Below are 56,310 nucleotides of genomic sequence, written 5' to 3'. Positions count from 1 at the left end.
GGAACAGAATCCGCAGTTGTGTACGCTTGCCGCTGCATTTCTTGCATGAAGCCTTTCGGGACAGGCACCCCACACGCGCGGCCGACATCAAATTCACTTGACGAAAAGGTGATGTTCGGGGAAATACATAGGTGCTGCGGACCCGGACATCCCGCCGCAGCACAAACTTTGGTGCCGGGCCCCTCTGGCGAGAGTTTTACGGCGCTCTCGTGATGTCGGTACCGCCAGCATTTGAGCCGGCGGATTCAAAAACATGAAAATCCTCCCCATGCCTGACGCGCATGCCCGTTCCGGCACGCGCATTTTCAACTCCTGCACCGCGCTGAATACAATCGCACCGGAAAGCGAGGTGCGGGCATGAAAGCGCACACACATCAGTCAAGCCTCGGCTATTTCAAGTGGGCCTTTATCGTCACCGCCGTGGGCCTTGCGCTCGGGGCCTGGCTCGGCTGGCAGACCACCGGCACGATCGGCGGGATGGCGACCGTCTTCTTCATCTGCACCGTTCTCGCAGTGCTGGAGATCTCGCTCTCCTTCGACAACGCCATCGTCAACGCCAACAAGCTGAAGGACATGACGCCGGTCTGGCAGCACCGGTTCCTCACCTGGGGCATCATCATCGCCGTCTTCGGCATGCGCATCGTCTTCCCGCTTCTGATCGTCGTGATCGCCGCCAAGATCGGCCCGATCGAGGCGATCGTCCTGGCCGCCAGGCAGCCGGAAGAATACGCCCGGATCATGCACGAGGCGCATCTGCCGATCGCAGCCTTCGGCGGCACCTTCCTCATGATGGTCGGCCTGACCTATTTCTTCGATCATGAGAAGGACGTGCACTGGATCGCCTTCCTCGAGAGGCGCATGGCTCGCTATGCAACGATCAAGGGCGTCGAGATCGCCTTCGTTCTCATACTGGTTCTGGTATTTTCCAGCTTCCTTGAGGGCGAAGCGGCAGACAGCTTTGTCTATTCGGCGATCTACGGCCTGCTGACCTTCCTCGCCGTTGAGATTGTGGGCGGCCTGCTCGACGCCTCGCAGGAGACGATGAGTGCTGCTGCCAAGGGCGGCCTGGGCGCGTTCATCTATCTCGAAGTGCTGGATGCCAGCTTCTCCTTCGATGGCGTGATCGGCGCCTTTGCCCTGACGCAGAACCTCTTCATCATCGCGATCGGCCTGGGTATCGGCGCCATGTATGTGCGCTCGATGACGATCATGCTGGTGGAGAAGGGCACGCTCGCCGAATACCGCTACCTCGAACACGGCGCTTTCTATGCGATCCTGATCCTCTCGGTGATCATGTATTGCCAGACGCTGGTGCACATTCCGGAAGTGATCACCGGCCTCGGCGGCGCCGGCCTCATCGGCATCTCGCTCTGGTCGTCGATCCGCTACAACCGGCGCGAAAAAGCCGAGCACGCCGACGCGAGAGCGCTGGAAAACGTCTGACACCGATGGCGGCGCCCGCGCGCCGCCTCCCGACCCCGACAATGAAAAGGCCCGGCGATCGCTGATCGTCGGGCCTTTTCCGGTCAATCTGTCACTGCACTGCGCATTCGAACGATGCGCTTGAAACTCTTTTCGAAAGCCGAATCCGGCTCTCCCGACCTTTGCGGACGTTCTTACTTGGGGAAGGAGGCCGGGTCGATGCCGAGGATCTTCAGATCCCGGTCCCGCGGACGGCGGCGGCCTTCGACTGCCGCGGCAGCGGCACTGGCCGCGCCCAAGACTGCGAATGCGCGACCCAGGAAACCCTGGCGGAATGCGCTGTTGAACTGGCTCATCGTCTTTCTCTCTTTCTCTCTTTACACGAACATAAATGATACCGAAGAGACTTGCGCACAACGCACAGATTCACAGATCAGCCATGCAAAGAGTTCAGGCCGCAATTTCTTGCGGCCTGAACTCGCTTTCATCGGGCAATTTTCGAGGTTAGTCTTCGCTCGCCGCCAGTTGCGAAAGCACCTGTCCCCTGCCGCGGGCGCGCAGGATCAACGGCACGATCAGGGCTGCCGCCGCGATCAGGAGCAACACCAACGCGACCGGCGAGGCGACGAGCGTCGTCAGGTCGCCCTGGCTGATCGAAAGCGCGCGGCGCAACTGCTGCTCGGCAAGCGGCCCCAGGATGAGGCCGACAACGACAGGCGCGATCGGATAGCCGAAAACGCGCATGGCATAGCCGAGCAGGCCGAAGGCGAGCAGCATGCCAAGCTCGAACACCGAAGGATTGGCGCCGATCGTACCGAGCGTGGCAAACAGCATGATGCCGGCATAGAGCCACGGCTTTGGAATGCTGAGCAGCTTCACCCACAGCCCGATCAGCGGCAGGTTGAGCACGAGCAGCATCAGGTTGGCGATCAGCAGGCTGGCAATCAGGCCCCAGACGAGCTGCGGATTGGTGGCAAAGAGCAGCGGGCCCGGTTGCAGGCCGTACTGCTGGAAGCCCGCCAGCATGATCGCAGCCGTGGCCGTGGTCGGCAGTCCCAGCGTCAGCAGCGGCACGAGCGTGCCGGCGGCCGAGGCGTTGTTGGCGGCTTCCGGACCGGCCACGCCTTCGATGGCGCCATTGCCGAATTCCTCCGGGTGCTTCGTCAGCCGCTTTTCCGCCGCATAGGAGAGGAACGTGCCGATCTCCGCCCCGCCGGCCGGCATCGCCCCGATCGGGAAGCCGATCGCGGTTCCGCGCAGCCAGGGTTTCCAGGACCGCGCCCAGTCGGTCGCACTCATCCAGACCGACCCTCTCACGGCTTCGATCTTGTCCGGCCCGCGATCGCCCTGTGCGGCAATGTAGAGCGATTCGCCGATGGCAAACATCGCCACCGCCAGCGTCGTCACTTCGATGCCGTCGAGAAGATCAGGTATGCCGAAGGAAAGCCGCGCCTGGCCGCTGAGCTGGTCGATGCCGATCATGGCGAGCGCCAGGCCGACAAAGAGCGAGGTCAGTCCGCGCAACGTCGAATCGCCGAAGGCCGAGGAGACGGTGACGAATGCCAGCACCATCAGGGCGAAATATTCGCGCGGACCAAAGATGAGCGCCATCTTGACGATGTATGGAGCGATGAAGGCGAGCCCCAGCGTTGCGATCAGACCCGCGACAAAGGAGCCGATGGCAGCAGTTGCCAGAGCTGGCCCGCCACGGCCGGCGCGGGCCATCTTGTTGCCTTCCAGCGCCGTCACGATGGAGGCGCTTTCGCCCGGCGTGTTCAACAGGATCGACGTCGTCGAGCCGCCATACATGCCGCCGTAGTAGATGCCCGCGAACATGATCAGCGAACCGGCCGGATCGAGCTGATAGGTCACCGGCAGCAGCAGCGCCACGGTCAGCGCCGGACCGATGCCGGGGAGCACGCCGACCGCCGTCCCAAGCGTAACGCCGATCAGGGCATAGAGCAGGTTCATCGGCTGGGCCGCGATCAGCAGCCCCTGCAGGAGAAATTCAAACGTATTCATCCGCCGATCCCCTTAGAAGAACAGGTGCTCGAGCGGGCCTGCAGGCAATGACAGCTGCAGCAGCTTCGAGAAGACGACCCACACCGCGAAGGCAAAGACGATCCCGAAGGGAATTGTCTTCCACAGCTTGCGCTGGCCGAAGCCCGCTGCGGTAAAAGCGAAAAGAAGCCCCGTGGCGATGGAGAACCCGGCGACCTTCAGGAGCAGCATCTGCGCAGCCAGGCCGGCGACGATCCAGAAAACCGGCCCGAGCTGCTGGTGCTCACGCTCCGGGAAATCGCCGCGCCACGCCTCGAACACCGTCCACACGGCAAGTCCCAAAAGACAGACGGCGATGGCGTAGGGAACCGTGGTCGGCCCGACCTGCGAATAGCCGGCCGCACCGGACAGGCGCGACACATCCCAGAACATCACGCCGGCGATCACCGCCAGAACGGCGGCAATGACCAGCGCCGCCCAATCGGGGCGACGCTTCACATCTGCAGGCTTGGTGCCGTTCGTCATTCGACCAGTCCGATTTCCTTGAGGATGCCTTCGGTCGCCGAGACATCCTTGGCGAGTTGCTCATCGAAGGCGGCACCGGAAAGGTAGGTGTCCTGCCAGCCCTTGGTCTTGAGCTGCTCCTGCCAGGCGGCGGACTTGACCAGCTTTTCGACGTCGGCCGACACGGCAGCCTTCTGTTCGTCGGTCAGGCCGGGAGCGGCGGCCACCATGCGCCAGTTCTCCACGACCACGTCGAGACCGCTCTCCTTGATGGTCGGAGCATCGACACCCTCGATACGCTCTTCGCTGGAAACGGCGAGCAGACGGAGCGTGCCCGCCTTCACCTGCGATTCGAACTCGCCATAACCGGAAATGCCTGCGCTGACCTGCGCACCGAGAATGGCCGCCAGCGCCTCGCCGCCGCCCGAATAGGCGATGTAGTTGATCTTCTTCGGATCGACACCCGCCTCCTTGGCAATGAGGCCGACGGTAATATGGTCCGTGCCGCCGGCCGAACCGCCGGCCCAGGAGACGGCGCCCGGATCCTTCTTCAGCGCCTCGACGAGGTCACCGAAGGTCTGGAACGGCGACGATGCCGGAACGACGATCGCCTCGTATTCGCCAGTGAGGCGCGCAATCGGCGTCACGTCCTTCAGGGTTACCGGCGACTTGTTGGTCAGGATCGCTCCGACCATGACGTAGCCGCCGACGATCAGCGCGTTCGGGTTACCCTTGTCCTGGCTGGCGAACTGGGCAAGCCCGATCGTTCCGCCGGCGCCCGGCACGTTGACCACCTGGACGTTGCCGGAAATGCCTTCGCTCTGCATCACGGTCTGCAGCGTGCGCGCGGTCTGGTCCCAGCCGCCGCCGGGATTTGCCGGAGCGATGATCTTGTAGTCGGCGGCAAACGCTGGCAACGCGATCGCACCGGCAAGAATGGAAGCAAGGAAAAACTGTTTCAAGGCGTGTCCTCCATCAGGCGCGGCTCATCCCGGCCGCGCATCGTTTCGCTTGCGAAGAGGAGAACAGCTGGCGCCGTCCGGCTAGACTGCCGATAGGAAGGCGCTGCGGCTTGTCTGGCGGGTCTCCTCCCCGTCTCCTCGCCGTCCACCTCCATGGCCGGCTGGAGCCTCAAAGCGATCACAACAACCTGTCATCTACCTGACATCGCCCGAACGACGAGGGCTGATCCGCTACTGGGCCGCTACTGGGCACGCAACACTTCGTTCCAGCGCGTGATCAGCCGCGCGCGCTTCACCTGATCGAGATAGACCATCAGGCCGGGGCTGACGGGGACGGGCTTGAGCTGCGTGCCGAGCATCGCCTGCATGTGGCTTGCCGTATTGTCGCCCGCCACCTCCGGCGAAACGGCCGCGATTTGCAGCTTCCGCGCCATGATCGTTTGCCCCTCCTTCGACATGAAGAACGACAGATAGCGCCTGCCGAGCTCCGGAGATGCCGCCGCCTGCGGCACCAGCCCGATCCGCGACATCACCACCGTATAGTCCTTCGGCAGCACGATACCGACATCCCGGTGCTTTGCCGCCCAGTCGGCTGCATAGGATCCGAGAATATTGTATCCGAGGACGAAGCGTCCATCGGCAATGCGCTCAAGAATGGCCGAACTGGTCGAATAGAGCTTTACACCGGCAGCCCCCATCGCCCCGATCACCGTCCAGATATCGCCGAACTGCTCCTGGTCCCGCGCCATGAAGAGAAACCCGACCCCGGAACGCTCGATGTCGTAGGTGCCGATGCGCCCGTAGACATCGTTGCCGTGCCGCTGCAGGTAGTCAAGAAACTCCGCGCGCGAAGCCGGCGGTTTCTCATGGGCGAAGCTCGGCTTGTGATAGACGAATACCGCTGGTTCGAACGTCAGCGCATAGGCGGTGTTTCGCCAGTTGGCCCATTGCGGCCAGACCGCACTCATCGGCAGGTCACTCCGTTGGGCATAGCCGTCGTTGCTAAGCTTGACCTGCAGGTCCATCGCCGAGGAAAAGGCGAAATCGGCCGTCTTCTGCCCCGCATCGGTCTCCCGAACGATCCGGTCATAGACCTCGCCGGTCAGCATTTCGTCGTAGCGAACCGCGATATCGGGGTTTGCGGCCTGGAACGCCTTGATCATCGGCCGCGCCAGGGGCTCGTCGAGCGAGGAATAGACTGTCAGAACCGAAGCGTTCCCCTTGCCGTCCGCTGCCGGATAGAAGGTCTCCGCCGCAAACGCGGTCGGGCAGAGCGAAGCAAGCAAGGCAAGAGCAAGAGAAAGGCGCATGCTGCAGACCTTGCCAAAGCAGGGCAGACTGCACAAGCCGGACAGCCTGTTCGACAGGCTGGGGAAAGCCTGTTCCCCCGCGAAAGCCTGCGAAACCTTCTTTGCACGGCGCAGGCCGCCACGATAAGCTTGTGCGGGAGGAGATCAAACGTGCGCATCCTGCTCGTCGAAGACAACCACGCCCTTGCCGACGGACTGTCCGCCATCCTGCGCGGCACCGGCCACGCCGTCGACGTGGTCGGCGACGGCGCATCGGCCAGCGCCGCAACCGCGGCGGAGGCCTTCGATCTTGTCATTCTGGACCTGACGCTGCCGGAAATGGATGGGCTGGAGGTGCTTCGGGCGATGCGCGCGCGCCAGAATAGGTCCGCGGTGCTGATCCTCACGGCGCGCGGAGCCGCCGAAGACAAGGTCAAGGGGCTCGATCTCGGCGCGGACGACTATATGAGCAAGCCATTCGACATATCGGAGTTCGAGGCGCGGGTGCGCATGTTGCTGCGCCGCCAGGCGGGACTGCGTTCTTCGGCGCTGAGTTTCGGCGGCGTCGACCTCGATCTCAATTCGCGGACGTTTTCCGCAGGCGGGGTGCCGCTCGACATTCCTGCGCGCGAACTGGGCCTTTTGGAGATCCTTTTCATGCGCGCGGGCAAGGTCGTCTCGAAGGAAGCGATCATACAGTCGCTCGCCGCCTTCGACGACGACCTGAGCGCCAACGCGATCGAGCAATATGTCAGCCGGCTGCGCAAACGCATTGCACCGCACGGGCTGACCGTCCGCACCGCCCGCGGCATCGGCTACTATCTCGACAAGGCGGCACCGGCTTGAGGCGCCACCCGGCCCAGTCGCTGCGGCGGCAACTCCTGCTCTGGCTGCTGGTGGCCACCGCCGTCTTCGGCGTTCTAGCCCTTGTCGACACCTATCGCGAGGCCGTGAAGACCGCCGACACCGTGTCCGACCGCGTTCTTGCAGGATCTGCACTGGCGATCGCCGAACGCGTCGTGGTGACGGAAAACGGCCTGCTGGAGGTGGATATCCCCTATGTGGCGCTGGAAATGCTGACTTCGGCAGCGCAGGATCGCGTCTTCTATCGCGTCGAAGGGCCGCCCGGCCACTTCATCACCGGCTACCAGTCGCTTCCCCAGATCGCCGAAACGGAAGGACAGCCCACCGCCTATGCGGATGCGATCTTTCGCGGCGAGCCGATCCGGGTCGCGGTACTGCACCGATCCGCCTCGACCGGCGTCAATTCCGTCCCTTTCGTGGTCACGGTCGCCGAGACGACCATTGCGCGGCGCCAGCTGGCGCAGGCGATCCTGCTTCGCTCCGCCCTGCGGCTGGCGCTGATGATTGCGGGTGCCGCGGCGATCGTCTGGATCGCCGTCACACTCGCCTTGCGTCCGCTTTACCGCCTCAGTGACGCCATTGCCGAACGTAACCCGAGTGACCTGCACCCCATCGAACAGGAAGTTCCGAAGGAGGTGCAGGGGCTTGTCGACACCGTCAACTCCTTCATGGTGCGGCTGCAGTCGGCCCTCAATTCGCTGCGGCATTTTTCCGGCAATGCCAGCCACCAGCTGCGGACGCCGCTTGCGATCATCCGCACCCAGCTTGCGCTGGCCAGCCGGGCGGGTTCGCTGGCAGAGGCGCAGGCCGCGGCACGCAAAGGGGACGATGCCGTCGCCCATGCCGAGCGCATCCTGGCACAGCTTCTCCTGATGGCGAAGATCGACGCCGCCGGCTCAGCCGAGCCACGCAGGCACGACCCGATCGACATCGCCGAACTGGCCCAGGCCACCACTGCCGACTATGTGCCGCTTGCGGCTCAGGCCGGCATAGACCTCGGCTTCGAGGCGGCTGGCCCGGCCCCGGTCAGGGCGGAACCGCTTCTCTTCGGCGAGATGCTGCGCAATCTGATCGAGAACGCGATCGCCTATGCCGGACGAGGCGCCGAGGTTACCGTTTCCGTTCGGGCAGAAGGCGAGGTGACGCGCCTGCGGGTGGTTGACAATGGCCCGGGCATTCCGGTCGAGCGCCGGGCCGAGGTGATGCAACGCTTCGCCCGCGGTGGGCACGGCATCGCTCCCGGAATGGGGCTGGGCCTGCCGATCGTGGAGGACATCGCCGCCCTGTTCGGGGCGACCCTGACGCTGGAGGACGGTGCGGCCGGCCGCGGCCTGTGCGCAACCGTCACCTTTCCTGCCGGCTAGATCTGGAGCAGTTCTCCGCGGCACTTCACCAGGCGAAGCAGGCCCTCAGGGCGCCTTGCCCTCCTCCGGTTGCTCGACCGAATACTTCATGATCAGCGGCATCTGGGCGAGCGTGAAGAGGATGGTGATCGGCATTGTCCCCCAGACCTTGAAAGCGACCCAGAAATCGGTCGAAAACTGGCGCCAGACGACCTCGTTGAGCACGGCGAGCACGAGGAAGAACAGTCCCCAGCGAAGCGTCAGCTTCCGCCAGCCCTCTTCGGTCAGCTTGAAGGCAGCGTTGAAGACGTAGCCGAGAAGCGGCTTTCCGAAGGCGAGCCCGCCCAGCAGGATCACGCCGAACAGCGTGTTGACGATGGTCGGCTTCATCTTGATGAAGGTGTCGTTCTGCAGATACAGCGTCAGCGCGCCGAAGACGAAGACGACGATGCCGGAGACGAGCGGCATCATCGGCAGCGTCCGGGTCAGCACCCAGGAGACCGCGAGCGCGGCCGCCGTCGCGGCCATGAACAGGCCGGTGGCAATGAAGATCGGGCCGCCGAGCTCGGCCAGCGCCGGAAAATGTCCCGCCAGCCACTCGCCGCGCGAATTGGCGAAGAAGAAGACGACGAGCGGGCCGAGTTCCAGAACCAACTTGAGAGCCGGGCTGATCTTGGGCTTGCCGGCCTCCTCCAGCGTTTCGATGATCCTGTCGTTGCTCATGCCTCAACCCCTGCGATCGCCTGCGCGAAATCCCTTGCTTCGAAGGGTTCGAGATCATCGATCCCCTCGCCGACGCCGATGAAATAAACCGGCAGCTTGTGCTTGGCGGCGATCGCGACAAGAATGCCGCCGCGAGCCGTACCGTCCAATTTTGTCATGATCAGGCCGCTGACACCGGCAACGTTGCGGAAAATTTCCACCTGGTTCATCGCGTTCTGGCCCGTGGTCGCGTCGAGCGTCTGCAAGACGGTATGTGGCGCGTCGGGATCGAGCTTGCCAAGCACGCGGACGATCTTCTCCAGCTCCGCCATCAGCTCGGCCTTGTTCTGCAGCCGCCCGGCGGTGTCGATGATCAGGACGTCGCTCCCCTTCGCCTTCGCCTGCTCGTAGGCCTCATAGGCGAGGCCCGCCGCGTCGGCGCCGAGCTTGGAGGAGACGATCTCCGATTTGGTGCGATCGGCCCAGATGTGCAGCTGTTCGATGGCGGCGGCGCGAAACGTGTCGCCGGCGGCCATCATCACCTTCAGGCCGGCGCCCGAAAGCTTGGCCGCCAACTTGCCGATCGTCGTCGTCTTGCCGGTACCGTTGACGCCTACGACGAGAATGACATGTGGCTTGTGCGACAGGTCGAGTTCCAGGGGCCTTGCCACCGGCTCCAGCACCTTGGTGATCTCGCCGGCCATGATGCGGCCGACGTCCTCGCCGGTGACGTCCTTGCCGTAGCGCTCGGAGGCCAGCGTGTCGGTAATGCGCAGCGCCGTCTCCACGCCGAGGTCGGCCTGGATGAGGAGGTCCTCAAGATCCTGCAACGTCGCATCGTCAAGCTTGCGCTTGGTGAACAGGCTGGCGATCTGGCCGCTGAGCTGAGCGGACGTCCGGGAAAGGCCGGCACGCAGGCGCTGGAACCAGCTGAGCCTCGGCGCGGGAGCGGCGACTGGCGCTTCCTTCGGCTTCCGGTCGGCCGTCGAGAAGCCTTTCGGCAGGGCCGGTGCTGGACCGGCATCCGCACCGGGCTCCGCGTCAGATTTCGTCCCGGTAGTCTTTGCTTCTGTCTTTTTCGTCCTGGGCGTCTTCGGCTTGGCCGGTGCCGGCTCGACGGGCTCGAGTGGCAGCCGCGACGGCTCGGCAAACTCTGCGATTGCGTCAGCGTCGGCCGCCCTGAAGTCGTCATCCGCGGCAGCCTTTGCAGCCTCGGCCGCCTCGATTTCCTCATGCGCGTGTTCGACGCCACCAAGGCCGATATTGACCAGCTCGGCGGCGCGCGTTGCCTCGACCTCGGGCGTCATCGTCCCTTGAGGAAGGCTCTCGGCGGCGGTGTCGAGGCTGTCTGGCGCGGGTCCGCCCGCCGTTTCGATTTCCGGCGAGGCCACTTCGCCAGGGGCAATCGGGAGCGGATGGACAACCGGCGGCAGCGGGTAGATGTCCGCCTGCGGCTCGACGCGATGGAGCTCGGCTTCGGGGTTGGCCGCTTCGGCTTCGTCAAGCAGGGGGTCGCGATCTTCGGCAAGCGCGACCGGTGGCTCCGTATCGACGGCATCGGCTTGCAGAAGAGGAGCGTCGTCGTTCGAAAGAACGTCGTCCTGCTTCACCGCCTCCTCGCGCACGTCCGTCGAGGGCGCGGTGTCCTTGCCGAAGGTGAAGACTTTCTTGATGAAGCCGAAGGCCATGAATGAATTCCGCTAGTTGCGTACAGATGCGGTCTGCGCCCGCACGGTCAGGTGCTTGCCATTGTGGCCGGTGACGATCACCGAAACAAGGTCGCGGGGCGCATACCCCGCGGCATCGGCCAGCGTGAAGTTTTCCGTATGCGCCAGTCCGTTGTTTTCGACAAGGATCGTTTGCCGGCTTCCGGCCATGGCGGAAAGATGGTCCAGTTGCAGCCGTTGTCCAGTCTCGCGCAGCCTGGCTGCCCGTTCCTTGACCAGCGCCCGGTCGAGTTGCGGCATGCGCGCAGCCGGGGTGCCGGGGCGCGGGCTGTAGGGAAAGACGTGCAGTTGCGCGATGCCGCATTCACTGGCGAGGCTGGCGCTCTGGTCCGCCATCTCCTCGGTTTCCGTCGGAAAGCCGGCGATCATGTCGGCGCCGAAGCTCATGTCCGGACGCAGTTCGCGCACGGTTCGACAAAAAGCGATCGCATCGTCGCGCGAATGGCGCCGCTTCATCCGCTTCAGGATGAGGTCGTCGCCGTGCTGCAGCGACAGATGCAGATGGGGCATGAAGCGCGGCTCGTCGGCGATCAGGTCGAAGAGATGGCGATCCGCCTCGATGCCGTCGATCGAGGACAGGCGCAGCCGGATGATGTCGGGCACCTGCTTCAGGAGGGTCTTGGCAAGCAGGCCGAGGCTTGGCTGTCCCGCAAGGTCGGCGCCATAACTGGTGGCGTCGACGCCCGTCAGCACGATCTCCCGATAGCCGCCTTCGACGAGCGCGCGCGCCTGGTCGACGACCGCCCCCATCGGCACGGAGCGGGAATTGCCGCGGCCATAGGGGATGATGCAGAAGGTGCATCGGTGGTCGCAACCATTCTGCACCTGGAGAAAGGCGCGTACGTGCCCGTCGATGGCCTTCACCATCTGTGGCGCCGTCTCGGTCACGCTCATGATGTCGTTGACCCGGACCTTTTCCTCCGCCGACACGCCGAAATCGGGCAGCGACCGGTAGGCGGCGCTTTTCAGCTTCTCGTCGTTGCCGAGCACGGCGTCCACCTCCGGCATTTCGGCAAAGGTATCCTTCTCCGTCTGCGCCGCACATCCGGTGACGATGATGCGGGCATGCGGGTTGTCGCGACGGGCACGGCGGATCGCCTGCCGGGCCTGGCGCACCGCCTCGCCGGTCACGGCACAGGTGTTGAAGAGGATGGCGTTGTTCAGCCCGGCCTTCTCGGCTTCGCCGCGCATCACTTCCGATTCGTAGGTGTTCAGACGGCAGCCGAAGGTTATGACCTCGACGCCGCTCAAAGCGCCGCCGCCCCGTCTGCGGGCTTTTCGTGATCGCGCTGCCAGGCCCCGGTTGCGGGGTCGAGCATGCCCGACCACTCCCATTCGGCCGGACCGGTCATGACGACATGATCGTCGCTCTCGCGCCATTCGATGGTGAGGATGCCGGGCGGGTTGGCCGAGGCGACGTGTACGTCGACCTTGCGGCCCGTGCGGCCGGTGCGGGCGCCGCTGACGGCCGCCGCACATGCGGCCGAGCCGCAGGCGAGCGTCAGTCCTGCGCCGCGCTCCCAGGTGCGGGTGGTCATGGCGGTGCGCGAGGTCACCTGCGCCAGCGTGATGTTGGCGCGCTCGGGGAAGATCGGGTGGTTTTCCAGAAGCGGGCCGAAGCGGGCAAGGTCGTAGGACATGACGTCGCGATCGACCCAGAATACGGCGTGCGGATTGCCCATCGACATCGCGGACGGCGAATGCAGCACCGGATCGTCGATCGGGCCGATCTGCAGCTCGATCCGGCGGGTGTCGTGAAACTCCTCGGCAAGCGGGACCCGGTCCCATTCGAAGACGGGCCTGCCCATGTCGACGGAGATCGTGCCGTCCGCATGCTCGACGGCATTGAGGATGCCAGCCACGGTCTGGAAGGTGAAGGCCTTCCTGCCGGTCTCGGCGGCGAGCGCCTGGACGACGCAGCGCGTGCCGTTGCCGCAGGCCTGCGCCTTGGAACCGTCGCAGTTGAGGATGTCGATGAAGGCGTCGGTACCGTCGACCCTCGGATCGTGGATCGCCATGATCTGGTCGAAGGCGGTCGCGGCGTCGGCGGCGAGTGCGATCGCGGCCTGCGGCGCGACGCGGTCGGTACGACCACGCATGTCGACGACGAGGATCTTGTTGCCAAGCCCGTTCATCTTCGCGAATTCGACCGTGTTGCTCATCAGCATGCCTTCGTTGCGTTTCGGCCGTCTATATGGCGGAAACGCAGGGAAAATACCAGTGGCGCGCCGGGGATGCGCGCAATGACTTTCCCCTGCCCTGCACGCTATCTGCAGTCGCTTGCGACAGAAGCCGGGCGGGAGCCACGCGGCTTGCGGCTCACGCCTCCGGCACGTCGAAGACTTCGCCCGCCCGCAGCGCGCGGAACCGCTCGGGGGCGATATCCCTGCAGGCGAGCGCGGTCTTGAGCATGTCGACCGGTGCGTCGATCGCCTCGTCGGTCAGCTGCACCGTTCCGAAATGGTGGCCGACGGCATGCGCCGACCTGCAGGCGAGCATGCCGTCGACAGCTTCGCGAGCGTTCTGATGCTGGCTCTTCATGAACCAGCGGGGCTCATAGGCCCCGATCGGCAGGCAGGCGAGGCGGAAGCCCCCATGCCGGTCGGCAGCCGCCCTGTAGTTGATGCCGTCGTGAAAGCCCGTGTCGCCGATGTGGTAGATGTTTCCGGCCGGGGTCGTGAGCACGAAGGCTGCCCACAGCGCCATGCGGCGATCGCGCGTGCCGCGCGCCGACCAGTGATGGCAGGGTTCGCAATCGATCAACAGATTGTCCCACAGGGACATCCGATCGCCCCAGTCCATGTCGGAAATCTTCACATCGGGGATGGCGCGGCGGATGATGGTGTCGTTGCCGAGCGGGGTGACGATGTGGGGCGCGTGCCGGTCGTAAAGCCGCTTTAGTGTAACCAGATCGAGATGGTCGTAATGGTTATGGGTGACGAGCACGATGTCGATCGGCGGCAGGTCGTCGAATTCGATGCCGGGCGGGACGACGCGCCTTGGACCGGTAAAGGTGAACGGACTGGTGCGGGGCGACCAGACGGGATCGGTGAGGATGTTCAGGCCCGCCACCTGAATGAGCAGGGTCGCATGGCCGACCATGGTTACGCGCAGGTGCTTGCCGTCGATCCGCTTCTCCGGCCGGGCGGCGGGAAAGGGGCTCGGCGCCGACTTCGGCCAGCGTGACCGCCCGCCGCCGAACTGCCAGCGCAGGAGGTCACGAAGGCCGCGAGGCGGATCGCCGCCCGGATTGAAAAACCGCGTACCGTCAAAGTGGTCTGAGACGGGGCCGTCGTAGTAGGGGTTCCGCGATCTTTCCGGCATGGGCGGCTTGTCCAGTCTGTCCGGCATATTGAGCCTAAGCGATGTTGAATGCCTAATCTGGCGTCGGCGATTTCCGATTGCCAGCGTCGAAACTTGACTTTCCGCCCGCTTTCCTGTTTATGCCGCGCATCTGCGACAAGTAACGACACTTGAAGCCGCCGACCGGGACCCGTGAAGGTATAAAGAGATCCCGGAGGTTAGCACCCGACAGCGCGATGCGCCCTCGGGTGGTTTTTGGCTTTGCGTCTTGTTTTTGCCTGCAGATACACCGACGTTTCCGGCACGCACGGAAACAAGAAGGACGAAACGATGTTTGAAACACTCCAGGACCGCCTTGGCGCCATCTTGAATGGTCTGACAGGCCGTGGCGCGCTCTCCGAGGCGGATGTCTCGGCGGCGTTGCGCGAGGTCCGCCGCGCGCTGCTCGAAGCGGACGTGGCGCTGGAAGTGGTACGATCCTTCACCGACGCGGTGCGCGAGAAGGCGGTCGGCGCGGAAATCCTCAAAAGCATCAAGCCCGGCCAGATGGTCGTGAAGATCGTGCATGACGAGCTCGTGTCGATGCTCGGCTCCGAGGGTGTCTCGATCGACCTCAATGCCGCCGCCCCGGTCGTCGTCATGATGGTCGGCCTGCAGGGTTCGGGCAAGACGACCACCTCGGGCAAGATCGCCAACAGGCTCAAGACGCGCGACAAGAAGAAGGTCCTGCTGGCCTCGCTGGACACGCGACGTCCGGCAGCCCAGGAGCAATTGCGCCAGCTCGGCGTGCAGACCGGCATCGACACGCTGCCGATCATCGCCGGCCAGTCGCCGACCGATATCGCCGCGCGTGCCGTACAGGCCGCCAAGCTCGGTGGCCATGACGTCGTAGTCCTCGACACCGCCGGCCGTACGCATATCGACGAGCCGCTGATGATTGAGATGGCGGAGATCAAGCGGAAGTCCAATCCGCACGAGATCCTGCTCGTCGCCGACGCGCTCACCGGCCAGGACGCCGTCAACCTCGCCCGCAACTTCGACGAACGCGTCGGCATCACCGGCCTGGTGCTCACCCGCATGGACGGCGATGGCCGCGGCGGCGCAGCACTTTCGATGCGCGCCGTCACCGGCAAGCCGATCAAGCTGATCGGCGTCGGCGAAAAGATGGGCGAACTGGAGGAATTTCATCCCCGCCGCGTCGCCGACCGCATCCTCGGCATGGGCGACATCGTCAGCCTCGTCGAGAAGGCGGCCGAGAACATCGACGCCGAGAAGGCGGCGGCGATGGCCGAGAAGATGGCGAAGGGCAAGTTCGACCTGAACGACCTCGCCGACCAGCTCCGCCAGATGCAGAAGATGGGCGGCATGGGCGGCATCATGGGAATGATGCCCGGCATGGCCGGCATGAAGGACAAGATGGCCTCCGCCGGCCTCGATGACCGGATGTTCGGCCGCCAGCTTGCGATCATCTCCTCGATGACCAAGGCCGAGCGCGCCAATCCGGACATGCTCAAGCATTCGCGCAAGAAGCGCATCGCGGCCGGCTCCGGCACCGATGCCAGCGACATCAACAAGCTTCTGAAGATGCACCGCCAGATGGCGGACATGATGAAGATGATGGGCGGCAAGAAGGGCGGCGGCCTGATGAAGCAGATGATGGGTGGCCTGGCCGGCAAGATGGGGCTTGGCGGCCTCGGTGGCGGCATGGGCGGCATGCCCGACCTGTCGAAGCTCGACCCGAAGCAGCTGGAAGCCTTGCAGAAGCAGGCAGAAGCCGCGGGCCTCAAGCCGGGCAGCGGAATGCCGGGTCTCGGCGGCGGTGGCCTGCCAGGCCTGGGTGGCAAGCTGCCGGGCCTTGGCGGCGGATTCCCGGGATTGCCCGGCCTGCCGAAAAAGAAGTGAGGAAACGATGATCGATCCGGAAATCAAGAAGCAACTGGCGGAATACCGCCAGTCGATCGACAACATCGATGCCGCCCTGGTCCACATCTTGGCCGAGCGTTTCCGCTGCACCAAGGCGGTCGGCGTACTCAAAGCCACCCACGATTTGCCGCCGGCCGACCCGGCGCGCGAGGAATACCAGATCGAACGCCTCCGCCGGCTGGCGAAGGATGCCAATCTGGATCCGGATTTCGCGGAGAAGTTTCTGAACTTCATCATCCGCGAGGTGATCCGGCATCATGAAGCCATCGCCGCCGATTTCAGCGGCTCCAACAACCAGCATACCGCTTGAAGTCAAGCGGGCCCAAATTTCGCTCAAGGAGAAAAAGAAATGTCCCTCAAGATCCGTCTCGCCCGTGGTGGTTCCAAGAAGCGCCCGTACTACCAGATCGTCGTTGCCGATGCCCGCAGCCCGCGCGACGGCCGCTTCCTCGAGAAGGTCGGTTCCTGGAACCCGATGCTCTCCAAGGAAGATGCAAAGCGCATCGAGCTGAACGAGGAGCGCATCAAGGAATGGCTCGCCAAGGGTGCGCAGCCGACCGACCGCGTCCTGCGCTTCCTGAACGAAGCCGGCCTTGCCAAGCGTGACGCCCGCAACAACCCGGAAAAGGCAAAGCCGGGCAAGAAGGCGCTCGAGCGCGTCGCCGAGAAGAAGCAGAAGGCTGAAGACGCCGCTGCTGCTGCCGCTGCCGAGTAATCCCGGTCAGCTTGATGACGGGCGGGCGGCGTGTCTCATGTCGCCCGCTTTTGTTTTGTCTCCCGCTTTTCCTGTTTGAGTGTTGGCCGGATCGGATTGATGACCAAGCTTCAGAATCCCGTGCTGATGGCAACGATCGGCGCAGCGCAGGGCCTGCGCGGCGAAGTCCGCGTCAAATCCTATACGCTCGACCCCAGTGCGCTCGGCGACTACGGACATCTTCACAGCGAGGATGGCCGTGTCTTCGAAATCCTCGAGGTCCGTGAGGCCAAGAATCTCGCCATCGTCCGCTTTCGAGGCGTCAACGACCGCAACGCCGCAGAGGGGCTGCGCGGGCTCGACCTGTTCATCGAACGCGACAAGCTGCCGGACGAGGAACTGGACGACGATGAATTCTACTATGCCGACCTCGAGGGCCTCGAGGCGGTGGACGGCACCGGCCACAACCACGGCACGGTCACCGGCATCTTCGATTTCGGCGCCGGCAACCTCTTGGAACTCAAGGGGCCGGGCAAGCGGCCGGTGCTGATACCGTTTTCCGAAGCGGCCGTGCTGGAAATCGATTTCGAGAACGGTCGCCTGCTGATCGACCCGGTGGCGGCCGGACTCGACAGCGAGGACGAGGATGGTCCGGGCAGCCGCAAGCGGCGGCCGCCGCGCGAGGAGGAATGACGTGGCTTTCCGCGCCACCATCCTGACGCTCTACCCCGAGATGTTTCCGGGTTTTCTCGGCCAGTCGCTGTCCGGCAAGGCGCTCGCGCGCGGCGACTGGGTGCTGGAAACGGTGCAGATCCGCGACTTCGCCACCGATCGCCATCGCACGGTCGATGATACTCCGGCCGGTGGCGGCGCCGGCATGGTGCTGAAGCCCGATGTGCTGGCCCAGGCGATCGACCATGCCGCGCCGGAGGATGACCCGCGTCCCCGATTGCTGATGAGTCCGCGCGGCCGCCCGTTGACACAGGGCCGCGTCCGCGAGCTTGCGGCCGGCGACGGAGCGGTGATCGTCTGCGGCCGCTTCGAGGGCGTGGACCAGCGTGTCATCGATGCACGCGGGCTGGAGGAGGTCTCGATCGGCGACTACATCCTGTCCGGTGGCGAGCCGGCCGCCATGATCCTGCTGGACGCGATCGTGCGCATCCTCCCGGGCGTGATGGGCAATGCGCTTTCCGGCATCCATGAGAGTTTCGAGGGCGGCCTGCTGGAGCATCCGCACTACACCCGCCCGCCGGTGTGGGAAGGCAGGGAGATACCGGCCGTCCTGACCTCCGGCCATCACGGCGAGATCGAGAAATGGCGGCAGGCCGAGGCGCGTCGGCTGACCGAGGCACGCCGCCCGGACCTCATCGCCCGTCAATCGGTGACGAAGTAGTAGATCGTCAGGATCGCGCCGACCGCGACGACCAGCGCGCGGATGATGTTCTGGGGTACACGCCGGGCGACCCAGACGCCGGAATAGCCACCGATCGCACCCGCCGGAACCATGACGGCCGCCTGCGGCCATCCGACGACATCACCGCTGGCGAAGACGGCGATGGCGACGCCGGCGATCACCATGGCAAGGAAGTTCTTCAGCGCATTCAGCCGATGATAGTCGCCACCCTTGGAAAGACCGAGCACGGCGAGCGTCATGATGCCCATTCCGGCGCCGAAGAAGCCGCCATAGATCGAGGTTGCGAATTGGCCGACGAGCCCGAGCGGGCCGATAGGCTTTTCGGCGTGCAAGTGTTTCGGCCGCAGCAGGGGGCCGGCGGCGAAGATCGCGGTCGCGGCCAGCAGGAGCCAGGGCACGAGCGCGCGGAAGCCGGGATTGGACATGGAAAGCAGCAGCAGCGCACCGGCCAGACCGCCGACGAGCGATAGCGCCCCGACCACCATTGCCTCCTTCCAGTCCGCGCGGATTTCCTTCCAGTAGGCCAGCGCGGAAGTAACGTAGCCTGGAAACTGGGTGATCGAGGACGTCGCATTCGCCATGATCGGCGGCAGGCCGGTCAGTGTCATCGCGCCGAACGTTAGAAAGGTCCCGCCACCGGCAATGGCGTTGACCACACCCGACATGAAGCCGGCCAAGAACAAAAGCGCCGCATCGGCGATCGACATGCTGATCCTCCTCCTGGCAGCACAATGTGCCGCCATGTCCTCCGACATCGGCTGATATCGGGGGCGGCGCCGATCCGCAATCCTTACGAAAGCCGAAATAGACAGCGATTTCTGGCCGGCAACTGATGACAAGTGCTGTCGAATGGTGTATTGCGCGCACGGTTTTGGGATCATCCCGGAAAAGCCGCAAGCAAAGAATGGCGAAACCGCTCCTGTCCGGCAACGGGCATAACCCCGAGGTTCAACCAAGGGAGAAGGCCGAGCGCTCTGGCTGTTTGAGAAAAACGTAAAGGTTAGACCGATGAACATCATTCAGCAGCTCGAGGCCGAACAGGCCGCCAAGATCGCCGCCAAGCGGACCCTTCCGGAATTCTCCCCGGGCGACACGGTTCGTGTCAACGTCCGCGTGACGGAAGGCACCCGTACCCGCGTACAGGCCTATGAAGGCGTCTGCATCGCCCGTTCCGGCGGCGGCCTCAACGAGAGCTTCACCGTTCGCAAGATCTCCTACGGCGAAGGCGTTGAGCGCGTATTCCCCGTCTACTCCCCGCTGGTCGAGGGCGTGGAAGTCGTCCGCCGCGGTAAGGTCCGCCGCGCCAAGCTGTACTACCTCCGCGATCGTCGCGGCAAGTCGGCTCGTATCGTCGAGAACACCGGCACGCGCGCCCGCAAGCTCAACGACGCCGAGCGCGCAGCCGTTGCCGAGGAAAAGGCACGTCTGGAAGCCGAAAAGGTCGCAGCCGCACAGGCGCTCGCCGCCGAGAAGGCAGCAGCCGAGGCAGCCGAAGCCGCAAAGGCAGCGGAAGCAGCCGCCGAATAAGGCGCGCATCCAGTTTATGCATCAGAGCCGTCGGGAGCGATCCCGGCGGCTTTTTCGTATGCGCGCTGCTGAGACTGCGGCCAAGGGCCGGAGCAAGGCCGATCGCCGGCTGGCGACGATTTTGGCATGAACCTGCTTGCCAGCGGCGATTGAACTGTGACAGTTTTCGCTCGCCACATTTTCTGGAGAATTGCCATGTTTTCCCGCCGCACCGTCCTCGCCGGGCTCTCCGCCCTTGCCCTGATGCCCCTGACGCCTCTGGCCGCCTCGGCGGCCGAGCTGCCCGACCTCGGCGGAAAGACGGTCGTCGTCGTCACCGAAAACGCCTATCCGCCGCTGCAGTTCGTCGACCCGAAATCCGGCGAGCAGATCGGCTGGGAATACGACGCGATGAACGAGATCGCCAAACGGCTGAATTTCAAGGTCGAGTACCAGAACACGAGCTGGGATGCGATGATCCAGGCCGTGCATGACGGCCAATACCAGATCGGCATGACCGGGATCACCATCAAGGACGACCGCAAGGAAAAGGTCGACTTCTCCGATCCCTACATGCGCTCGCAGCAGTTCATGCTCGTGCGCGGAGACGAGAATCGCTTCACCGACGCCAAGACCTTCGCCGCCCTCAGCGACGGCCTCGTCGGCGCGCAGCCCGGCACCTCGCCGTTCTACGCGGCCGTCTACGAGATCCTCGACGGCAACGAGCAGAACCCGCGCATCAAGCTGTTCGAAACCTTCGGCGCCACCGTGCAGGCGCTCAAGGCCGGCGACGTCGACCTCGTGCTGACCGACAGCGTTGCGGCCAAGGGCTATGTCGATGCTTCCGAAGGCAAGCTGAAAGTCGTGGGCGAGCCGCTCGGTACCGAAGATTTCGGCTTCATCTTCCCGAAGGGCTCCGATCTCGTGGCGCCCGTCAATGCCGCGATCGCCGCACTGAAGGCGGACGGCACGGTGGACGCGCTGAACAAGAAGTGGTTCCTCGACTACAAGATGGGTCAGTAAGACCTGCATGACATCGCCATCGGAGCATTCCGGATCGACGAAGGGCGACTATCCCTGGTGGCTGGTCGCCCTTGTCGTGGTCGCTATGGGCATCGCGGTGGTGATCGCCGCAAACGAGATCTACTCGCAAGTCTTCGCGGTGATCCTGAAGGGCCTGTGGGTGACGATCTTCGTCACGGTCGTCGGCTTCACGCTGGCAACACTGCTTGGACTTGGGGTGGCGCTGCTGGGCCTTTCCGACAGCGCGGCCGCGCGGCAGTTTGCCCGCTTCTACACGGAAGTCATCCGCGGTGTGCCAATCCTGGTCCTGCTCTTCTACGTCGCCTTCGTGGGCGCGCCGGCGCTGGTGGCGCTGGCCAATTTCGTGGCGACGCCGCTCGTTACGGCAGGCTACATCGACCCCTTCCTCGTGCGCGACGTCTCGCTGATGTGGCGGGCGATCATCGCGCTGATGATCGGCTATTCCGCTTTCATCGGCGAGGTGTTCCGTGCCGGCATCCAGTCGGTCGACAAGGGGCAGATCGAGGCGGCCAAGGCGCTGGGGCTGTCCCGCTACCAGCGTTTCCGGCTCGTGATCTTCCCGCAGGCGATCCGGGTCATCCTGCCGCCGCTGGGCAACGACTTCGTGGCGATGGTGAAAGACTCCTCGCTGGTCTCCGTGCTCGGCGTGTCCGACATCACCCAGATGGCCAAGGTCTATGCCTCGGGCTCCTTCCGCTTTTTCGAGACCTATTCGATCGTCGCCTATGTATACCTGATCCTGACGGTCGGGCTATCCTTGGCGCTGCGCGGTCTGGAGAAGCGATTGCGGAAGGGGTTCGAGCGATGAGCGAACGGGAAAGCGAAGCGTTGGGCCGGGTCTATGCCGCCCGCACCACCGACGAGCTATCCGCTGCCTATTCGGCCTGGTCGAACGTCTACGATCAGGAGACGGCTGCCGCCGGCTATTGCCTTCCCTTCGTCATCGGCAGTTGGGTCGCCCGCCATGTGCCGGCGGATGCCCGGCCGCTTTTGGATGCAGGTTGCGGCACCGGGCTGTCCGGCCCCTATCTGCAAGCGCTCGGTTATCGCGATATCGAAGGCCTCGACATGTCCGAGGACATGCTGGCGCTGGCAGCCGGACGCTCCTGCTATTCCAGCTTGAAGATCGGCACGCTCGGGCAGAAGCTGCCCTGGCCCGATGGCCATTTCGCCGCCTTTTTCTGCACTGGCGTCTTCACCGAAGGGCACGCACCCGCGTCTGCTCTCGAGGAACTCGTACGGATCACCAGGAAGGGAGGACATGCGATCTTCACCGTGCGGGACGTGATGCTGGAGAAGGGCGGGTTCACAAGAGCGTTTGAAGCACTGGAAAGTGCCGGCCGCTGGCGGCCGGTGGAGGCAAGTGCCCCGTTTCGAGCTTTCGCCGTGGCCGAGCCGGACGTGCTTGTCCGGGCCTTCGTGTTCGAGGTGCTCTGAGCGCGCCCGGCCCCTAAATCTCACCGATTGCTCGGCCGTCAAAAAATTGATATGTGCAGGCCATGGAATCCAAGTTCGCATGCATCGGTGCGCGTATTTTCGTACTGCAGGACCATAAGCGTCTGCCGGTACGCTTTTTCGCGCGTGTATGCGGGGCGCTTACCAGCCGCCTAGGCTGATCGCCCGACCCGCGGCAAGCGAGCCGCATTTTTCTCCATTTCCATGCATCACACGGATGAAGAGCCATGAGCGCACCCCGTACCCTCTATGACAAGATCTGGGCCGACCACGTCGTCAACACGCAGGAAGACGGCACCTGTCTTCTCTACATCGATCGTCACCTCGTACACGAGGTGACGAGCCCGCAGGCCTTCGAAGGTCTGCGCATGGCCGGCCGTCAGGTCCGCCATCCCGAGAAGACGCTCGCCGTCGTCGACCATAACGTTCCGACCTCGCCCGACCGCAAGAACGGCATCAAGAACGAGGAAAGCCGGATCCAGGTCGAAGCGCTCGCCAAGAACGCCGCCGACTTCGGCGTCGAGTATTACTCCGAGAACGATATCCGCCAGGGCATCGTGCACATCGTCGGACCCGAGCAGGGCTTCACGCTGCCGGGCATGACGATCGTCTGCGGCGACAGCCATACCTCGACGCACGGCGCTTTCGGGGCATTGGCGCATGGTATCGGCACCTCCGAGGTCGAGCATGTGCTTGCCACGCAGACGCTGATCCAGAAGAAGGCAAAGAACATGCTGGTGCGCGTCGACGGCCAGCTGCCGCCGGGCGTTACCGCCAAGGACATCATCCTCGCCATCATCGGCGAGATCGGCACTGCAGGCGGCACCGGCTACGTCATCGAGTTCGCCGGCGAGGCGATCCGCTCGCTGTCGATGGAAGGCCGTATGACGATCTGCAACATGACGATCGAAGGCGGCGCCCGCGCCGGCCTGATTGCGCCGGACGAGACGACCTTCGCCTACGTCAAGGACAAGCCGCGTGCGCCGAAGGGCAAGGCCTGGGACATGGCGCTCGAATACTGGAAGACACTGCACACCGACGAGGGCGCCCACTACGACCGCGTCGTCGTGCTGGACGCTGCCAACCTGCCGCCGATCGTCTCCTGGGGCTCCTCGCCGGAGGACGTCATCTCGGTGCAGGGCGTCGTGCCCAATCCGGACGAGATTGCCGACGAGACAAAGCGCGCCTCCAAGTGGCGTGCGCTCGAGTACATGGGTCTGAAGCCGGGCACCAAGATCACCGATATCGCCATCGACCGCGTCTTCATCGGCTCGTGCACCAATGGCCGCATCGAGGACCTGCGCGCCGTCGCCAAGGTGGTCGAAGGCAAGAAGGTCGCATCGACCGTTTCGGCGATGATCGTCCCCGGTTCGGGGCTCGTCAAGGAGCAGGCCGAGGCCGAAGGTCTCGACGCGATCTTCAAGGAGGCCGGCTTCGACTGGCGCGAGCCCGGCTGTTCCATGTGCCTGGCCATGAATGACGACCGACTGAAGCCGGGCGAGCGCTGCGCCTCCACCTCGAACCGCAACTTCGAGGGGCGCCAGGGCTTCAAGGGCCGCACGCATCTCGTCTCGCCGGCCATGGCCGCGGCCGCCGCGATCGCCGGGCATTTCGTGGATATCCGCGAATTCAGCTGAGCGGTGCTGCACGGCCTTTGATCGGCCGCGTACACCACTATCGAACAAGCCATGCCTGACTATGGGGCTGTCCGCCAGGACAGCCCCTTGCATTTCGGGCCTGATGGCGGTGCAATTCGAAACGTTGAGGAGGAACGGACATGACGGACCGTCGGCTCATACTGCTGCGCCATGCGAAATCGGGCTGGCCAGATGGCGTGCCCGACCGCGATCGGCCGCTGGCGCCGCGCGGGCAGAAGGCGGCGCCGAAGATCGGCGCCTTCATGGCAAAGGAAAAGCTGGTCCCCGATCTCGTCCTCGTCTCGCCTGCGCGGCGGACACAGGAGACCTGGAACCTGATCGCCCCCAGCCTGCCGAAGAAGCGCGACAAGCGCGATATCGAGGCGATCTACGAAGCTCCGGCAAACCGGCTGCTCGACGTCGTTCGCGACACCGCAGAAACCGTGCGCTGTCTCATGCTGGTCGGCCACAATCCGGGCCTCCAGCAGCTGGCGCTCGCCCTCATCGGTGCGGGCGAGGCCGATACCATTCACAGGATCGGCGAGAAATATCCGACGGCGGGGCTGGTCGAGCTTGAGTTCTCGCTTAATCTCTGGTCCGACCTGCACGCGGGCATGGCGACGCTGCGGCGCTTCGTCACGCCGAGGTCCCTGGATTGAACGACGCGATCGCCGGCGGCGACCGCGTCACGCGCGCAATGATCAGAAATCCGCCGTCTTCGGGTCCGGGCCGATGCGGGCGCCGGGGTTGTCGAGCTTGTCGAGCGCCGCGAGGTCCTCGGCATCCAGCGTGAAATCGAACACCTTGAAGTTTTCCACGATACGCGCCGGCGTCACCGATTTGGGGATGACGACCAGGCCGTTATCGATGTGCCAGCGGATGATCGCCTGCGCCGGTGTGCGGCCGTGCTTTCTGGCGATGGCCGCCACCGTCGGATTGTCCAGCAGCTTACCTTGGCCGAGGGGGCTCCAGGATTCGGTGGCGATACGCAACCTGTCGTGGAACGCACGGGCCGTTTTCTGCTGGAAGTCGGGGTGCAGCTCGATCTGGTTGATCACCGGTGCCTCTCCCGTCTCCGCCTCGATCATCTCGATGTGCTCGGGATAGAAGTTCGAAACGCCGACCGAACGCGCGCGCCCCTCTTCCTTGAGGCGCAGGAAGGCTTTCCAGGTATCGACATAGAGGCCGCGCTGCGGCGCGGGCCAATGGATCAGGTAAAGATCGACATAGTCGGTGCCGAGCCGCTTCAGGCTTTCGTCGAAAGCTCTCAGGGTCGAATCATAGCCCTGCTGGTCGTTCCAGAGCTTGGTCGTCAGATAGATGTCCCCACGCGCGATGCCGGACGCGCGGATGCCTTCGCCAACGCCTTCCTCGTTGCCATAGATCGCGGCCGTATCGACATGGCGGTAACCGGCCTCAATGGCGGTGCGAACGACGGATGCGGCGGCGTCCTCGGGCGTGCGCCAGACCCCAAGGCCGAGCTGCGGGATCGCGTGGCCGTCGCGGAGGGCGATCGTCGGTGTATTTGTCATGAAATCTCTCCACATGAGTGTCGCGGGAAATATATGGACGGAGGGCGGCCCAAATGGCACGTCCGAACGCAAAGGGATGGACGAGGCTGATATAGGGAGCGCGGGGCCGAGTTCCAGCCTGCGATCACCGGATCGCATCGGCCGCAAGCCACGCAAAATGATCTGACGCGCCCAGGCGGCTATCGGATCTCGGCCCGCGAGAACGGCGGACCACGATTGTGCCGTCTTTGTCTGCTGCTGTCTTGCTTGCCCGTCCCATGCCCGGCACCTACATAGTGCTCACGCGAATGTGCGTTGCCCGCATAATTTCGGGCAAGCATATCCTCGCGTCGGACACGCAGATTTGCATGGAACCTGCGCAGGGTTGTCAAAAGGGCAATTTTGCTTAGGTTCATTCTGGAACCGAAGGGAAAAAGATGACGTCGCGAACCATCCTCATTGTCGATGATGACGACGACCTGCGCGAGACGCTGGTCGAGCAGCTTGCGCTCTACGAGGAGTTTGCGATTCTTCAGGAAACGACGGCCGCCAAGGGCATTCAGGCGGCGCGCGCCGGCCAGGTCGATCTTCTGATCATGGACGTCGGACTGCCGGACATGGATGGTCGCGAGGCCGTCAAGCTGCTGCGCAAGGGCGGCTTCAAGGCACCGATCATCATGCTGACCGGGCACGATACGGATTCCGACACGATCCTTGGCCTGGAGGCAGGCGCCAACGACTATGTCACCAAGCCCTTCCGCTTCGCCGTGCTGCTTGCCCGCATTCGCGCGCAACTGCGCCAGCACGAAAGCAGCGAAGACGCCACCTTCACCGTCGGGCCCTACACGTTCAAGCCGGGGCAGAAGCTTCTGACCATGGACAACGGCCAGAAGATCCGGCTGACGGAGAAGGAGGCGGCGATCATCCGCTATCTCTACCGGGCGGACCAGAAGGTCGTGACCCGTGACGTGCTACTGGAAGAGGTCTGGGGCTACAATTCAGGCGTGACGACGCACACGCTGGAAACCCACGTGTACCGCCTGCGGCAGAAGATCGAGCGCGACCCCTCCAACGCGCAGATTCTCGTCACGGAGAACGGCGGCTACAAGATCGTTCCCTGAATATCGTCGCCTGAAACGTCCTGCAATAAACGCCCGCAGCTGGACGCGGGACGGCTTTGTCGGCTATTGAGTCCGCTCGATATTTGAAGGTCGGGCCTGGAGGCAGGCAACCCGACGGCATGCCGGAGGCGCCGCTTGGCTCTCATTGACGACATCAGGCTTTTCGCGCAGGTGCCGCTTTTCTCCGGCCTGTCGGAAGACAAGCTGCGCCTGATTGCGTTCGGCGCCGAGCGCCGCCGCCTCGTCGAGGGACAGACGCTGTTCCGCGAGGGCACGTCCGCCGACTGCGGCTTCGTGGTGGCAACCGGCAGTTTCCGGCTTTATTCGACGGCTCGCGACGGATCTGTGAAGGACGAGGGAACGGCAGGCACCGGGACCCTGCTCTCGGAGCTCGCGATGATCTCCGTGGTCGAGCGCAAGTTCACTGCAACGGCTGTGGAAGACAGCGATGTCATTCGCATCAACCGGCCGCTGTTCCGCCGCATGCTTGAGGAATATCCCGACGTGGCGATGATGGTGCAGGAGCGCATTCGCGCCAACCTCGAGGCCATGATCAGCGGCGCGGCCGGTTTGGCCGGCCGTTTCGCCTGATCGTCCTTCTTCAGAGGTCGAATGTCGCCATCACAGGCACGTGGTCGGAGGGACGCTCCCAGCCGCGCGCCTCCCTAAGAACTGTAATCTCCGACAGATGCGGGTCGAGGTCGGCAGACGACCAGATGTGATCGAGGCGGCGTCCGCGATCGGCCTTGGCCCAGTCCTGGGCCCGATAGCTCCACCAGGTGTAGAGCTTCTGGTCGGCCGGAATCTTGCGGCGCATCAGGTCGACCCAGGCGCCCTTCGTCATCACTTCCGTCAGCCCCTCCACCTCGACGGGCGTGTGGCTGACGATCTTCAGGAGCTGCTTGTGCGACCAGACGTCGTGCTCCAGCGGCGCTATGTTCAGGTCGCCGACGAGGATCGACGAGATGCCGGCATCCCCATCCGCATGCAGAAGCTTCATTTCCTCGATGAAGTCGAGCTTGTGGCCAAATTTCGGGTTGATCGTCCGGTCCGGTTCGTCACCGCCTGCGGGCACATAGAAGTTGTGCAGGCGGATCGACTTGCCGCCGTGCCGGAAGACGACAGAGACGTGCCGCGCATCGCCGACGCCGCAATAGTCGCGCCGCTCGACGAGCTCGGTCAGTGGCAGGCGGGAAATGGTGGCGACCCCGTGATAGCCCTTCTGCCCGTGCATGACGATATGCTCGTATCCCAGCGCCTTCAGCGGCTTGGACGGAAACTGGTCGTTCGGGCACTTGGTTTCCTGCAGGCACAGAATGTCGGGCGAGTGGAGTTTCAGGAACTGCTCGACCAGGCCGATCCGCAGGCGGACGGAATTGATGTTCCAGGTCGCGATGGAAAGGGGCATGTGGCGTGTCCTCGTGCTGCGCCGCCGCTGGCGCGCGAGGTACATAGCGCATAACGACGAAGACCGGAATCGCTTTTCGGCCAGGTGGTTTTCCTGGACGACAGCGACCGGTTCGCCTCTCAAGGCACGTCCTGCGAACGATCCGTCGCGCCGGCGGGCAGCGACGCCGTCACTCAGCGGCCGTGGATTTCATCGTAGGGGATCGCAAAGATCTTCTGGTCCAGCCGCACGCCGGTCTTGACGTTGAAGATCATCACCGAAGTGTCCTTGCCCTGGGCGTCGGTGATCGTCCATTGCCGCAGGTCGTAGGTTCGCGGGTCGAACATCATGGTGATCGTGGACGTGCCGAACATGCCCCTGTCGCCAAGTACGATCGTGATGAGGTCGTCTTCCTCCTTCACACCGCGCACCATCTTGGTGGAAAGATCGATCTGTGCCCCAAGCAGCAGCTTCAGCGGCGTCTTCGACAGGGGATAGACATCCCAGGTCTTGAGCTTGCGGTTGCCGATGACCACGGTGCGTCCATCGGAGATCACCCGCATCGGCGAGGGATCTTCGTAGTTGAAGCGGATCTTCCCGGGACGGCTGATGTAGAATTTCCCACCCGTCTGCTCGCCGCGCGGACCGAACTGGACGAACTCGCCCATCATGGTCTTCACCGAGGCGAAGTGATTGGCGATCTTCTGGGCCGTGGCCGAAGCCTGTGCGGCGGCCGGTTGGGGCAGGAGCATGGATGGGCCCCCGACCAGCAACAGCGCCATCAGGCCGGCGAAGCCCCTCCGCGTCAGGTTGGGGCCATGCGGGCTCGCTTCATGAACGTTCATCGTGGTCTCCTTCATGCCGCTGTCATGTCCGCCAAGTGCGGCGCGATCAAGGCGCAGATCTGGTGTCGATGGCCGTTAAGGCACAGATAGCGCGGTACAATTTTCCGTCAACGGCCGGTGATCTAGTCTTCCGTCGGAACGAGGATTTCGCGCTTGCCGGCATGGTTGGCCGGGCTGATGATCCCTTCCTGCTCCATCCGCTCGATCAGTGACGCGGCCCGATTATAGCCGATCCCGAGCCGTCTTTGGATATAGGAGGTTGAGGCCTTGCCGTCACGCAGGACCACGGCCACAGCCTGGTCGTACGGATCTTCGGAATCCTCCAGGTTCGACGTGCCTGCCGGGCCGCCGCCTTCCATGTCGTCATCGTCGTCCTGGGTGATCGCGTCGAGATACTGCGGCGCGCCCTGCGTCTTCAGATGCGCGACCACCGCCTCGACCTCGCCGTCGGAGACGAACGGGCCGTGCACGCGCTGGATGCGCCCGCCGCCGGCCATGTAGAGCATGTCGCCCATGCCGAGCAGTTGCTCGGCGCCCTGTTCGCCAAGGATCGTGCGGCTGTCGATCTTGGACGTCACCTGGAAGGAGATGCGGGTCGGGAAGTTGGCCTTGATCGTACCGGTGATGACGTCGACCGACGGGCGCTGCGTCGCCATGATGACGTGGATGCCAGCCGCGCGCGCCATCTGGGCGAGCCGCTGCACGGCGCCTTCGATGTCCTTGCCGGCGACCATCATCAGGTCGGCCATCTCGTCGATGATGACGACGATGTAGGGCATCGGCTGGAGGTCGAACTCTTCCGTCTCGTAGATGGCTTCGCCGGTCTGGCGGTCGAAGCCGGTCTGGACGGTGCGGGTGATCTGTTCGCCCTTCGCCAGCGCCTGCTCGACGCGGCTGTTGAAGCCGTCGATGTTGCGCACGCCGATCTTCGACATCTTCTTGTAGCGCTCTTCCATCTCGCGGACGGTCCATTTCAGCGCGACCACGGCCTTCTTGGGATCGGTTACGACCGGTGAGAGCAGGTGCGGAATGCCGTCGTAGACGGAGAGCTCGAGCATCTTCGGATCGATCATGATCAGGCGGCACTGCTCCGGCTTCAGCCGGTAGAGGATCGACAGGATCATGGTGTTGATCGCGACCGACTTGCCCGAGCCGGTCGTGCCTGCAACGAGCAGATGCGGCATCTTGGCGATGTCGGTGATGACGGGTTCGCCGCCGATCGTCTTGCCGAGCGCCATCGCCAGCTTGGCCTTGCTGGCCTCGAAGTCACGTGCCCCAATCAGTTCGCGCAGGTACACCGTCTCGCGCCCCGGGTTGGGAAGCTCGATACCGATCGCGTTGCGGCCGGGCACGACGGCAACGCGCGCGGCGATTGCGCTCATCGAGCGGGCGATGTCGTCGGCAAGGCCGATGACGCGCGAGGATTTGATGCCGGGCGCCGGCTCGAGCTCGTAGAGCGTCACCACCGGACCGGGGCGGACATGGATGATCTCGCCCTTGACGCCGAAGTCCTCCAGCACGCCCTCCAGCATGCGGGCGTTCTGCTCGAGCGCATCGGCGGAAAGCGCCGGATCTCGCGTAACGTTGCGCGGCTCTGCCAGCAGATAGAGGGGCGGCAGCTGGAAGCCGCCGGGAGCGATAAACGAAGACTGAGCTTCGCGCTCCACGCGCGCGCCGGCCTTCGGCTTCGGAGCGGCGGCGGCAATGCGCGAGCGTAGCCCTGCGGGTGCAGGCGCCTTGCGCGGCGTCCAGTCGTCTTCCTCGTCATCGGGAAGGATGCCGGCGGGGCGCGGCAGGTCGTCGTCCTCATACTCCCCATCGTCGACACCGGCGATCGAAGGCGGGGAGACCGCGCGGCGGCCACCGGCATCGAGCGACGGCTCCACCCGTTCCGACAGCCTCGGGGAGACCTTCGCGCGTGTCGGCTCATTCAACGTGCCGAACTCGTCGTCGTTGAAGTCGTAGGGCTGTTCAACGGCGCGGGAATGGGTCTTTCCACGGCCGGAGAGGCCAAACATGCGGCGCAGGCGGGCGTGGGCGGTGAACCAGGCGTGCGTCATCGCGCCGGCCATCAGCATCAGCGGTCCTTCCGCCTCGTCCTCCTCTTCCGCATCGCTCACCGTACGGGTGCGCTCGACGGACGCTTGCGGAGCAATCTCGTCCTCCTCTGCCGGCTCGTTGGCGATCAGACCGGCGCTGAAAACGAGAAGCCAGCCGGCCGGCAGGGAAATGAAGGCGCCGAGAACGCTGGCCAGTGTTCCGGTCGGATAGGCGCCGGTAAACAGCGCGGGAAACCGCAGGATCATGTCGCCGAACACGCCGCCAAGCCCGTTCGGCAGCGGCCAGGTGACGGGCGCCGGGATGCAGCTGAGTGCGGCAGATGCGAGGACGGCCCCCAGGAACCAGGAGCCGAAACGCTTCAGGACCGAGGACAGGCGGCGGTTCTTGATGAGCGCGAGCGCCCAGGCGACGACGGGCAAAAGCGCAATGACGCTGGCCAGCCCGAAGAATTGCATGAAGATGTCGGCGAAGGCTGCGCCGGCATAGCCGAGCGCATTGGTCGGCTCACCGCCGGAGGCATATGAGAAGCTGGGGTCGGAGACGTTCCAGGTCGAGAGGGCAGCCACCGAAAGCGCCAGCGCGATGAACAGCCCGAAGCCCAGCAATGCCCGGGCCTGCCGCCAGAGGAAGGCGGACAGAACGAACCGTTCGGGACGATTGTCCAGCATTGCCGATGTGCTTCTTGCCATGTGTCTTCAGCCTGTCGCGCGATGGGCCCGGAGAGAGGATGTTCCACGGGCGCGGGTGCATGGATGATTTGCGACCCTAACCGCTCAAGCGTTAAAGCCATGTTAACCATGCCGGTCCGGCAGTAGGCGCAGCCGAAAATGCCGCGGCAACGAAAAAGGCCCGAACCTGAAGGGCCGGGCCAGAGGCGGTGCTTTCACCGTGACGATCTATTGGGCCGCGCCGGTGGCCGGCGCGGCCGGTGGTCTTAGGAGTGGTAGGCAGCCTCGCCGTGCGAGGAGAGGTCGAGACCTTCTCGCTCGGCTTCGACGGAGACGCGCAGGCCCACGATCACGTCCACGACCTTGTAGAGGATGGCCGAGACGATACCGCACCAGATGATGGTGATGACGACGGCAGTGAGCTGCGTCATGAACTGCGAAGCGATCGAGAAGTCCTCAGCGCCCGTGCCGCCGAGCCAGGGTGCCGTGAAGATGCCTGTGCCGAGGGCGCCGATGACACCGCCAACGCCGTGAACACCGAAGACGTCCGCCGTGTCGTCATAGCCGAACTTGTGCTTCACGACCGAGACGAAGAAGTAGCAGACCGGCGAGACAATGATACCGAGGACGATGGCGCCCATCGGGCCGACCGAGCCGGCAGCCGGGGTGACGGCAACCAGGCCGGCGATCATGCCAGAAGCAGCGCCCAGGAGCGAAGCCTTGCCACGAGCGAAGGTTTCGACCAGCGACCATGCGAGGATGGCCGCTGCGGTGGCGAGGAAGGTATTGACGGTGGCGAGCACTGCGCCGCCGGATGCCTCGAGATTGGAGCCGGCGTTGAAGCCGAACCAGCCAAACCACAGCATCGCTGCGCCGACGAGCGTCAGCGTCATCGAATGGGGAGCCATCATATCCTTGCCGTAGCCGGTACGCTTGCCGACCATGATCGCGCCGATGAGGCCCGCGACACCGGCGTTGATGTGGACAACCGTTCCGCCTGCGAAGTCGAGAGCGCCCATGTTGAAGATCAAACCATTGGCGTCCCAAACCATGTGGGCGATCGGGAAGTATACGAAGGTGGCCCAGAGGATGGTAAACAGCAGGACCGCCGAGAATTTGATCCGCTCGGCAAAGGCACCGATGATCAGCGCCGGCGTGAGGGCGGCAAAGGTCATCTGGAACAGCACGAAGATGTATTCCGGAATGACGACGCCGTCGGAGAACGTGGCAGCGGTGCTATCAACGGTTACGCCAGTCAGGAAGATCTTGGCAAATCCGCCGAAGTAGGGGCTGGTCGAGCCGCCGAAGGCGAACGAGTAACCGTAGACGACCCATACGATCATCATCATTGCGCCGATGACGGTGCACTGCATCAGAACGGAGAGCATGTTCTTGGCGCGAACGAGGCCGCCATAGAACAACGCAAGGCCCGGAATGAGCATGAAGAACACGAGCAGGGTTGAAAGGAACATGAAGACCGTATCGGCCTTCTCGGGAACCGGCGCTGCGGCGGCTGCCTCAGCGGCGGCGGGTGCCGCCTCCTGGGCGAAGGCGATGACCGGCGCCAACAGGCCGGTTGCGGCCGCGCCCATCACACCGAGCGTGGTAGTAAACTTAGAAAATGACATCAGAGACAACTCCCCTAGCAGCCGTTCTTACAGAGCTTCAGAATCAGTTTCGCCGGTGCGGATGCGCACGGCATGGTCGATGGAGTAGACAAAGATCTTGCCGTCGCCGATCTGGCCGGTCTTGGCAGCGGCGGCGATGGCTTCGACCGCCTTGTCGACGGTCTCGGACGGGACGGCGATCTCGATCTTCAGTTTCGGGAGGAAGCTCACTGCATATTCCGTTCCGCGGTAGATTTCCGTGTGCCCCTTCTGGCGCCCGTACCCCTTCACTTCGGTCACGGTGAGGCCCTGGATACCGACAGCGGTGAGGGCTTCTCGCACCTCATCGAGCTTGAACGGCTTGATAATTGCCATCACGATCTTCATCTGGTTTCCCATCCTTCGTGTTCACCCACGGCCGAGGCCGTTTCTCCTTGCTGCCGCTTGGCATTCTGCCGCAGCCGCCGGACCTACACATTCAAGGGGCGTGCCAGATTCGATACGAATCGTAAGGTATTGTTAAATAAAGGATTTATGTATCAGCCGCGCCGAAAGCTAAAAAAGCGCCACGCTCTCGGCACAAAAAATGGGCAGATTTAAAAAATCGCACTATTTTTGTTCAATTGCCTTTTTGCGAATCAATCCCTCCTGGGCCACCGACGCAATCATCGCTCCGGAGCGACTGAACAGGCTGCCGCGCGTCATCCCGCGCCCGCCGGATGCCGACGGGCTGTCCTGTGCGTAGAGGATCCAGTCATCCAAATCGAACGGGCGGTGGAACCACATGGCATGATCGAGGCTTGCGACCTGCAGCGCCGGGTCGAAGACCGACGTGCCGTGCCCGAACAGCGCGGTGTCGAGCAGCGTCATGTCCGAGAGATAACCGAGAACGGCGGCCTGCAGGTGCCGCTCGTGCGGTACGGCTCCGGTCGCCCGCATCCATACATGACGAACCGGCAGCGACTGCCCGTCCAGCGACGGCGGCGTCAGTTCCACCGGGCGCAGTTCGATGGGGCGCGGCCGCTCCCAATAGTCGCGCACCGCCTTTGGCGCCGTGGCGAGAAACTGCCGCCGCGCTTCCTCGTCCACGAGAACAGCCTCCGGCGGCGGTACGTCGGGGATGGAGAGCGAATGCTCGTAACCGCCCTCGTCCTGATGGAACGAGGCGGTCATGAAGTAGATCGGCTTGCCATGCTGGATCGCGATGACGCGGCGCGTCGTGAAGGTGGCGCCGTCGCGGACACGGTCGACATCGTAGAGGATCGGCACGCTCGGATCGCCGGGGCGGATGAAGTAGGCGTGCAGCGAATGGAGGAAGCGGTCGGCCTCGACCGTCCGGCTTGCCGCAATCACGGCCTGACCGATCACCTGCCCGCCGAAGACCCGCTGCCAGCCGACCTGCGGGCTCCGTCCGCGGAAGAGGTTCACCTCCAGCGCCTCCAGATCCAGGATGGACAACAGCGCCTCCATGGGCGTTCTGGCGTCGGCAGCTTGCGACATTTGGACATTCTCCCCCGGTAGGAAACTGATCCCGTGTCCTCTATATAGGTTGCACTGACCGCTCAAGGGCTGGGAGATTTCACGATGATCGACATTCTTGTGGCGGGCGGCGGCTATGTCGGACTGTCGCTCGCGGTGGCACTGAAAAAGGCCGCGCCGCACCTTCTGGTGGAGCTTGTCGATCCCGCCCCTGCTGGCGCATGGCAGCGCGACGAGCGCGCCTCGGCGCTGGTGGCAGCCGCGCGCAATCTGCTCGCCGTGCTCGGGGTATGGGACAAGATCGAGCCGGAGGCCGAACCGATCCGGCGCATGGTCATCACCGATTCGCGCGCCGGCGATCCGGTCCGGCCTGTATTCCTGACATTCGAAGGCGCTGGCACGACTGAGGAAGGACAGCCCTTCGCGCACATGGTCCCCAACAGGGCGGTGACCGGCAGCCTGCTGGAAGCAGCAGGATCGCTCGGCATTCCCGTTCATTGGCAAACGTCGGTGGTCGACTTCACGTCGGGGCCGCACCTTAACGAGGTCAAGCTGTCGAACGGCGAGACCCGGCAGGCCAAGCTCTTGGTCGCCTGCGACGGGGTGCGTTCGAAGCTGCGCGACATCGCCGGCATCAAGACGGTGCGCTTCGACTACGGCCAGTCCGGCATCGTCACGACCGTGGAGCATGAGCGGCCGCATGAAGGCACCGCAGAAGAGCATTTCCTTCCTGCCGGCCCGTTCGCCACGCTGCCGATGAGGGGCAACCGCTCGTCGCTCGTCTGGACGGAGCGGACGGAGGATGCCAATCGCCTGATCGAGAGCGACGACCTTGTGTTCGAGGAAGAGTTGGAGCGGCGGTTCGGCCACAAGCTTGGCACGCTGCGCGTGGTGGGCGGCCGCAAGGCGTTTCCGCTCGGGCTGACGCTCGCCCGCGCCTTCGTCGCACCGCGCCTTGCTCTGGCCGGCGATGCCGCCCACGGCATTCATCCGATTTCGGGACAGGGGCTCAATCTCGGCTTCAAGGACGTTGCCGCGCTGGCCGAGACGATCGTCGAGGCCGACCGGCTCGGCCTGGATATCGGGTCCCTTTCCGTGCTCGAACGCTACGAGACCTGGCGGCGCTTCGACACGTTCCGCATGGGGGTCACGACGGATGTCCTCAACCGGCTGTTTTCCAACGACGTCACGCCGGTCAGGGTCGTTCGCGACCTGGGGCTGGGAATCGTCGATCGGCTGCCGGGCCTGAAATCCTTCTTCATCCGGCAGGCGGAAGGCCTGGCCGGGCGCAACCAGCCGCGCATGCTGGTGGGCGAGGCGATCTGAGACGATTGCTGGCAGCGTCGCGCCCCGCGCAAACGATGCGTGGCGCCGGCGCTCAGTCCTTCAGTTCGCGCGCTTCGGAGATCAACATGATCGGAATGCCGTCGCGAACCGGATAGGCAAGCTTGGCGCGCTCGGAGACCAGCTCGCCGGTATCGGCGTGCCAGCTGAGCCGCCCCTTGGTCAACGGACAGACGAGAAGCTCGAGAAGCTTCGGATCGACGCTGTTCGTCTTGCTCTCCACCGCCGCGCTCCTATTGCAGCCGCGTGTCGACGTCGCCGAAATTGCGCGCCAGCACGATCTCGGTGATGGCGATCAGCGTTTCCGCCCGCGTCTTCAGGTCTGGCGCCTCGAGCAGCGCCTGCTTTTCCGCCGGCCCGTAGGGCGACATCATCGACATGGAATTGACGAGGGTGGTGTTGCTTGCGCGTTCGACGCTCTCCCAGTCGGCCTCCAGCTTGTTGGCCTCGAGATAAGCCCGGAAGGCCGAGAGCAATGCCTCCCGGTCCACGCCGCGTTCATCGTCGGTACCGGAGAGGTCGCTGATGAAGGGGGCGATCTTGAACGAACGATAGGCCTTGCCGCTCCGCACTTCGCTGATCAGCCGGTAGCGGCAGACGCCCGTGAGCGAAGTGATGTAGCGGCCATCGCCGGTCTCGGCAAACGAGGTAATGCGGCCGATGCAGCCGACCTGGCAGAGCGCCGGGGCCTCGGAGGACGGGTCTGATACGACGTGGTCGCCAAAGACCGGCTGCACCATGCCGATCAGCCGGCTTCCGGCAAGCACGTCGTCGAACATGGAAAGATAGCGCGGCTCGAAAATGTTGAGGGGCAATTGCCCTCCCGGCAAGAGCAGCGCGCCCGTCAGCGGAAACACCGGGATGACGCTCGGCAGGTCATCCGGCTTCAGATAGCGTGCATTCCCAACATGCATTGCATCGCCTTCCCGTCGCAATCGCTTTAGCCGGCAGCCCGGAGGTTGCCGGCGGCGGTATGCCCTTGAAATGGGGTTTGCAGCGGAATTCTCAAGGTGCGCCGCATGTCGCGGTCAGGAAAACAGGATCGACGACAGCTTGCGACGTGCAGCGATGGTTGCCGGGTCCTTCGGGCCCCAAACCTCGAAGAACTGCAGCAGTTCGTGCCGGGCCGCATCGTCCTCGAAGGTACGGTCGCGCTTCATGATGGTCAGCAGGTGCTCTGCAGCAGCCCCGCGGTCGCCTTCGACGTTCCGGATCTTGGCGAGCTTCAGCCGTGCGGCATGGTCGTCCGGGTCGGTGGCCAGCGCCTGCTCCAGCGCCAGCGGATCGCCGAGCTTGCGCGCCTCCTCGATCTGGTCGAGCTGCTTCGATACAGCCGCGATCACCGGGTCCTTTGCCATCTCCTCGGTCGCGGAGGCCAGCGCCTGGCGCGCATTGTCGATCTGGCCGGCGGCAATCATGCACTGCGCCATTCCGGCAAGGGCTGCGGCATTTTCCGGATCGGCCTGCAGGATGGCGCCGAAGAGATCGGCCGCACCCGCAATGTCCTTGTCGTTCAGCAGTGCCTTCGCCTCGGCCAGGATGGCTTCGATCTCGGCCTTCTGGTCAGCGCCCGCGGGTCCGGCGATCTTGTCGATGAATGCCCGCACCTGGCTTTCCGGAAGCGCTCCCATAAAGCCGTCGGCCGGGCGGCCGTCGACGAAGGCGACCACGGCAGGGATCGACTGGATTCCGAGCTGGCCGGCAATCGAGGGATGATCGTCGATATTCATCTTGACGAGCTTCACGCGGCCGGCCGCTTCGGTCACGACCTTTTCGATCACCGGCGTCAGCTGCTTGCACGGGCCGCACCAGGGCGCCCAGAAATCGACGAGGACAGGCTGCTGGCGCGATGCGTCGATCACGTCCTTGGCGAAGGTGGCCGTGGTGGTGTCCTTGATGAGGTCGCCTGCGGGCGTCGCTCCGCCATAGTTGACGGCGGCGCTCATCTGTCCGCCAAACGACGTCGCATAGGGATTGTCGCTCATCTTCTTCTCCTGCGGACCCTCGCCCGACTTTCAATCGAATTCGCCACAAGATCGTATGTCAGCTGGTCACTTTCAAGACAAGCGGTTCGTGGCCGGTGGCCTCGATGAACCGCAGAAGATCCTTCGAGCCGATCGAGGTGGTGGCATCGTTGCGCAGCGGATGCGCGTTTATGACATCGTATTCCATCAGTTCCTCGTCGATGATGACCTTGACGTTGAGCCCGGTATCGTTGATCGCGCCAAACGCCGTGACGGAGCCGGGAACGACGCCCAGATATTCCATCAGCTTCTCCGCCTTGCCGAAGGAGACCCGGCTTGCCGCACCGATGACGGTATGCACCGTCTTCAGGTCGACGATCGCGTTCTCTTCGACGGTCAGCAGGAAGTAGTTGTCCTTCTTGTCCTTGAGAAAAAGGTTCTTGGTGTGACCGCCCGCAATCTCATCGCGCAGCGCCACCGATTCGGCCACGGTGAAGACGGGCTCGTGTTTCACCGTCTTGTGCGCAATGCCGAGACTGTCGAGATAGGCGAAGAGCTCGTCGTCGGCCTTCGCAGCGATCGCGCCGTGCTGCATGTCCATGTCTGGTCCCGCTCGTTTTCGTGTCTGTTGGTCATCCGCCCGCAAAAGGGCGAGCCTTGAGCGTTGCTTAAGCCGGATGAAACGACGAGGCAACCGGCGACATGCCGCATCCATGCTGCGCCATCGCCTGAGTTTCCGGCCTTTCCAAAGGCAGCCAGAAAATTTCTGAAAAATCCCGTCATTTCTCTGTTGCATTTGAAAATCGGTTAGGCCATATAGCGCCCGTCGCCGCAACGCAGCGACCTTCGGCCACCAACTACCCCAGGCCGTCGACGATGAGCGGGTGTAGCTCAGGGGTAGAGCACAACCTTGCCAAGGTTGGGGTCGAGGGTTCGAATCCCTTCGCCCGCTCCAGTTTTCTTCATGAAAATCAAAAGCTTAAGAAGCGCCCTACGGGGCGCTTTTTGCTGACACAGCTTCGATGACGGCGCGTTGTCAGCAGTTTGTAAGCGCGAGAAATAGCATTCTCGGATATTGTAGCGTGACGCTTCTGCCCCACGATCTGGATGGGGACATAATCCAATGTCGCCAAGACGCAATTTTTTGCTGACGTCTATCAAATTGGCGTTGCGACCTCCGGACAAACCGAAGGTCAGAATTTGGACCGACTGCAAGGCCAATAGAGCGTACTGGAAAGATGAAATGGAAGCTGACAATGAAGCCCAATTGAATTCTTACCGACAGCCGGGCATCAAACATCGCGCTTCTCTTTCCATCGAAGGACGCGCGGATGCCGGGCAAGCAGTGGACTTCCAATATCTCATCATAAGGCCCTCTGTCTGCTCAGGGCTCGAGATCAGATCGGAATGCCAAGATCCTGGACGTTATCGTTCGTTCCCGAACTGCTGCGAACGGACGGCCATACCACCGTCAGGCGATCGCTATTTATCTGTTTATCAAATTGTGTAATTGTGTAATCGTATTGCGTCAACCCGACGGGCGTGTGACAAACTCGGTCATGACGCTTTCGAGACCATGACTTCAATGAACGACGTATCGACCAGTATTTCCTCTCCCGCTTTGCGAATGGGCGACGCCGCCCCTGATTTTGAAGCCCGATCCACCCAGGGCCCGGTTCGGCTTTCCGACTTCAAGGGCCGGTGGCTGGTATTCTTCTCGCACCCGGCCGACTTCACACCCGTCTGCACGACGGAGTTCGTTGCACTCGCTAAGGCCCATGACCGGTTCGCGGCTCTCGACTGTGCGCTGTTGGGACTATCGGTCGACAGTCTCTATGCGCATCTCGCCTGGAGCCGCGCCATCCGCGAGCTGTTCTCGGTCGACATTCCCTTCCCAGTCATCGAAGATCCCTCGATGCTCGTAGGCCGAGCCTACGGCATGATCGACGAAGCGTCTGAAGACAGCGCTGGCGTTCGGGCGAGCTATTTCATCGACCCGGAAGGCGTGATCCGGGCGATCACCCATTACCCTCTGACGATCGGGCGTTCGGTCGACGAGATGGTGCGGATGGTGGCGGCCTTGCAAGCCACCTATTCGGGCGAGAAGCTGGCGCCGGCCGACTGGCAGCCGGGCCAGCCACTGCTTCATCCCGCCGACGAAAAGGCTCAGGATGAAGCCGACTGGTTCTGTCGGAGGGATGGATGATGACGCTCTGGCAATCGCGGGCGCAAGCGGATATCGCGGCCGACAAGCTTCGCAGGTTCGCTCAGCCGCAAAGATTGATGATCTTGTCCCTTCTGCTCGAAGGTGAAAAATCGGTCACCGAAATCGACATGGCGAGCGAGATCGGCCAGCCGGCACTCAGCCAGCAGCTCGCCGAACTCCGCAAGGCAGAACTCGTGACAACGCGCCGGCAGGCGAAGCAGGTTTATTACAGCCTCGCCGATGACACCGTCGTCTTGTGTGTGCGCAGCATCGAGGCGGTGTTCGGCGCCGGCGATCCTGAACAGGCGCTCTTGAGCATGGTCAAACCGGACGTCCGGCCGGAGCGAAGCGGGATCGTGCGGGGCGCGGCCAACTTCGTGCGAATACGTTGACCGGAAGGCATGCCTTGAACCACTCTTAAGTGTGCAGGCGGGGCACTCTCTCCGAGCATTGAATTGCCGCAGGAGCGCGTCACAACGGCAGAAAGGATACGCTACGATATCGCGCTTCTACAGGTCAATGAGATGCACAGCTACCCCGCGAGTTGATCGCAGGCTTCAAGCGCCTGGGCCGCGTACATGACCGACGGCCCCGCGCCCATATAGACGGCCATGGCCAAGGTCTCGCTGATCTGCTCACGGCTCGCGCCGGCTTTGACGGCACCTTCGGCATGATAGGCTATACAAGGCTGACACCGCGTCGCGACGCCAATGGCAAGTGCAATCAACTCCTTCGTCGTCTGGTCGAGCGCTTCGCCGCTATGTGCGGCCCGTGACATGTCGCTGAAGGCTTTCATAACATTGGGCGCATCCTGCCGGAGGGACTTTACGCCACCATTCATATTCTCGATGAGTTTTTTCCAGTCTTCGATCATGGTCATCTCCTGTGTTCAAGCATATTGCTGCGCGGCTCCAAACCGTTGGAAGCCGCGAAAGTACGAAATGGAATCAAGTCATGAAGGCGCCAGCGCTGCGATAGAGCACGTAGGCCGCGACGACAAAGATCAGGCCCGCAAAGATACGATTCAGCGTGTTCTTGCCCGTCGACAGGCGATTGGCGAGCATCATGCCAGCAACGCCGCCGGCGAGCCCTCCTGCGATGAACTCGAAGGCAACGGGCCAATCGACGAGGCCGGAAGCGGCATAGTTGAGCGCCGTGGCGAGCCCGAAGCTACCGACCGCCAAAAGTGAAGAGCCGATCGCATTGATTATCGGCATGCCGGTTGCCAGAATGAGCGCGGGTACGATCAAGAAACCGCCGCCGATCCCGAAGAAGCCAGATGCCGATCCGGCGACAAATGCGACGGCGGCCGTGACGAGGCAGGTGCGCAGATCCGCAGGACGTTCCGGAGCGCTTCCGGGCTTACGCGGACGCAGCATGAGGATGCCGACGAGGACCATCAGCAGGCCAAACAAGAAAAGCAGCCGCTGACCGTCGACGAGTTTGCCGAGGGTCGAGCCGGCGAACGCGCCGAGTGTGCCGATGCCTGCGAAGATGATCGCACAGCGCCAGCGGACATTGCCGCTCTTCGCATGGCCGATGAGATTGGCGAAGGCGTTGACGGATACGGCGAGCGCGCTGGTTCCTATGGCAATATGCGGTTGGGTTACTCCGACCACGTAGAGCAGCAAAGGCGTCGCCAGGATCGAGCCACCACCCCCGACGAGACCCAGGGAGAAGCCGACGAGGCCGCCCGAAGCGAATGCCGGGCCGAGATTGGCAAGCATGGCTCACACCTTCCCGGCCAGAAATCGATCATGGGTGACCATTCCGATGAACATGGCGACCGCGAAGATCACTGCGGGCAGCAGACCAAGCGAGAGGGATGCGATTGCAGGACCGGGGCAGAAGCCGGCCAACCCCCAGCCGACGCCGAAGATCGATGAACCGATGATGAGTGGGCGGTCGATGCGGGTCTTGGTCGGCAGCTGAAGCTTATCGTCGAACAGAGGCTTGTTGATCGCGGAGGCGATCCTGTAGCCGATGAAGGCGACGACGACGCCGGCGCCGAGAACGAAGATCAGACTCGGGTCCCATGCACCTGTGATGTCGAGGAAAGCTTTCACCTTTGCGGGATTGAGGAGGCCGGAGATCGCAAGGCCGAGCCCGAAGAGCAGGCCGGCGGCAAGGCTCGTCAGGATGCGCATGGCCGCCGTCATAGCCAGCCTCCGAGCCGCATCACGAGCACTGTCAAGATCGCGGTGATCAGAAAGGTCAGCACCGCCGCGAAGGACCGGGGAGACAGTCGTGCCAGTCCCGAGATGCCATGTCCGGAGGTGCAGCCGGAACCCATGCGCGTGCCGAAGCCGACGAGCAGACCAGCGACGATCAGCAACGGCCAGGACGCCGCAACGACCACCTGTGGGGCTGTTCCGAAGATGACGAGATAGGTCAGCGGACCGAGAAGAAGGCCGGCGACGAAGGCGATGTCATGACCCAAGCGCTGGCCGCGATGGCAAAGCAACCCGCCGACGATACCGCTGATCCCGGCGATGTGACCGTTGAGCAGCATGAGAAGACTGGCCGACAAGCCGATCAGCGCGCCGCCGCCCAGGGGAGCGAAATAGGTGTCCGTCACCAGACAGCCCCCTCGAGCACGTCCAGCGGGATCTTCAGGTAGCGCTTGCCGTTACCCTCCGGCTCGGGAAGCCGGCCGCCGTTGATGTTCACCTGCAGCGCATGCAGGATGAGCTTGGGCATCGGCAGGGTCGCGTCGCGCTCCTCGCGTAATTTGACGAAGCTTTCCTCCGTCTGGCCGACGATATGCGGATTGGAGCGCTTCTCCTCGCCAATGGTGCTTTCCCACAACGGCTCGCGCCCACCGGGCTGATAGTCGTGGCCGGTGAAGACGCGGGTTTCGTCAGGAAGGGCGAGTATGTCCTGGATCGACTTCCAGAGAACTTTTGCGCTGCCGCCCGGGAAATCGGCGCGTGCAGTTCCGGAGTCCGGCATGAACAGCGTGTCATGGACGAAAGCGGCGTCGCCGATGACATAGGTGACCGAAGCAAGCGTGTGCCCTGGCGAGAACATCACCCTCGCTTCGATCGTGCCGACCTTGAATGTGTCGCCTTCGGTGAAGAGCCGATCCCATTGGCTGCCGTCAGCCGGGAAGTCAGGCCAGTTGTAGAACGCCTTCCAGAGCTTCTGCACATCGACGACGTGCGCGCCGATCGCTGTCGGAGCTCCGGTCTTGTCCTTGAGGTAGCGGGCCGCGGAAAAGTGGTCGGCGTGCGGATGGGTGTCGAGGACCCACTCGACGGTAAGGCCCTTCTCCGCAATGTAGGCGAGAATCGTATCTGCCTGCTCGGTGCTGGTCGATCCTGACTTCTCGTCATAGTCGAGCACCGGGTCGATGATGACGCATTTCTTCGTCGCGGGATCGTTGACGACATATTGAATGCTGCCGGTGCGCTTCTCGTAGAAGCCCTTGACCTCCGTCTTGCCGGTGTGTCGATGCGCGGCCAGCCAGTCGCGGGCGTTGTCGGGCGCAATGCCGATCTCGCCGGCGACGGCAATCAGTTCGTCGTCGCGGAGGCCCACGACGTCGGCGTCACCGGCCAGAACCCACATGTAGAAGGACCGGGCCCCGGATCGGCAATGCGCAAGCACCGGACCGTCCGAGGCGACGATCGTCTCCGCGAAGCGCCGCACGTCTTCCGGCCCCATGTTGCTGCTCGTCACCGGGATGAAGACATAGTCGAGACCTGCCGCTCTCGCCGCGGCTTCCTCTGCCGCTGTCCCCGGCTGAGAAGCCTCTTCACCATCCGGCCGATTGTTGATGATCGTCTTGAAGCCGCGCCGGGCGAGTTCGACGAACTCCTCGGGTTGAAGCTGCCCTATGACAGAAAGCTTCTCTGTGAGCGGTATCGGTTTCATCGGGCGGCTCCTTGACACCTGCAGATATGAATTACACACTTACATAAAACCAGATATGTAATTCTGCAAGTGGGAGGAGCACCTTGAATGGCCGTTCAGGATGTCCGAGCAGTTCAGGTGTCGGAGTTGAGGCGCGGGATCATTATCGTTGGTGAAGGGGCAGCAGCCGTCACGGCTGGGGCCGCGCTAAAACGACACGATGGAAGTCGATATCGACGCCAACGTAGTTGCCGGCATATCTGTGGCCGAACCTTTTTCGCCAGCTAAATATCACTCCGCCTCTTCCGGCATCGCCCAGGAGCGGAACACCGATGCGTCCCTCACATCCGCCTTCGCGGCGTTTCTGTCTTGCTGGCGCTGGATGGTTTGCGAGGACGCATCATTTGGACGGACGAGCCTTTTTTTCGGCTTCCTGACTTCAACAATGAACTGGCCGGATTTGTCACTCTTCTTCGAAGATTTGGAACTGAACATCATCACATCTCCTGTGGTTGTGTCACTTGTTCGATATTTGCGTTGTCTTACGTGCGTATCGCGCCAATTGCCGATCCTTCCCTACCGCTGCCAGGCGATCCTTGTGTCCTCCAGAGGCAGGCGGGCCAGCGGGTGATAGGGGACGATGCGCGGCGTGAAGTCGGAGACCGGCCGGTTCGGGGGGATGGAGGCGCGGTATCGATAAGAGCCTTGGCCCGAATCCTGTCCTGTCATCACCGCGAGGAACGCCTTTTCGCCCGCCATCGGTTCGGCGTAGAGTTCCACTTTGACCATCTCCGGCGGCAGTTCGCCGAGATAGACCTCGACGGAGAAAAGGCGGGTGTCTTCAGCCTCTTCCGTATTTACGGCGCCGAAGCGCACATGCGGCCAGAGCCTGTCGAGGTCCTGTTTCCATCGCGCCAGTTCCCGCGCGACCTTGCCGCCTTCCGCCGAGCGCGCTTCATAGGCCACGGCGGCAGGGAGATAGAATTTCTCCGCATATTCCCGAACGGTGCGATTTGTCGAAAACCGTGGCGCGAGGCTGGCCATGCTTTCGCGGACCCGCTCAATCCAGCGAGTGGGAATACCATCCTGATTGCGGCTGTAGAATTCGGGAACGATGACGTCCTCCAGGAGCGAATAGAGTGCATCCGCTTCCGCCTCGTCAACAGTCGGATCGTCTCCGTGCTCCTCGCCGTCGCCTATGGCCCATCCGACCTCGGGTTCATAGGCCTCCGCCCACCAGCCATCGAGTTCCGACAGATTGAGCCCGCCGTTGGCAAGAATTTTCATGCCGCTGGTGCCGCTGGCTTCCCAGGGCCGGCGCGGCGTGTTGATCCACACATCGACCCCTTGGACGAGCCATTCGGCCTGGCGCATGTTGTAGTCGCGCACGAAGATAAGCCGGGATCTCAGTTCCGGCCGTCTGGCGAATTCGTTCCAGGCTTTGATCAGCGCCTGGCCTTCGGCATCCTGAGGATGAGCCTTGCCGGCCAACACGAGCTGGACCGGGTGCCGGGCATCGGTCAGGATGCGGACCAGCCTGTCGGGATCGCGCAGCAGAAGAGCAGGACGTTTGTAGGTTGCGAAGCGGCGCGCAAATCCGAGTGTCAGGGCATGCGGGTCGAAAATCCCATGGGCGGCGTCGAGCCCACCGCCGATCTCCGCGTCTTCCACGCGCTGGCGCAGATATTGCCTGCGAACCCGATCGCAAAGGTTTTGCCTCGATTCATTGCGCATTCGCCAGATTTGCTGGATGTCGAGCTTGAGGATGCCGGTTTCCAGTCCGGTCAGGTCGCCACGCCAGCGATCCTTGCCTGCGGCTTCGGTCCACAGAGCGTCGGACTGAACCGAGTCCCATGTCGGAACATGTATGCCGTTCGTCACATGCCCGATTGGCACGTCGTCGGTCGGCCAACCAGGGAAGAGAGGCTGAAAGAGCGACCGGCTAACCTTTCCGTGGAGCGCACTGACGGCGTTCACCGCGCCGCTCGAACGGATGGCCAGGTAAGCCATGTTGAACGGCTCAAGGTCATCGTTGCGATCCTTCCTGCCGAGGGCCAGAAAATCGGCGATGGCGATGCCGAGATGATTTTCGGCATAGGACCGGAAGTATTTTGTGATCAGTTCAGGCGCGAAGCGGTCGAAACCGGCCGCGACGGCGGTATGAGTGGTGAAAACATTGCCGACCCGTGTTGCCGCCAGAGCCTCGGCAAAAGATACGTCATGATCGACCCGGAAGCAGCGGATGCGCTCCAGAGCGGCAAAGGCCGCATGCCCTTCATTCAAATGGCAGACCTGCGGTTCGAGCCCGAGTGTGCGAAGGAGCTGCCAACCGGCCATTCCCAATATCATTTCCTGCATCAGACGCGTCTCGGGGCCGCCGCCATAAAGCTCGCTCGTGATGCATCGATACGTCGCGGGATTTGCGGGATCGTTCATGTCCAGCAGGTAAAGCTTCAGCCGTCCGATCTGGACTTCCCAGGTTCTGATCCAGAGCTTGCATCCGGGAAGGTCGATTTGCAGTCGCAACCATTCGCCATCGGCGGAACGCAACGGCTGGATTGGGAGCTGATCCGGCTCGTTGACCGGGTAGAGGGCTTCCTGGCTACCGTCCCGCCCTATCGATTGACGGAAGTAGCCTTGTGAATAAAGCAAGCCCACCCCGACGACCGGCACGCCGAGATCGCTGGCGGTTTTCAGCTGATCTCCCGCCACGTTGCCCAGCCCGCCCGAATAGATGGGCAAGGCTTCGGTCAGCATGAACTCCAGGCTGAAATAGGCTACGGTTTTCAGCGGCGAGGCTGGGTGTGCTTGTTGGAACCATCTCGATTCGTTTGCAGCCTCCCGCTTCTCCTTCAGCAATGCTTCGATAGTTTGCCTGAAATCGGACTGAGCAAGCAGAGCCCTTGTTTTGGAGCGCGAGACGGTGTGGAGAACACCCCATGGATTGCCCGTGGTTTCCCATGTTTCGGCATCGAGCTCCCTCCACAGCCGGTCGGAGGCGTGGTTCCAGGACCAATGCAGGTCGAGCGCCAGCTCCCGAAGGGCGAGCAACCCGCTTGTCTCTTCCGGCTGCCCGTCCATGCACTCCTCCGAAATTAGAAAAACTGAAAGCGAATTCTTCTGCGAATCTCAATATCCGTTCGCCTTAAAGCAGCATGAACCCTATAGATGATATTGTCATCAGTCGTTGACTAAAATCAATCAGAAAGCACAGAGGGGATCGCGAGGGTAGCCACATGACGGCAGTCGCGTCCGTGGAAAGCCGAAATGTTGCGCAATCGTCGCTCATCTACGCGCTCATGGGCGAAGACATCCTCGAACAGTGATTCTTCCTATCACTGGGCACGAAATCCTTGTTCCGCTCCCACTGGTCGCTGCCAAGCGCATCACCACTGGCAAAGATTCATATCACTGGGCGCTTGGGGGCTAGGGCTCCGCGACAGAAGTTATCATCGGCCGATGATTCCTGTTGTCATCGAATGATGATTAATCTAAATTGCCGTCAAAATGAGGATGTCGGCAATTTCTTGTGAAGACCTTTCCAACACCAGCTTGGTAGGGCTCCGATTTAGACTCTGCCATATCGATGACTTGCTCGAATGGGCAGGCTCGCTCCCCTTTCCAATCGACCGGCGGGCGGTGACGCAGATATTCCGAGAAAGCGGAGGCGCATGACCGGATATTGGCCTGCCTGATCCGTTACAACCGCAGTAACAATCCACACACTTGAGGAAGAAGATCAGATGTCGGACATCGATGAGAACTGGGTTCGCAATCGCGCACATGAATTATGGGAAGCAGAAGGGTGCCCGAACGGAAAAGAACTCGACCACTGGTTTCAAGCCATGGATGAATATCTGTCTTTGGTCGAAGGAGATGGAGAGAGCTCGCCCAGTGCCCCTGTCCCGGTTCAGGATACCGGTAGTGGGGAGGCGGCCGTAAAGTCCAGATCGCCAGGAAAAATGTCGAAATAGGAAAGCGGCTTTTCGAGGCGTGCGTGGAGACAGTGAGATCTGTCGGCGAACGGAGCCGCCCTTTCATCCAGATAGGTGATCGTGAGGTCTACGCCGACAGCACGGAACGCCGTCGCGCAGCCGACAGCAATGGGAATCTCATTTGCTACGTTGACGACGAGCCCACGTTTCCCGCATAGATCGAAGACCGCCTCCATATCTCACCTCATCAGGACGCGCAGAGCATCGGTGGCGATCACCTGCTCCTCGTCCGTCGCAATGATGATCACCGGAATCCGGCTCGCGGCGCTTGTTATGATCGATTGATTGGCGGCGTTCGCGGCGGGATCGAGATCGATGCCGAGCCACATCAGTCGGCTGCAGATGTCGGCCCTGATCGCTGGTTGATGTTCGCCGATGCCGGCGGTGAACACCATGGCGTCGAGACCACCCATCGTTGCGGCAAGCCGAGCCGCTTCTCCGGCGACGCGCAGCGTGAAGAGATCCAGAGCCTCCCTTGCTTCCGGCGCCTCGCTCGCCAGAAGGTCGCGGCTGTCGGCGCTGATACCTGAAGCACCGAGTAGTCCGGAGCGGTGATAGAGCATATCCTCCAGAACTGCCACCGGCATCCCTTCCTGCGACAGCAGATGGAGAAGCACTCCGGCATCCAGCGCGCCGCATCGCGTCGCCATCGGCACGCCGTCGAGGGTCGAAAAGCCCATGCTGGTATCGACGCTGCCGCCGTCCTGCATGGCGCAGAGGCTGGCACCGGAACCGAGATGCGCAGCAATGACCTTGCCGCTGGCCAATTGCGGCCAATTGCGTGCGAGCTCACCTGCGATGAACGCGTAAGATAGTCCGTGAAACCCGTAGCGCTTGATCCCGCGCTCGTGGAGTGCTCGCGGGAGGGCGAAGCGGCGCACCAGGTCGGAATTTGTGCGATGAAAGCTCGTGTCAAAGGAAGCGGTCTGGCGAAGGTCTGGCCGGAGCCGCCTGATGGCGCGGATCAATCTAAGGGCCTGCGGTTGGTGCAGCGGCGCTAACGGAACAAGGGCCTCCATCTGACGTAGTGAACCTTCATCGACAAGCACCGGGCCTGAGAATATGTCGCCGCCATGCACCACGCGATGCCCGATCGCCGCCAGACAGTCGAGCCTGTAGTGCCCTGCCAGATGATTGAACGCTTCGCTGAGAACCTCGTCCAGTTCCTCGCCCGGTTGTGCCTTGAGCTCGACATCGACATGCTGCGACCCTTCCAGGAATTGGAAGCGCAGCGGCGTGCTTCGAAAGTCGATCATGCCCTTGCCGACAGGTTCGAGATGCCGCCCTTCCACGGAGAACAGGCCGATCTTGACGGTCGACGAACCGGCGTTGAACGTGATCAGCAGCTTGGCGCTCATGCTGCTGTCCCCGCCGCGAGCCGCTCGCTGCGGCCCACAAGCAACTTTGCGAGGGCTGCCGAAACGATCCGCGCGGCGAGCGGGTCGGAGCGGCTGGTCAGCACGATCGGCACGCGTGCCCCGAGCACGATCCCGGCTGCCGTTGCTCCGGCAAAATAGATGAGTTGTTTGGCGAGCATGTTGCCTGCTTCAAGGTCGGGGACCAGGAGGATGTCGGCTTTGCCGGCGACCTCGGAGACGATCCCTTTGGTCCGCGCCGCATCGATACTGATCGCATTGTCGAATGCGAGCGGCCCGTCGACGTACGCGCCGGTAATCTGACTCCGCGCCGCCATTACGGTCAGGGCGGCCGCATCGAGGGTCGCCTGCATCTTTAGATTCACCGTCTCGACTGCGGCGAGCACAGCAACGCGCGGCTTTTCGACGCCAAGTGCCCGCAGCAGACCGACTGCGTTCTGGCAAATGTCTCGCTTCTGATCGAGCGTCGGCTGGATATTGATCGCCGCATCGGTAACGATCAACGGCTTGCTGTAGGCGGGCACGTCCAGCGCGAACACATGGCTGATGCGGCGCTCGGTTCTCAACCCGGATCCCGGCGCGACGATGGCGCCAAGCAATTCGTCTGTATGCAGGCTGCCTTTGACAAGGACCGCCACCCTGCCGGAAACGGCAAGTTCCACCGCACGCGCCGCCGCGGCATGGCTATGCGGAGCGTGCTCGATCGCGATCCCGTCGAGGTCGGTTTTCGCGACTGCCGCCGCCGCCCGGATCTTGGCCTCGGGGCCGACAAGGAGCGGCTCGAACAATCCTCTTTCGCGGACTTCGACGGCAGCGAGTATTGCCTCGGTCGAGCATGGATGCACGATCGCCGCGCGTACCATCGGCAGTTCGCGGGCCTGCCGCACAAAGGCGTCGTATCGATCGCTGCGTGCCGTTGCGTGACCGGACGGTTGCGGCGTTGGCCACTCTATGGAATGGGCAGGCGCAATCACCGTCGCAGTCCCTGAGAGGACCTCTTCGCCCTTCTGGTTCGAGCATGTCGTGTCGAGGATCACAACCCGGTTTGCCGGCAGTTTCCTGGTGACGCGAACCGTCGCTGTGATCGTGTCGCCAGACAGGACCGGCTTCAGGAAGCGGAACTCCTGTCCGAGATAGGTTGTCCCGGGCCCGGGCAGTTGCGAACCCAACACTTCGGAAATCAGCGTGCCCGTCCATGCACCATTCGTGACGACGCTATTGAAGACGTGCATCGCCTCGGCAGCCGTATCCGGTGACGCATCGCCTTCGCCCGTTGCCATTGGCGGGTCGATCTCGCCTTTGTCCACGCCCGCGACCCGCACCAGAGAGGCCGTGTCTCCGAGCTCCAACTCGTCAAATGTTCGATTCCTCAGCCTGCCGGGAGCCACGATAGCCTCACTTCTGAAAAACATAGGTGCCGCGAGCACCGCAGAGCGGCGGAAATTCCGAGTCAGACGCGTCCATTTTTGGCGGAGGTACGCGTCCAGCCAGCGACTGCGCCGAAAGCCAGCCCTGCCATTCCTCCCACCAGGACCCCTCCTTTTGCATCGCTGCGCCAATCCATCATCCGGGCTGAGGCAGAGATCAGCCGTTCGGTTCAAGGCGACGCTATAGCGTCGACTACGATGACCGGGTTCGCTAACAATCCCGGCATTCTGGACGCGCTGGTCAACACGAAGGTGACATCCGTCGGGCGCCATGCGGGTATCGTGGCCGTCGCTGTGCGCTGAGAGGTTGGGCACGGCAAGTCCACTCGGAACTGTTTCAGTCATCAGCGGCGCGTTCGCGCGGAACTTAATCGCAAGATGTGTCGAGATCATTCGGGCCCAACTCAAGGATGGCCGCGATGACCATCCTGACGTCTTCTTCCAGCGCCGCGGCGTCTCCCTTCAGAAGAGGGTCGGCCTTGATCACGTCCTTAAGAATGCCAACACCCGCCAGAAACGCTGCGACCAGTGCTGCCCGCCTCCTCGGCACCATCGGGTGCTTGCTCACCAGTGGAGTAACGAAATCCTCTTCGAGGAACTCGTTGAGCACGCGCGAGGCTGCCGGGCTAGCGAACGATTGTATCACGATATCGAGTACCCGAATCTCGTTGGCGGCCTTCCTTGACAGGATCTGCTTCGTCAGAATTGAGGGCAGGCAGCCATCGTCATCGGCGAAGAGTTGCTCGGGTTTGCCGCTCTCCTTGACCGCCTCGTAGAAAAGTTTCTCCTTGGATCCAAAGGAGCGCTGGACGTAAGCCATGTCCACCCCAACGTCGGCCGCAATGTCGCGAAGGCCCGTATTGTCATAGGAATGGGCCGAAAAACGAAGGATGGCGGCTTTTAGAATGCGCTCGCGCGTCGTGTCGTTGGCATCCGGGCTTATGACTCGGTTGGGCATGATTTCTCCTATTGACCGAGTAGCAGGATTAGCTGCACAAAGCTTAACAGTCAACGCATGATGACTAGACTGAGTTCCCTGGGATGGGTGACGAATTCAGTATTATTGCAAATTCCGCAATAATTATTGAGGTTGCCGTCAATCCGGCAAAGGTCGTCGGGCTGCATTTGGCGGCAACGATAAGGCTGTCGACCGGTTCGATCGCCGGTCTGCCACGCATTGGATGCCGAGCTACCGACACCGCGCGATTTCAAGGGCACGCCACTCACTACTGCGCCCAGCTTTTCGAAAGCCGAGGAGAGCAAACGCCGAGACCGTCTGCCGTAGCGAACCCGAACGCACTCAGGGTGAACGAGTCGCCTTCACCAGACGGAGTATTATCAAACGACAGCAACGAAATCATCACCTGTTGACAAGGCGGTCAACAGGTGATGATATAACAAAATGCAACGTGTCCGTTTCGATGCGCATGCTTGTTGGGGGATTTCATGTAACCAACAATGAAGTGAGGGGCGATGAAAACCGGCAAGGCGAGAAGGCTACAGAATAGGTCTACACACGACGTCAGCATGATTTCATTCTATTTGATGAAATCATTATCATCGTCTTTAGCCGGTTTTTATTCTGGACGATATCGAGGAAGCCTCAAGGCGACATTGCGCCTCGTCCCAGAGCAAGCGACCTACCTTCGCAAACTGTCGACAATCGATCAGCCTGCCGAGATGCTTGCTGGTCGCGGCAGCAACATCCGCGAGTTTATGACGGGTTGGATAAGTGAAGGAAGGCACACGCCCAAACAGGGCATGGCCAATCTTTCGCCCGTCGGATGACCCCAGGTACATAGCGATCGATTGGTGCTCGGTGCCCTGCGTGCAGCGCCTTCGGTAGGGACACGTTAAACACCAGGCACAAGGCAGAGGCCGGTCATGAACCTCGATCGGCCGCGACACACGTCAATCAAGATAAGGTAGGTTTTTATGGTGAATACTCATTCCCAACATTCAAGCCCAACAACAAAAGAGTCTGACAGACTTTCCCTCGGTGACAGAAAAACTGGGTGGATGCAGTCGTGAAGTCCGCTAAAAATTGGATACTGACCGTTCTCGGTGTCGCGGTTCTCGCTGGCGGTTACTATGGCTGGCGGATGTATGACGGTACGGGCCTGCCGGCCGGGATCGTCGGCGGCAACGGCCGCATCGAGGCAACCGAAATCGACGTCTCCGCCAAGACGGCCGGGCGGATCAAGGAAATCCTCGTTGATGAAGGAAGTCTCGTCGCTGCCGGACAGGTGTTGGCGCGCATGGACACCCAGCAACTGGAGGCTCAGCGGAAGCAGGCTGAAGCCGCTCGTCAACGCGCCGTGATCAGTGTGGAAACGGCGAGGAGCCTGCTCGCCCAAAGGGAGGCGGAAAAAGAATCTGCTGCCGCGGTGATCGGACAGCGCGAAGCTGAACAGGATGCCGCCGAACGAAAACTTGCCCGGACCGAGCAACTGATCAAGACCAACGTGACCTCCCAGCAAACGTTCGACGACGACCGGGCGGCGGCACAGGGGGCGCGGGCGGCTACTGCTGCAGCCCGGGCTTCTCTTTCCGCTTCCGATGCGGCGATCGGCGCTGCGAAGGCCCAGATCGTCGATGCAGAGGCTGCCGTCATTGCCGCAGATGCGGCGATTGAAAGTATTGTTGCCGATATCGATGACAGCACCCTCAGATCGCCACGCGACGGGCGTGTGCAATATCGCGTCGCGGAGCCCGGCGAGGTCCTGGCCTCCGGTGGGCGGGTACTCAATCTCGTCGACCTCTCCGACGTTTACATGACATTTTTTCTCCCGACGGCTCAGGCTGGACGTGTCGCAATCGGTTCCGATGTTCGTCTCGTACTCGACGCAGCGCCGCAATTTGTCGTGCCGGCGAGCGTGAGTTTCGTGGCCGATGTCGCCCAGTTCACGCCCAAGACAGTGGAGACCGAGGAGGAGCGACAGAAACTGATGTTCCGGATCAAAGCGAAGATCCCGCCGGAGTTGCTTCGCGAACACATTCAGCAGGCCAAGACCGGTCTTCCGGGTATGGCCTATGTCCGGATAGACCCCAAGGCAGAATGGCCTGAACAGCTCACGAAAGCGCTCGTTCAATGACCGGGGAAACGCCGCGAGAGACGGAGGACCAGACGCAGACTGCGCCGGTCGCGAAGCTGGCGAATGTCGGCCTGTCCTATGGTAAAACCAGGGCCCTCGACAAGGTGAGCCTCGATATCCCGTCGGGCATCATGGTTGGCCTCATCGGCCCGGATGGTGTCGGCAAGTCCAGCCTGCTTAGCCTCGTCGCCGGCGCCCGTACGGTTCAGGAGGGCCGGATCGAAGTGTTGGGTGGCGACATTGCCGACGTGAGGCATCGCAACCGCACCTGCCCGCAGATTGCCTACATGCCGCAGGGTCTCGGCAAGAACCTCTATCCGACGCTGTCGGTGTTTGAGAACATCGATTTCTTCGGGCGCCTGTTCGGCCAGGACCAGGAAGAAAGGCAGCGCCGCATCAGCGACCTGCTGGAGCGGACAGGGCTTGCACCTTTCCCGGACCGCCCGGCCGGAAAGCTCTCCGGCGGCATGAAACAGAAGGTCGGCCTCTGCTGTGCGCTGATCCACGATCCCGATCTCCTCATTCTCGATGAACCGACCACGGGCGTCGATCCGCTATCGCGCCGGCAATTCTGGGAACTGATCGACGACATCCGAAGCGAGCGTCCGGGAATGAGCGTGATCGTCGCGACCGCCTACATGGAAGAAGCCGAGCGCTTCGACTGGCTCGTCGCGATGGATGCCGGCCGCGTGCTTGCAACTGGAACGCCCGCCGAATTGCTGTCCCGCACCGGAGCCGCCAATCTCGACGCCTCTTTCGTCGCCCTCCTTCCGGACGAAAAGCGACAGGGCCATCACGAGGTCGTCATCCCGCCCCGACCCGATAGAGGGGAGGCGGAGTTCGCGATCGAAGCCGAGCACCTGACGATGCGCTTCGGCGATTTCACGGCGGTCGACGATGTCAGCTTCCAGATCCCGCGCGGCGAGATTTTCGGCTTCCTCGGCTCGAACGGCTGCGGCAAGACAACCACGATGAAGATGCTGACCGGTCTCCTGCCGGCAAGTGAGGGAACCGCGAAACTGTTCGGACATGAGGTCGATCCGAACGATATCGAGGTCCGGCGAAAGGTTGGCTACATGAGCCAGGCCTTCTCGCTCTACACCGAGCTGACGGTTCGTCAGAACCTTGATCTGCATGCCCGCCTGTTCAACTTGCCGCTCGAAAAGATCCCGGCGCGCATCGCCGAGATGGCCGCGCGCTTTGATCTCACCGAGATCATGGATGCGTTGCCCGACGCGCTGCCGCTCGGTATCCGGCAGAGATTGTCGCTCGCCGTGGCAATGATCCACGCCCCGGACATCCTGATCCTCGACGAGCCGACTTCCGGCGTTGATCCGGTCGCGCGCGACGGCTTCTGGCAGATTCTATCCGACCTGTCGCGCAATGACGGGGTGACGATCTTCGTCTCCACCCATTTCATGAACGAAGCGGAGCTGTGCGACCGCATCTCGCTGATGCATGCCGGCAAGGTTCTGATCAGCGACAAGCCTCGTGCCATAGTGGAAAAGCGGGGCGCGGCGACGCTTGAAGAAGCCTTTATTTCTTATCTCGAAGAAGCAATTGGCGAACAGGCTTCACCTGCGCGAACACCCCACGCGCAGCGTGAGGAGGAGGAGGCAGATGGGGCGTCGCCGCCCCGAGCCCCATCTGCCTTCAACATGCGGCGCATGCTGGCCTATACACAACGCGAGGCGCTCGAGTTGCGCCGCGACCCGATCCGGGCAACGCTTGCGGTTCTCGGCAGCGTCATCCTCATGTTCGTCATCGGCTACGGCATCAACATGGATGTCGAGAACCTGTCCTTTGCCGTGCTCGATCGCGACGACACCACGGTCAGCCGCGACTACACGCTTCAGATCGCCGGTTCCCGCTACTTCACCGAAAAGGCCCCGATCACCGACTACGCTGACCTCGACCGGCGCATGAGCAATGGCGAGCTCAGCCTGGCGCTGGAAATTCCACCTGGCTTCGGACGCGATGTTTCGCGTGGCACAAAAGTCGAGATCGGCGCCTGGATCGATGGGGCTTCGCCATCGCGCGCCGAGACCGTCCAGGGCTACGTGCAGGGCATGCATCAGACCTGGCTGACCCAGAAGGCGCGCGAACTCTACGGCGATGCGGCGACGATCGGCCAATTCCAGATCGCGCTCAGATATCGCTACAATCCGAGCGTCGACAGTCTGATCGCCATGGTACCGGCCGTCATTCCACTGCTCCTGATGCTGATCCCGTCCATGTTGGCAGTGCTGAGCGTCGTTCGCGAAAAGGAGCTCGGCTCCATCGTCAATTTCTATGTTACGCCGGTGACGCGCTTCGAATTTATCCTCGGCAAGCAACTGCCCTATATCGCGCTCGCCATGCTGAACTTCGCCATGCTGACGGCGTTTGCGGTGTTTGTGTTCGGGGTGCCGCTGACCGGGAGCCTACTCACACTCACGCTAGCGGCTTTCCTCTACGTCATCATAGCGACCGGAATCGGACTTTTGATTTCGAGCTTCATCAGCAGCCAGGTCGCCGCCATCTTCGGCACGGCCCTCATCACCATAATCCCGGCCGTCCAATATTCGGGGATCATCGAC

At 62.8% G+C, this 56,310-nt stretch carries 57 protein-coding genes and 1 tRNA gene; 25 read left to right on the top strand and 33 right to left on the bottom strand.

Annotation, left to right across the window (positions count from 1 at the left end):
- The first annotated feature begins 357 nt into the window (after positions 1-357).
- A complete protein-coding gene (locus CRO48_RS17580) occupies positions 358-1,443 on the top strand; it encodes a DUF475 domain-containing protein (protein WP_097141172.1) in 1,086 nt (361 codons plus the stop codon).
- 173 nt (positions 1,444-1,616) lie between these two features.
- Here the strand turns inward: CRO48_RS17580 and CRO48_RS17575 are convergent, their stop codons facing one another.
- The 5 genes from CRO48_RS17575 to CRO48_RS17550 all read right to left on the bottom strand — a co-directional run bounded on the left by CRO48_RS17575 (position 1,617) and on the right by CRO48_RS17550 (position 6,199).
- A complete protein-coding gene (locus CRO48_RS17575; protein ID WP_097141171.1) occupies positions 1,617-1,778 on the bottom strand; it encodes a hypothetical protein in 162 nt (53 codons plus the stop codon).
- A gap of 148 nt (positions 1,779-1,926) precedes the next feature.
- Positions 1,927-3,444 carry a tripartite tricarboxylate transporter permease gene (locus CRO48_RS17570; RefSeq protein ID WP_097141170.1) on the bottom strand — a complete coding sequence of 506 codons (1,518 nt, stop codon included), beginning with the start codon at positions 3,442-3,444 and terminating at the stop codon, positions 1,927-1,929.
- Between the two features lie 12 nt (positions 3,445-3,456).
- The gene (locus CRO48_RS17565; protein ID WP_097141169.1) at positions 3,457-3,948 is read right to left on the bottom strand and encodes a tripartite tricarboxylate transporter TctB family protein; all 492 of its coding nucleotides are present in this window, start codon (positions 3,946-3,948) and stop codon (positions 3,457-3,459) included.
- Entirely contained in the window at positions 3,945-4,889 is a 945-nt protein-coding gene (locus CRO48_RS17560; protein ID WP_097141168.1) for a Bug family tripartite tricarboxylate transporter substrate binding protein, read from the bottom strand. The genes CRO48_RS17565 and CRO48_RS17560 overlap by 4 nt, the downstream gene beginning before the upstream one ends.
- 242 nt (positions 4,890-5,131) lie before the next feature.
- Positions 5,132-6,199 (bottom strand): ABC transporter substrate-binding protein, encoded by a 1,068-nt coding sequence (locus tag CRO48_RS17550; RefSeq protein WP_097141166.1) that lies wholly within the window; start codon positions 6,197-6,199, stop codon positions 5,132-5,134.
- A gap of 150 nt (positions 6,200-6,349) precedes the next feature.
- Between CRO48_RS17550 and CRO48_RS17545 the strand changes: the two genes are divergently transcribed.
- Both CRO48_RS17545 and CRO48_RS17540 read left to right on the top strand, forming a co-directional pair.
- Entirely contained in the window at positions 6,350-7,024 is a 675-nt protein-coding gene (locus tag CRO48_RS17545; RefSeq protein ID WP_097141165.1) for a response regulator transcription factor, read from the top strand.
- Positions 7,021-8,406, top strand: a complete 1,386-nt coding sequence (locus CRO48_RS17540) for a sensor histidine kinase (protein WP_097141164.1) — start codon at positions 7,021-7,023, stop codon at positions 8,404-8,406. The genes CRO48_RS17545 and CRO48_RS17540 overlap by 4 nt, the downstream gene beginning before the upstream one ends.
- Before the next feature lie 45 nt (positions 8,407-8,451).
- Here the strand turns inward: CRO48_RS17540 and CRO48_RS17535 are convergent, their stop codons facing one another.
- The 5 genes from CRO48_RS17535 to CRO48_RS17515 all read right to left on the bottom strand — a co-directional run bounded on the left by CRO48_RS17535 (position 8,452) and on the right by CRO48_RS17515 (position 14,138).
- Positions 8,452-9,108, bottom strand: coding sequence for a septation protein A (locus tag CRO48_RS17535; RefSeq protein WP_407071936.1), 657 nt, complete (start codon positions 9,106-9,108; stop codon positions 8,452-8,454).
- On the bottom strand, positions 9,105-10,775 hold the full coding sequence (gene ftsY, locus CRO48_RS17530) for a signal recognition particle-docking protein FtsY (RefSeq protein WP_097141163.1): 1,671 nt from the start codon (positions 10,773-10,775) through the stop codon (positions 9,105-9,107). The genes CRO48_RS17535 and ftsY overlap by 4 nt, the downstream gene beginning before the upstream one ends.
- A gap of 12 nt (positions 10,776-10,787) precedes the next feature.
- Positions 10,788-12,065, bottom strand: a complete 1,278-nt coding sequence (mtaB, locus tag CRO48_RS17525; RefSeq protein WP_097141162.1) for a tRNA (N(6)-L-threonylcarbamoyladenosine(37)-C(2))-methylthiotransferase MtaB — start codon at positions 12,063-12,065, stop codon at positions 10,788-10,790.
- The gene (gene dapF, locus CRO48_RS17520) at positions 12,062-12,976 is read right to left on the bottom strand and encodes a diaminopimelate epimerase (protein ID WP_097141342.1); all 915 of its coding nucleotides are present in this window, start codon (positions 12,974-12,976) and stop codon (positions 12,062-12,064) included. The genes mtaB and dapF overlap by 4 nt, the downstream gene beginning before the upstream one ends.
- A 157-nt stretch (positions 12,977-13,133) precedes the next feature.
- Positions 13,134-14,138 (bottom strand): MBL fold metallo-hydrolase, encoded by a 1,005-nt coding sequence (locus CRO48_RS17515; protein WP_097141161.1) that lies wholly within the window; start codon positions 14,136-14,138, stop codon positions 13,134-13,136.
- 309 nt (positions 14,139-14,447) lie between these two features.
- Between CRO48_RS17515 and ffh the strand changes: the two genes are divergently transcribed.
- From ffh to trmD, 5 genes are all read left to right on the top strand, one after another.
- Positions 14,448-16,019: a signal recognition particle protein gene (gene ffh, locus CRO48_RS17505; RefSeq protein WP_097141160.1), complete on the top strand. Its 1,572-nt coding sequence runs from the start codon at positions 14,448-14,450 to the stop codon at positions 16,017-16,019.
- Between the two features lie 7 nt (positions 16,020-16,026).
- Positions 16,027-16,350 carry a chorismate mutase gene (locus CRO48_RS17500; protein ID WP_097141159.1) on the top strand — a complete coding sequence of 108 codons (324 nt, stop codon included), beginning with the start codon at positions 16,027-16,029 and terminating at the stop codon, positions 16,348-16,350.
- Positions 16,351-16,389: 39 nt separating this feature from the next.
- Entirely contained in the window at positions 16,390-16,755 is a 366-nt protein-coding gene (gene rpsP, locus CRO48_RS17495; protein ID WP_097141158.1) for a 30S ribosomal protein S16, read from the top strand.
- Between the two features lie 99 nt (positions 16,756-16,854).
- On the top strand, positions 16,855-17,427 hold the full coding sequence (rimM, locus tag CRO48_RS17490; protein WP_097141157.1) for a ribosome maturation factor RimM: 573 nt from the start codon (positions 16,855-16,857) through the stop codon (positions 17,425-17,427).
- A 1-nt stretch (position 17,428) separates the two neighbouring features.
- Positions 17,429-18,127 (top strand): tRNA (guanosine(37)-N1)-methyltransferase TrmD, encoded by a 699-nt coding sequence (gene trmD, locus CRO48_RS17485; RefSeq protein WP_097141156.1) that lies wholly within the window; start codon positions 17,429-17,431, stop codon positions 18,125-18,127.
- Here trmD and CRO48_RS17480 read toward each other — a convergent pair.
- Complete coding sequence (locus CRO48_RS17480) at positions 18,109-18,855, bottom strand: sulfite exporter TauE/SafE family protein (protein ID WP_097141155.1); 747 nt, start codon at positions 18,853-18,855, stop codon at positions 18,109-18,111. The two genes, trmD and CRO48_RS17480, sit on opposite strands and share 19 nt — an antisense overlap.
- A gap of 301 nt (positions 18,856-19,156) precedes the next feature.
- Between CRO48_RS17480 and rplS the strand changes: the two genes are divergently transcribed.
- From rplS to CRO48_RS17445, 6 genes are all read left to right on the top strand, one after another.
- Positions 19,157-19,675: a 50S ribosomal protein L19 gene (gene rplS, locus CRO48_RS17475; RefSeq protein WP_097141154.1), complete on the top strand. Its 519-nt coding sequence runs from the start codon at positions 19,157-19,159 to the stop codon at positions 19,673-19,675.
- 195 nt (positions 19,676-19,870) lie between these two features.
- Positions 19,871-20,677, top strand: coding sequence for a basic amino acid ABC transporter substrate-binding protein (locus CRO48_RS17470; RefSeq protein WP_097141153.1), 807 nt, complete (start codon positions 19,871-19,873; stop codon positions 20,675-20,677).
- Between the two features lie 7 nt (positions 20,678-20,684).
- Positions 20,685-21,506, top strand: coding sequence for an amino acid ABC transporter permease (locus CRO48_RS17465; RefSeq protein ID WP_097141152.1), 822 nt, complete (start codon positions 20,685-20,687; stop codon positions 21,504-21,506).
- Positions 21,503-22,135: a class I SAM-dependent DNA methyltransferase gene (locus CRO48_RS17460; protein ID WP_097141151.1), complete on the top strand. Its 633-nt coding sequence runs from the start codon at positions 21,503-21,505 to the stop codon at positions 22,133-22,135. The genes CRO48_RS17465 and CRO48_RS17460 overlap by 4 nt, the downstream gene beginning before the upstream one ends.
- 245 nt (positions 22,136-22,380) lie before the next feature.
- Positions 22,381-23,790, top strand: coding sequence for a 3-isopropylmalate dehydratase large subunit (gene leuC / locus CRO48_RS17450; RefSeq protein ID WP_097141149.1), 1,410 nt, complete (start codon positions 22,381-22,383; stop codon positions 23,788-23,790).
- 140 nt (positions 23,791-23,930) lie between these two features.
- The gene (locus tag CRO48_RS17445) at positions 23,931-24,449 is read left to right on the top strand and encodes a SixA phosphatase family protein (protein WP_097141148.1); all 519 of its coding nucleotides are present in this window, start codon (positions 23,931-23,933) and stop codon (positions 24,447-24,449) included.
- A 42-nt stretch (positions 24,450-24,491) separates the two neighbouring features.
- Here the strand turns inward: CRO48_RS17445 and CRO48_RS17440 are convergent, their stop codons facing one another.
- On the bottom strand, positions 24,492-25,322 hold the full coding sequence (locus CRO48_RS17440; protein ID WP_097141147.1) for an aldo/keto reductase: 831 nt from the start codon (positions 25,320-25,322) through the stop codon (positions 24,492-24,494).
- Positions 25,323-25,738: 416 nt separating this feature from the next.
- Between CRO48_RS17440 and CRO48_RS17435 the strand changes: the two genes are divergently transcribed.
- Both CRO48_RS17435 and CRO48_RS17430 read left to right on the top strand, forming a co-directional pair.
- Positions 25,739-26,422 carry a response regulator transcription factor gene (locus CRO48_RS17435; protein ID WP_097141146.1) on the top strand — a complete coding sequence of 228 codons (684 nt, stop codon included), beginning with the start codon at positions 25,739-25,741 and terminating at the stop codon, positions 26,420-26,422.
- A gap of 135 nt (positions 26,423-26,557) precedes the next feature.
- A complete protein-coding gene (locus tag CRO48_RS17430; protein ID WP_097141145.1) occupies positions 26,558-27,013 on the top strand; it encodes a cyclic nucleotide-binding domain-containing protein in 456 nt (151 codons plus the stop codon).
- A 10-nt stretch (positions 27,014-27,023) separates the two neighbouring features.
- Here CRO48_RS17430 and CRO48_RS17425 read toward each other — a convergent pair whose 3' ends face one another.
- The 6 genes from CRO48_RS17425 to CRO48_RS17400 form a co-directional block, all read right to left on the bottom strand.
- Entirely contained in the window at positions 27,024-27,830 is an 807-nt protein-coding gene (locus tag CRO48_RS17425; protein ID WP_097141341.1) for an exodeoxyribonuclease III, read from the bottom strand.
- Positions 27,831-28,003: 173 nt separating this feature from the next.
- The gene (locus CRO48_RS17420; protein WP_407071935.1) at positions 28,004-28,669 is read right to left on the bottom strand and encodes an outer membrane lipoprotein carrier protein LolA; all 666 of its coding nucleotides are present in this window, start codon (positions 28,667-28,669) and stop codon (positions 28,004-28,006) included.
- Between the two features lie 107 nt (positions 28,670-28,776).
- A complete protein-coding gene (locus tag CRO48_RS17415) occupies positions 28,777-31,404 on the bottom strand; it encodes a DNA translocase FtsK (RefSeq protein WP_097141144.1) in 2,628 nt (875 codons plus the stop codon).
- A 245-nt stretch (positions 31,405-31,649) separates the two neighbouring features.
- A complete protein-coding gene (locus CRO48_RS17410) occupies positions 31,650-33,011 on the bottom strand; it encodes an ammonium transporter (RefSeq protein WP_097141143.1) in 1,362 nt (453 codons plus the stop codon).
- A gap of 27 nt (positions 33,012-33,038) precedes the next feature.
- The gene (locus tag CRO48_RS17405; protein WP_097141339.1) at positions 33,039-33,377 is read right to left on the bottom strand and encodes a P-II family nitrogen regulator; all 339 of its coding nucleotides are present in this window, start codon (positions 33,375-33,377) and stop codon (positions 33,039-33,041) included.
- Between the two features lie 222 nt (positions 33,378-33,599).
- The gene (locus tag CRO48_RS17400) at positions 33,600-34,490 is read right to left on the bottom strand and encodes an acyl-CoA thioesterase (RefSeq protein WP_097141142.1); all 891 of its coding nucleotides are present in this window, start codon (positions 34,488-34,490) and stop codon (positions 33,600-33,602) included.
- A gap of 84 nt (positions 34,491-34,574) precedes the next feature.
- On the opposite strand from CRO48_RS17400, the gene CRO48_RS17395 reads away from it, so the two are divergent.
- Entirely contained in the window at positions 34,575-35,795 is a 1,221-nt protein-coding gene (locus CRO48_RS17395) for a ubiquinone biosynthesis hydroxylase (protein ID WP_097141141.1), read from the top strand.
- A gap of 52 nt (positions 35,796-35,847) precedes the next feature.
- Here the strand turns inward: CRO48_RS17395 and CRO48_RS17390 are convergent, their stop codons facing one another.
- The 4 genes from CRO48_RS17390 to CRO48_RS17375 all read right to left on the bottom strand — a co-directional run bounded on the left by CRO48_RS17390 (position 35,848) and on the right by CRO48_RS17375 (position 38,378).
- The gene (locus CRO48_RS17390; RefSeq protein ID WP_097141140.1) at positions 35,848-36,036 is read right to left on the bottom strand and encodes a Trm112 family protein; all 189 of its coding nucleotides are present in this window, start codon (positions 36,034-36,036) and stop codon (positions 35,848-35,850) included.
- A gap of 10 nt (positions 36,037-36,046) precedes the next feature.
- Positions 36,047-36,727, bottom strand: coding sequence for an LON peptidase substrate-binding domain-containing protein (locus tag CRO48_RS17385; protein ID WP_097141139.1), 681 nt, complete (start codon positions 36,725-36,727; stop codon positions 36,047-36,049).
- 114 nt (positions 36,728-36,841) lie between these two features.
- Entirely contained in the window at positions 36,842-37,759 is a 918-nt protein-coding gene (trxA, locus tag CRO48_RS17380) for a thioredoxin (protein WP_407071939.1), read from the bottom strand.
- Between the two features lie 97 nt (positions 37,760-37,856).
- Positions 37,857-38,378 carry a prolyl-tRNA synthetase associated domain-containing protein gene (locus tag CRO48_RS17375; protein ID WP_176526797.1) on the bottom strand — a complete coding sequence of 174 codons (522 nt, stop codon included), beginning with the start codon at positions 38,376-38,378 and terminating at the stop codon, positions 37,857-37,859.
- Between the two features lie 279 nt (positions 38,379-38,657).
- Here CRO48_RS17375 and CRO48_RS17370 point away from each other — a divergent pair.
- From CRO48_RS17370 to CRO48_RS17360, 3 genes are all read left to right on the top strand, one after another.
- Positions 38,658-38,732: transfer RNA gene (locus tag CRO48_RS17370), tRNA-Gly, on the top strand.
- A gap of 630 nt (positions 38,733-39,362) precedes the next feature.
- Positions 39,363-39,983, top strand: a complete 621-nt coding sequence (locus CRO48_RS17365; RefSeq protein WP_097141136.1) for a peroxiredoxin — start codon at positions 39,363-39,365, stop codon at positions 39,981-39,983.
- 77 nt (positions 39,984-40,060) lie between these two features.
- Positions 40,061-40,375 carry an ArsR/SmtB family transcription factor gene (locus CRO48_RS17360; protein ID WP_245423568.1) on the top strand — a complete coding sequence of 105 codons (315 nt, stop codon included), beginning with the start codon at positions 40,061-40,063 and terminating at the stop codon, positions 40,373-40,375.
- 140 nt (positions 40,376-40,515) lie between these two features.
- On the opposite strand, the gene CRO48_RS17355 is transcribed toward CRO48_RS17360, so the two are convergent.
- From CRO48_RS17355 to glgP, 7 genes are all read right to left on the bottom strand, one after another.
- Positions 40,516-40,857: a carboxymuconolactone decarboxylase family protein gene (locus CRO48_RS17355; protein ID WP_097141338.1), complete on the bottom strand. Its 342-nt coding sequence runs from the start codon at positions 40,855-40,857 to the stop codon at positions 40,516-40,518.
- 73 nt (positions 40,858-40,930) lie between these two features.
- Complete coding sequence (locus CRO48_RS17350; protein ID WP_097141134.1) at positions 40,931-41,710, bottom strand: sulfite exporter TauE/SafE family protein; 780 nt, start codon at positions 41,708-41,710, stop codon at positions 40,931-40,933.
- A 3-nt stretch (positions 41,711-41,713) separates the two neighbouring features.
- Entirely contained in the window at positions 41,714-42,142 is a 429-nt protein-coding gene (locus CRO48_RS17345; protein ID WP_097141133.1) for a YeeE/YedE family protein, read from the bottom strand.
- A complete protein-coding gene (locus tag CRO48_RS17340; protein WP_235824447.1) occupies positions 42,139-42,564 on the bottom strand; it encodes a YeeE/YedE family protein in 426 nt (141 codons plus the stop codon). The genes CRO48_RS17345 and CRO48_RS17340 overlap by 4 nt, the downstream gene beginning before the upstream one ends.
- Complete coding sequence (blh, locus tag CRO48_RS17335; RefSeq protein WP_097141132.1) at positions 42,558-43,859, bottom strand: bifunctional sulfur transferase/dioxygenase Blh; 1,302 nt, start codon at positions 43,857-43,859, stop codon at positions 42,558-42,560. Before blh ends, CRO48_RS17340 begins: the two co-directional genes overlap by 7 nt.
- Positions 43,860-44,129: 270 nt before the next feature.
- On the bottom strand, positions 44,130-44,336 hold the full coding sequence (locus CRO48_RS17330) for a hypothetical protein (protein ID WP_097141131.1): 207 nt from the start codon (positions 44,334-44,336) through the stop codon (positions 44,130-44,132).
- Between the two features lie 78 nt (positions 44,337-44,414).
- Complete coding sequence (gene glgP / locus CRO48_RS17325) at positions 44,415-46,919, bottom strand: alpha-glucan family phosphorylase (protein WP_097141130.1); 2,505 nt, start codon at positions 46,917-46,919, stop codon at positions 44,415-44,417.
- 662 nt (positions 46,920-47,581) lie between these two features.
- On the opposite strand from glgP, the gene CRO48_RS33485 reads away from it, so the two are divergent.
- Positions 47,582-47,812, top strand: a complete 231-nt coding sequence (locus tag CRO48_RS33485; protein WP_097141129.1) for a DUF2934 domain-containing protein — start codon at positions 47,582-47,584, stop codon at positions 47,810-47,812.
- Here the strand turns inward: CRO48_RS33485 and CRO48_RS32250 are convergent.
- The 4 genes from CRO48_RS32250 to CRO48_RS17305 all read right to left on the bottom strand — a co-directional run bounded on the left by CRO48_RS32250 (position 47,749) and on the right by CRO48_RS17305 (position 51,594).
- Positions 47,749-48,009: a hypothetical protein gene (locus tag CRO48_RS32250; RefSeq protein WP_176526796.1), complete on the bottom strand. Its 261-nt coding sequence runs from the start codon at positions 48,007-48,009 to the stop codon at positions 47,749-47,751. The genes CRO48_RS33485 and CRO48_RS32250 overlap by 64 nt on opposite strands.
- A 3-nt stretch (positions 48,010-48,012) precedes the next feature.
- Complete coding sequence (locus tag CRO48_RS17315; protein ID WP_097141128.1) at positions 48,013-49,191, bottom strand: acetate/propionate family kinase; 1,179 nt, start codon at positions 49,189-49,191, stop codon at positions 48,013-48,015.
- Entirely contained in the window at positions 49,188-50,621 is a 1,434-nt protein-coding gene (locus tag CRO48_RS17310) for a bifunctional enoyl-CoA hydratase/phosphate acetyltransferase (protein ID WP_097141127.1), read from the bottom strand. Before CRO48_RS17310 ends, CRO48_RS17315 begins: the two co-directional genes overlap by 4 nt.
- A gap of 382 nt (positions 50,622-51,003) precedes the next feature.
- Positions 51,004-51,594: a TetR/AcrR family transcriptional regulator gene (locus CRO48_RS17305; protein ID WP_097141126.1), complete on the bottom strand. Its 591-nt coding sequence runs from the start codon at positions 51,592-51,594 to the stop codon at positions 51,004-51,006.
- Between the two features lie 83 nt (positions 51,595-51,677).
- Between CRO48_RS17305 and CRO48_RS31820 the strand changes: the two genes are divergently transcribed.
- The 4 genes from CRO48_RS31820 to rbbA all read left to right on the top strand — a co-directional run.
- A complete protein-coding gene (locus CRO48_RS31820; RefSeq protein WP_125301470.1) occupies positions 51,678-52,007 on the top strand; it encodes a hypothetical protein in 330 nt (109 codons plus the stop codon).
- Positions 52,008-52,163: 156 nt separating this feature from the next.
- On the top strand, positions 52,164-52,424 hold the full coding sequence (locus tag CRO48_RS31815) for a hypothetical protein (protein WP_141402068.1): 261 nt from the start codon (positions 52,164-52,166) through the stop codon (positions 52,422-52,424).
- 239 nt (positions 52,425-52,663) lie between these two features.
- Positions 52,664-53,731 (top strand): HlyD family secretion protein, encoded by a 1,068-nt coding sequence (locus tag CRO48_RS17300; protein ID WP_245423560.1) that lies wholly within the window; start codon positions 52,664-52,666, stop codon positions 53,729-53,731.
- Positions 53,728-56,310: ribosome-associated ATPase/putative transporter RbbA (gene rbbA, locus CRO48_RS17295; protein ID WP_097141125.1), on the top strand; the 2,583-nt coding region annotated here is incomplete at its 3' end. The genes CRO48_RS17300 and rbbA, both read left to right, overlap by 4 nt.

Origin of the sequence: Rhizobium subbaraonis (genome assembly GCF_900220975.1) — a bacterium.
GTDB lineage: Bacteria > Pseudomonadota > Alphaproteobacteria > Rhizobiales > Rhizobiaceae > Mycoplana > Mycoplana subbaraonis.
The sequence above is the reverse complement of the archived record's forward strand: the minus strand, read 5'-3'. Positions and strand labels throughout refer to the sequence as shown.

Coding starts and splice junctions, on each gene's coding strand:
- CRO48_RS17355 (WP_097141338.1), bottom strand. CDS start 40,857: ATGATCGAAGACTGGAAAAAACTCATCGAGAATATGAATGGTGGCGTA.
- CRO48_RS17580 (WP_097141172.1), top strand. CDS start 358: ATGAAAGCGCACACACATCAGTCAAGCCTCGGCTATTTCAAGTGGGCC.
- CRO48_RS17465 (WP_097141152.1), top strand. CDS start 20,685: ATGACATCGCCATCGGAGCATTCCGGATCGACGAAGGGCGACTATCCC.
- CRO48_RS17405 (WP_097141339.1), bottom strand. CDS start 33,377: ATGAAGATCGTGATGGCAATTATCAAGCCGTTCAAGCTCGATGAGGTG.
- CRO48_RS17575 (WP_097141171.1), bottom strand. CDS start 1,778: ATGAGCCAGTTCAACAGCGCATTCCGCCAGGGTTTCCTGGGTCGCGCA.
- CRO48_RS17410 (WP_097141143.1), bottom strand. CDS start 33,011: ATGTCATTTTCTAAGTTTACTACCACGCTCGGTGTGATGGGCGCGGCC.
- CRO48_RS17395 (WP_097141141.1), top strand. CDS start 34,575: ATGATCGACATTCTTGTGGCGGGCGGCGGCTATGTCGGACTGTCGCTC.
- CRO48_RS17570 (WP_097141170.1), bottom strand. CDS start 3,444: ATGAATACGTTTGAATTTCTCCTGCAGGGGCTGCTGATCGCGGCCCAG.
- CRO48_RS17440 (WP_097141147.1), bottom strand. CDS start 25,322: ATGACAAATACACCGACGATCGCCCTCCGCGACGGCCACGCGATCCCG.
- CRO48_RS33485 (WP_097141129.1), top strand. CDS start 47,582: ATGTCGGACATCGATGAGAACTGGGTTCGCAATCGCGCACATGAATTA.
- dapF (WP_097141342.1), bottom strand. CDS start 12,976: ATGAGCAACACGGTCGAATTCGCGAAGATGAACGGGCTTGGCAACAAG.
- CRO48_RS17470 (WP_097141153.1), top strand. CDS start 19,871: ATGTTTTCCCGCCGCACCGTCCTCGCCGGGCTCTCCGCCCTTGCCCTG.
- CRO48_RS17345 (WP_097141133.1), bottom strand. CDS start 42,142: ATGACGGCGGCCATGCGCATCCTGACGAGCCTTGCCGCCGGCCTGCTC.
- CRO48_RS17360 (WP_245423568.1), top strand. CDS start 40,061: ATGATCTTGTCCCTTCTGCTCGAAGGTGAAAAATCGGTCACCGAAATC.
- glgP (WP_097141130.1), bottom strand. CDS start 46,919: ATGGACGGGCAGCCGGAAGAGACAAGCGGGTTGCTCGCCCTTCGGGAG.
- leuC (WP_097141149.1), top strand. CDS start 22,381: ATGAGCGCACCCCGTACCCTCTATGACAAGATCTGGGCCGACCACGTC.
- CRO48_RS31820 (WP_125301470.1), top strand. CDS start 51,678: ATGGGTGACGAATTCAGTATTATTGCAAATTCCGCAATAATTATTGAG.
- CRO48_RS17350 (WP_097141134.1), bottom strand. CDS start 41,710: ATGCTTGCCAATCTCGGCCCGGCATTCGCTTCGGGCGGCCTCGTCGGC.
- CRO48_RS17445 (WP_097141148.1), top strand. CDS start 23,931: ATGACGGACCGTCGGCTCATACTGCTGCGCCATGCGAAATCGGGCTGG.
- CRO48_RS17480 (WP_097141155.1), bottom strand. CDS start 18,855: ATGTCGATCGCCGATGCGGCGCTTTTGTTCTTGGCCGGCTTCATGTCG.
- rplS (WP_097141154.1), top strand. CDS start 19,157: ATGAACATCATTCAGCAGCTCGAGGCCGAACAGGCCGCCAAGATCGCC.
- CRO48_RS17535 (WP_407071936.1), bottom strand. CDS start 9,108: ATGAGCAACGACAGGATCATCGAAACGCTGGAGGAGGCCGGCAAGCCC.
- CRO48_RS31815 (WP_141402068.1), top strand. CDS start 52,164: ATGATTTCATTCTATTTGATGAAATCATTATCATCGTCTTTAGCCGGT.
- CRO48_RS17565 (WP_097141169.1), bottom strand. CDS start 3,948: ATGACGAACGGCACCAAGCCTGCAGATGTGAAGCGTCGCCCCGATTGG.
- CRO48_RS17375 (WP_176526797.1), bottom strand. CDS start 38,378: ATGGACATGCAGCACGGCGCGATCGCTGCGAAGGCCGACGACGAGCTC.
- CRO48_RS17460 (WP_097141151.1), top strand. CDS start 21,503: ATGAGCGAACGGGAAAGCGAAGCGTTGGGCCGGGTCTATGCCGCCCGC.
- CRO48_RS17305 (WP_097141126.1), bottom strand. CDS start 51,594: ATGCCCAACCGAGTCATAAGCCCGGATGCCAACGACACGACGCGCGAG.
- CRO48_RS17365 (WP_097141136.1), top strand. CDS start 39,363: ATGAACGACGTATCGACCAGTATTTCCTCTCCCGCTTTGCGAATGGGC.
- CRO48_RS17500 (WP_097141159.1), top strand. CDS start 16,027: ATGATCGATCCGGAAATCAAGAAGCAACTGGCGGAATACCGCCAGTCG.
- CRO48_RS17435 (WP_097141146.1), top strand. CDS start 25,739: ATGACGTCGCGAACCATCCTCATTGTCGATGATGACGACGACCTGCGC.
- rimM (WP_097141157.1), top strand. CDS start 16,855: ATGACCAAGCTTCAGAATCCCGTGCTGATGGCAACGATCGGCGCAGCG.
- blh (WP_097141132.1), bottom strand. CDS start 43,859: ATGAAACCGATACCGCTCACAGAGAAGCTTTCTGTCATAGGGCAGCTT.
- trxA (WP_407071939.1), bottom strand. CDS start 37,759: ATGAGCGCCGCCGTCAACTATGGCGGAGCGACGCCCGCAGGCGACCTC.
- CRO48_RS17415 (WP_097141144.1), bottom strand. CDS start 31,404: ATGGCAAGAAGCACATCGGCAATGCTGGACAATCGTCCCGAACGGTTC.
- CRO48_RS17425 (WP_097141341.1), bottom strand. CDS start 27,830: ATGCCCCTTTCCATCGCGACCTGGAACATCAATTCCGTCCGCCTGCGG.
- CRO48_RS17310 (WP_097141127.1), bottom strand. CDS start 50,621: ATGTTTTTCAGAAGTGAGGCTATCGTGGCTCCCGGCAGGCTGAGGAAT.
- CRO48_RS32250 (WP_176526796.1), bottom strand. CDS start 48,009: ATGGAGGCGGTCTTCGATCTATGCGGGAAACGTGGGCTCGTCGTCAAC.
- CRO48_RS17550 (WP_097141166.1), bottom strand. CDS start 6,199: ATGCGCCTTTCTCTTGCTCTTGCCTTGCTTGCTTCGCTCTGCCCGACC.
- CRO48_RS17315 (WP_097141128.1), bottom strand. CDS start 49,191: ATGAGCGCCAAGCTGCTGATCACGTTCAACGCCGGTTCGTCGACCGTC.
- ftsY (WP_097141163.1), bottom strand. CDS start 10,775: ATGGCCTTCGGCTTCATCAAGAAAGTCTTCACCTTCGGCAAGGACACC.
- CRO48_RS17330 (WP_097141131.1), bottom strand. CDS start 44,336: ATGATGTTCAGTTCCAAATCTTCGAAGAAGAGTGACAAATCCGGCCAG.
- CRO48_RS17515 (WP_097141161.1), bottom strand. CDS start 14,138: ATGCCGGAAAGATCGCGGAACCCCTACTACGACGGCCCCGTCTCAGAC.
- ffh (WP_097141160.1), top strand. CDS start 14,448: ATGTTTGAAACACTCCAGGACCGCCTTGGCGCCATCTTGAATGGTCTG.
- CRO48_RS17420 (WP_407071935.1), bottom strand. CDS start 28,669: ATGAAGGAGACCACGATGAACGTTCATGAAGCGAGCCCGCATGGCCCC.
- CRO48_RS17400 (WP_097141142.1), bottom strand. CDS start 34,490: ATGTCGCAAGCTGCCGACGCCAGAACGCCCATGGAGGCGCTGTTGTCC.
- rpsP (WP_097141158.1), top strand. CDS start 16,390: ATGTCCCTCAAGATCCGTCTCGCCCGTGGTGGTTCCAAGAAGCGCCCG.
- CRO48_RS17385 (WP_097141139.1), bottom strand. CDS start 36,727: ATGCATGTTGGGAATGCACGCTATCTGAAGCCGGATGACCTGCCGAGC.